The 57,671-nt window shown below is 33.3% G+C and carries 48 protein-coding genes, 2 tRNA genes and 2 pseudogenes (1 of these 52 running past the window's edge); 39 read left to right on the plus strand and 13 right to left on the minus strand.

The features are described from left to right. A partial coding sequence (locus K8V80_RS10645; protein ID WP_276777841.1) for an acetyl-CoA hydrolase occupies nt 1-1,064 on the minus strand: 1,064 nt, incomplete at its 3' end. A 23-nt stretch (nt 1,065-1,087) separates the two neighbouring features. Then, nucleotides 1,088-1,570, minus strand: coding sequence for a hypothetical protein (locus K8V80_RS10650; RefSeq protein WP_006743730.1), 483 nt, complete (start codon nt 1,568-1,570; stop codon nt 1,088-1,090). 335 nt (nt 1,571-1,905) lie between these two features. Between K8V80_RS10650 and miaB the strand changes: the two genes are divergently transcribed. The 21 genes from miaB to K8V80_RS10755 all read left to right on the plus strand — a co-directional run bounded on the left by miaB (nt 1,906) and on the right by K8V80_RS10755 (nt 20,274). Then, nucleotides 1,906-3,285: a tRNA (N6-isopentenyl adenosine(37)-C2)-methylthiotransferase MiaB gene (gene miaB / locus K8V80_RS10655; protein ID WP_006743731.1), complete on the plus strand. Its 1,380-nt coding sequence runs from the start codon at nt 1,906-1,908 to the stop codon at nt 3,283-3,285. Between the two features lie 211 nt (nt 3,286-3,496). Continuing rightward, nucleotides 3,497-4,396 (plus strand): methyltransferase domain-containing protein, encoded by a 900-nt coding sequence (locus K8V80_RS10660; RefSeq protein ID WP_276777847.1) that lies wholly within the window; start codon nt 3,497-3,499, stop codon nt 4,394-4,396. Further along, the gene (locus K8V80_RS10665; RefSeq protein WP_006743733.1) at nt 4,389-5,201 is read left to right on the plus strand and encodes a cell division protein FtsX; all 813 of its coding nucleotides are present in this window, start codon (nt 4,389-4,391) and stop codon (nt 5,199-5,201) included. The genes K8V80_RS10660 and K8V80_RS10665 overlap by 8 nt, the downstream gene beginning before the upstream one ends. A gap of 9 nt (nt 5,202-5,210) precedes the next feature. Continuing rightward, a complete protein-coding gene (locus K8V80_RS10670) occupies nt 5,211-5,450 on the plus strand; it encodes a DUF3098 domain-containing protein (RefSeq protein WP_006743734.1) in 240 nt (79 codons plus the stop codon). Nucleotides 5,451-5,453: 3 nt separating this feature from the next. Next, nucleotides 5,454-6,344, plus strand: a complete 891-nt coding sequence (locus K8V80_RS10675; RefSeq protein WP_006743735.1) for an undecaprenyl-diphosphate phosphatase — start codon at nt 5,454-5,456, stop codon at nt 6,342-6,344. Continuing rightward, the gene (gene truB / locus K8V80_RS10680) at nt 6,344-7,042 is read left to right on the plus strand and encodes a tRNA pseudouridine(55) synthase TruB (RefSeq protein ID WP_006743736.1); all 699 of its coding nucleotides are present in this window, start codon (nt 6,344-6,346) and stop codon (nt 7,040-7,042) included. The genes K8V80_RS10675 and truB overlap by 1 nt, the downstream gene beginning before the upstream one ends. A gap of 26 nt (nt 7,043-7,068) precedes the next feature. After that, nucleotides 7,069-8,151, plus strand: coding sequence for a tRNA preQ1(34) S-adenosylmethionine ribosyltransferase-isomerase QueA (queA, locus tag K8V80_RS10685; protein ID WP_006743737.1), 1,083 nt, complete (start codon nt 7,069-7,071; stop codon nt 8,149-8,151). 6 nt (nt 8,152-8,157) lie between these two features. Further along, on the plus strand, nt 8,158-8,640 hold the full coding sequence (folK, locus tag K8V80_RS10690; RefSeq protein WP_276777855.1) for a 2-amino-4-hydroxy-6-hydroxymethyldihydropteridine diphosphokinase: 483 nt from the start codon (nt 8,158-8,160) through the stop codon (nt 8,638-8,640). Between the two features lie 190 nt (nt 8,641-8,830). Continuing rightward, on the plus strand, nt 8,831-10,123 hold the full coding sequence (metK, locus tag K8V80_RS10695; protein ID WP_006743739.1) for a methionine adenosyltransferase: 1,293 nt from the start codon (nt 8,831-8,833) through the stop codon (nt 10,121-10,123). Between the two features lie 158 nt (nt 10,124-10,281). Further along, nucleotides 10,282-10,872: a TIGR00730 family Rossman fold protein gene (locus K8V80_RS10700; RefSeq protein WP_276777858.1), complete on the plus strand. Its 591-nt coding sequence runs from the start codon at nt 10,282-10,284 to the stop codon at nt 10,870-10,872. 73 nt (nt 10,873-10,945) lie between these two features. Further along, on the plus strand, nt 10,946-11,626 hold the full coding sequence (locus K8V80_RS10705) for a DUF4271 domain-containing protein (RefSeq protein WP_276777928.1): 681 nt from the start codon (nt 10,946-10,948) through the stop codon (nt 11,624-11,626). Between the two features lie 4 nt (nt 11,627-11,630). Continuing rightward, on the plus strand, nt 11,631-12,377 hold the full coding sequence (locus tag K8V80_RS10710; RefSeq protein ID WP_006743742.1) for a uroporphyrinogen-III synthase: 747 nt from the start codon (nt 11,631-11,633) through the stop codon (nt 12,375-12,377). A gap of 87 nt (nt 12,378-12,464) precedes the next feature. Continuing rightward, nucleotides 12,465-12,854, plus strand: a complete 390-nt coding sequence (gene rnpA / locus K8V80_RS10715) for a ribonuclease P protein component (RefSeq protein WP_276777861.1) — start codon at nt 12,465-12,467, stop codon at nt 12,852-12,854. Between the two features lies 1 nt (nt 12,855). Next, nucleotides 12,856-13,077 (plus strand): membrane protein insertion efficiency factor YidD, encoded by a 222-nt coding sequence (yidD, locus tag K8V80_RS10720; protein ID WP_083811843.1) that lies wholly within the window; start codon nt 12,856-12,858, stop codon nt 13,075-13,077. After that, a complete protein-coding gene (locus K8V80_RS10725; protein ID WP_276777865.1) occupies nt 13,074-13,706 on the plus strand; it encodes a TatD family hydrolase in 633 nt (210 codons plus the stop codon). The genes yidD and K8V80_RS10725 overlap by 4 nt, the downstream gene beginning before the upstream one ends. Before the next feature lie 72 nt (nt 13,707-13,778). Continuing rightward, nucleotides 13,779-15,071, plus strand: a complete 1,293-nt coding sequence (gene tyrS, locus K8V80_RS10730) for a tyrosine--tRNA ligase (RefSeq protein WP_276777867.1) — start codon at nt 13,779-13,781, stop codon at nt 15,069-15,071. A 78-nt stretch (nt 15,072-15,149) separates the two neighbouring features. Then, nucleotides 15,150-15,220: transfer RNA gene (locus tag K8V80_RS10735), tRNA-Gln, on the plus strand. A gap of 163 nt (nt 15,221-15,383) precedes the next feature. Then, complete coding sequence (locus tag K8V80_RS10740) at nt 15,384-16,466, plus strand: phosphotransferase enzyme family protein (protein ID WP_276777869.1); 1,083 nt, start codon at nt 15,384-15,386, stop codon at nt 16,464-16,466. A 46-nt stretch (nt 16,467-16,512) separates the two neighbouring features. Further along, complete coding sequence (locus K8V80_RS10745) at nt 16,513-17,163, plus strand: carbohydrate-binding family 9-like protein (protein WP_006743748.1); 651 nt, start codon at nt 16,513-16,515, stop codon at nt 17,161-17,163. Nucleotides 17,164-17,561: 398 nt separating this feature from the next. Then, on the plus strand, nt 17,562-19,463 hold the full coding sequence (locus K8V80_RS10750) for an Ig-like domain-containing domain (RefSeq protein ID WP_276777871.1): 1,902 nt from the start codon (nt 17,562-17,564) through the stop codon (nt 19,461-19,463). After that, complete coding sequence (locus tag K8V80_RS10755; RefSeq protein WP_276777874.1) at nt 19,414-20,274, plus strand: DUF3108 domain-containing protein; 861 nt, start codon at nt 19,414-19,416, stop codon at nt 20,272-20,274. The genes K8V80_RS10750 and K8V80_RS10755 overlap by 50 nt, the downstream gene beginning before the upstream one ends. Before the next feature lie 73 nt (nt 20,275-20,347). Here K8V80_RS10755 and cysS read toward each other — a convergent pair whose 3' ends face one another. Next, nucleotides 20,348-21,823, minus strand: a complete 1,476-nt coding sequence (cysS, locus tag K8V80_RS10760; RefSeq protein ID WP_276777877.1) for a cysteine--tRNA ligase — start codon at nt 21,821-21,823, stop codon at nt 20,348-20,350. A gap of 25 nt (nt 21,824-21,848) precedes the next feature. Further along, the gene (locus K8V80_RS10765; protein WP_006743752.1) at nt 21,849-23,357 is read right to left on the minus strand and encodes a GH3 auxin-responsive promoter family protein; all 1,509 of its coding nucleotides are present in this window, start codon (nt 23,355-23,357) and stop codon (nt 21,849-21,851) included. 129 nt (nt 23,358-23,486) lie between these two features. On the opposite strand from K8V80_RS10765, the gene K8V80_RS10770 reads away from it, so the two are divergent. After that, nucleotides 23,487-24,497 carry an ATP-dependent 6-phosphofructokinase gene (locus K8V80_RS10770; protein ID WP_276777879.1) on the plus strand — a complete coding sequence of 337 codons (1,011 nt, stop codon included), beginning with the start codon at nt 23,487-23,489 and terminating at the stop codon, nt 24,495-24,497. Nucleotides 24,498-24,506: 9 nt separating this feature from the next. Here the strand turns inward: K8V80_RS10770 and rnc are convergent, their stop codons facing one another. Genes rnc through K8V80_RS10785 form a run of 3 tightly spaced genes read right to left on the minus strand, consistent with a single transcriptional unit; the run spans nt 24,507 to nt 26,856 of the window. Further along, entirely contained in the window at nt 24,507-25,337 is an 831-nt protein-coding gene (gene rnc / locus K8V80_RS10775) for a ribonuclease III (protein WP_338083571.1), read from the minus strand. 3 nt (nt 25,338-25,340) lie between these two features. Further along, nucleotides 25,341-26,603 carry a beta-ketoacyl-ACP synthase II gene (gene fabF, locus K8V80_RS10780; protein ID WP_006743755.1) on the minus strand — a complete coding sequence of 421 codons (1,263 nt, stop codon included), beginning with the start codon at nt 26,601-26,603 and terminating at the stop codon, nt 25,341-25,343. 16 nt (nt 26,604-26,619) lie between these two features. Next, the gene (locus tag K8V80_RS10785; RefSeq protein ID WP_006743756.1) at nt 26,620-26,856 is read right to left on the minus strand and encodes an acyl carrier protein; all 237 of its coding nucleotides are present in this window, start codon (nt 26,854-26,856) and stop codon (nt 26,620-26,622) included. 150 nt (nt 26,857-27,006) lie between these two features. On the opposite strand from K8V80_RS10785, the gene purN reads away from it, so the two are divergent. Next, the gene (gene purN / locus K8V80_RS10790) at nt 27,007-27,591 is read left to right on the plus strand and encodes a phosphoribosylglycinamide formyltransferase (protein ID WP_276777881.1); all 585 of its coding nucleotides are present in this window, start codon (nt 27,007-27,009) and stop codon (nt 27,589-27,591) included. Here purN and K8V80_RS10795 read toward each other — a convergent pair. Next, nucleotides 27,562-28,608 carry a 4-phosphoerythronate dehydrogenase gene (locus tag K8V80_RS10795; RefSeq protein ID WP_276777883.1) on the minus strand — a complete coding sequence of 349 codons (1,047 nt, stop codon included), beginning with the start codon at nt 28,606-28,608 and terminating at the stop codon, nt 27,562-27,564. The genes purN and K8V80_RS10795 overlap by 30 nt on opposite strands. Before the next feature lie 186 nt (nt 28,609-28,794). Between K8V80_RS10795 and K8V80_RS10800 the strand changes: the two genes are divergently transcribed. Next, nucleotides 28,795-30,165 (plus strand): adenosylhomocysteinase, encoded by a 1,371-nt coding sequence (locus K8V80_RS10800; protein WP_276777886.1) that lies wholly within the window; start codon nt 28,795-28,797, stop codon nt 30,163-30,165. Further along, nucleotides 30,162-32,609: a YfhO family protein gene (locus tag K8V80_RS10805; RefSeq protein ID WP_276777889.1), complete on the plus strand. Its 2,448-nt coding sequence runs from the start codon at nt 30,162-30,164 to the stop codon at nt 32,607-32,609. The genes K8V80_RS10800 and K8V80_RS10805 overlap by 4 nt, the downstream gene beginning before the upstream one ends. 319 nt (nt 32,610-32,928) lie before the next feature. Here K8V80_RS10805 and nadA read toward each other — a convergent pair whose 3' ends face one another. Continuing rightward, nucleotides 32,929-33,867, minus strand: coding sequence for a quinolinate synthase NadA (gene nadA / locus K8V80_RS10810; protein ID WP_276777892.1), 939 nt, complete (start codon nt 33,865-33,867; stop codon nt 32,929-32,931). 468 nt (nt 33,868-34,335) lie between these two features. On the opposite strand from nadA, the gene K8V80_RS10815 reads away from it, so the two are divergent. The 3 genes from K8V80_RS10815 to K8V80_RS10825 all read left to right on the plus strand — a co-directional run bounded on the left by K8V80_RS10815 (nt 34,336) and on the right by K8V80_RS10825 (nt 37,948). Next, on the plus strand, nt 34,336-34,863 hold the full coding sequence (locus K8V80_RS10815; protein ID WP_276777934.1) for an RNA methyltransferase: 528 nt from the start codon (nt 34,336-34,338) through the stop codon (nt 34,861-34,863). A gap of 222 nt (nt 34,864-35,085) precedes the next feature. Next, the gene (locus K8V80_RS10820; RefSeq protein ID WP_276777895.1) at nt 35,086-37,095 is read left to right on the plus strand and encodes a ComEA family DNA-binding protein; all 2,010 of its coding nucleotides are present in this window, start codon (nt 35,086-35,088) and stop codon (nt 37,093-37,095) included. A 79-nt stretch (nt 37,096-37,174) separates the two neighbouring features. Then, on the plus strand, nt 37,175-37,948 hold the full coding sequence (locus tag K8V80_RS10825) for a radical SAM protein (protein WP_276777897.1): 774 nt from the start codon (nt 37,175-37,177) through the stop codon (nt 37,946-37,948). A gap of 79 nt (nt 37,949-38,027) precedes the next feature. Here the strand turns inward: K8V80_RS10825 and K8V80_RS10830 are convergent, their stop codons facing one another. Next, nucleotides 38,028-39,110 (minus strand): mannose-1-phosphate guanylyltransferase, encoded by a 1,083-nt coding sequence (locus K8V80_RS10830; RefSeq protein WP_006743765.1) that lies wholly within the window; start codon nt 39,108-39,110, stop codon nt 38,028-38,030. Nucleotides 39,111-39,245: 135 nt separating this feature from the next. Between K8V80_RS10830 and K8V80_RS10835 the strand changes: the two genes are divergently transcribed. From K8V80_RS10835 to K8V80_RS10850, 4 genes and pseudogenes are all read left to right on the plus strand, one after another. Beyond that, a tRNA-Leu gene (locus K8V80_RS10835) sits at nt 39,246-39,329 on the plus strand. A gap of 231 nt (nt 39,330-39,560) precedes the next feature. Then, nucleotides 39,561-39,827 (plus strand): annotated as a pseudogene (locus K8V80_RS10840) (tyrosine-type recombinase/integrase); the annotation flags it as partial. Beyond that, nucleotides 39,824-41,068, plus strand: a pseudogene (locus K8V80_RS10845) (tyrosine-type recombinase/integrase). The pseudogenes K8V80_RS10840 and K8V80_RS10845, both read left to right, overlap by 4 nt. Before the next feature lie 4 nt (nt 41,069-41,072). Next, nucleotides 41,073-41,438: a hypothetical protein gene (locus K8V80_RS10850; RefSeq protein ID WP_276777901.1), complete on the plus strand. Its 366-nt coding sequence runs from the start codon at nt 41,073-41,075 to the stop codon at nt 41,436-41,438. A gap of 186 nt (nt 41,439-41,624) precedes the next feature. Here K8V80_RS10850 and K8V80_RS10855 read toward each other — a convergent pair whose 3' ends face one another. From K8V80_RS10855 to K8V80_RS10865, 3 genes are all read right to left on the minus strand, one after another. Further along, on the minus strand, nt 41,625-41,924 hold the full coding sequence (locus tag K8V80_RS10855) for a helix-turn-helix domain-containing protein (RefSeq protein ID WP_276777903.1): 300 nt from the start codon (nt 41,922-41,924) through the stop codon (nt 41,625-41,627). After that, on the minus strand, nt 41,911-42,189 hold the full coding sequence (locus K8V80_RS10860; protein WP_276777905.1) for a helix-turn-helix domain-containing protein: 279 nt from the start codon (nt 42,187-42,189) through the stop codon (nt 41,911-41,913). The genes K8V80_RS10855 and K8V80_RS10860 overlap by 14 nt, the downstream gene beginning before the upstream one ends. A 660-nt stretch (nt 42,190-42,849) precedes the next feature. Next, nucleotides 42,850-45,348, minus strand: coding sequence for a Kelch repeat-containing protein (locus tag K8V80_RS10865; RefSeq protein ID WP_276777907.1), 2,499 nt, complete (start codon nt 45,346-45,348; stop codon nt 42,850-42,852). A gap of 352 nt (nt 45,349-45,700) precedes the next feature. On the opposite strand from K8V80_RS10865, the gene K8V80_RS10870 reads away from it, so the two are divergent. From K8V80_RS10870 to K8V80_RS10900, 7 genes are all read left to right on the plus strand, one after another. After that, nucleotides 45,701-47,518, plus strand: coding sequence for a carboxypeptidase-like regulatory domain-containing protein (locus K8V80_RS10870; RefSeq protein WP_276777910.1), 1,818 nt, complete (start codon nt 45,701-45,703; stop codon nt 47,516-47,518). Between the two features lie 10 nt (nt 47,519-47,528). Further along, nucleotides 47,529-49,007, plus strand: coding sequence for a glycoside hydrolase family 76 protein (locus tag K8V80_RS10875; RefSeq protein ID WP_276777913.1), 1,479 nt, complete (start codon nt 47,529-47,531; stop codon nt 49,005-49,007). A gap of 14 nt (nt 49,008-49,021) precedes the next feature. Continuing rightward, entirely contained in the window at nt 49,022-52,204 is a 3,183-nt protein-coding gene (locus K8V80_RS10880) for a SusC/RagA family TonB-linked outer membrane protein (RefSeq protein ID WP_276777915.1), read from the plus strand. Between the two features lie 31 nt (nt 52,205-52,235). After that, nucleotides 52,236-54,296, plus strand: coding sequence for a RagB/SusD family nutrient uptake outer membrane protein (locus K8V80_RS10885; protein ID WP_276777918.1), 2,061 nt, complete (start codon nt 52,236-52,238; stop codon nt 54,294-54,296). 25 nt (nt 54,297-54,321) lie between these two features. Beyond that, entirely contained in the window at nt 54,322-55,140 is an 819-nt protein-coding gene (locus tag K8V80_RS10890; RefSeq protein WP_276777920.1) for a DUF3823 domain-containing protein, read from the plus strand. A gap of 100 nt (nt 55,141-55,240) precedes the next feature. Then, nucleotides 55,241-57,538 (plus strand): GH92 family glycosyl hydrolase, encoded by a 2,298-nt coding sequence (locus tag K8V80_RS10895; protein ID WP_276777923.1) that lies wholly within the window; start codon nt 55,241-55,243, stop codon nt 57,536-57,538. A gap of 5 nt (nt 57,539-57,543) precedes the next feature. Beyond that, a protein-coding gene (locus tag K8V80_RS10900; RefSeq protein WP_276777925.1) for a glycoside hydrolase family 125 protein crosses the window boundary here: on the plus strand, nt 57,544-57,671 show its 5' portion. Its footprint extends 1,315 nt past the window's final position; the window shows 128 of its 1,443 coding nt (coding positions 1-128); its start codon is at nt 57,544-57,546; its stop codon lies beyond the right edge, outside the window.

Raw genomic sequence — 57,671 nt, forward strand, 5'->3', positions numbered from 1 at the left:
TCAATCGCTGTATTAATTGATATAACACCCAAACGACGAATAACTTCTGGGTTATTAGAAACTTCAGACTGTCTAATAATTAGTTTATCCTTAAAGAACTTCATATCATCATAAACACTGTTTAGACAATCATTAGTTACTGTTAGTGAACAGCAGCTACCAAATTTGACACGTTCCTTACGAATCAAGTCAATAACAGCATCTTGAAGAACTTCTGTATAAACATTAAATGCAGGAATATCTTGAGAACTACCCAAAGCTCCTAAAACTGCGTTAGCAATATTACCTACTCCCGACTGAACTGGCAAGAATGATTTAGGTATAATACCCTTCTTCATATCACTAACTAAGAAATTAGCAATATTTTGACCTATTTGATCAGTCACAGGATCTGGACTAGTAAATGAACGAGCCTCATCAGGCCAGTCAGTTTTAACTACACCAACAATCTTCTTAGGATCAACCTCTACATAAGGTTTACCAATACGATCATTGGGTTTAAAAATAGGAATTTCACGACGATAAGGAGGATCTAAAGGTTCATAAACGTCGTGCATACCAATAGATTCTTTGCTATGAGCACTGTTTAATTCAACTACAATTTTATCAGCTAAACGACATACTGTTGGAGAAATACCTCCAGCTGCAGTTAAATAAATTTTACCGTCTTCTGTAACTTCACATGCTTCAATTATAGCCATATTTACCTTACCCAAGAAACCATATCTAAGTTCTTGAGCCATTTGAGATAAATGGATATCATTGTAAGAAATCTCGCCATTATTAACGGCTTTTCTAAAGTCCTTATTTGTAGTATAAGGAGCGCGATAACGAATTGCTTTAGCAACGGATAAAACGCCATCACAAGAGTTACCAGTTGAAGCACCTGTAAAGATACCTACTTGAAAAGGATGTCCCTTTGCATGTTCTGCTTCAGCTCTTTTCGCTAAAGCGAATGTAACAGCCTTCGCTGTACCAGCTGGTGTAAAGCCACTTAGGCCAATATTATCACCATGGTTAATTAATTCGGCTGCTTCTTCTGCAGTCATAAAATTTAAAGCCATAATCTGTATTTTTCAAAAGTTATTTAATACTTCTTCTTAAGGATTTCAGACCAAACAATAGCTTTCCTTAATTCTTCATTTGATTTAAGGGTATAAGAAGTTTTATTGGATATATCAGTATCAGCAATAATATCTCCTATTTCAGCTTGTTGAGGTTTACGTAAATGTAAACTTTCTTTTCTTTTATCTTTCTGTTTTAATAAAGTTTTTTCCTTTATTTGTTGAGAATATTCTTGGGAAATGTCTAATTTAATGGAAGTGGCTGCATCCAATATTGGTTTGAATACAGGTTCTGAAGCATAAGGAGGGATAGAGGAATCATCCACGTCAAATTCAGTGTCATCAAACTCTTCAAAGTCGTCATTTAGGTCAACAACATCCTCGAAATTTGCTTCAACTTTTCTTTCAGCTAATTCTCTTTCAAGGGCTTGCTTCTTCTTGGCATTAATTTTGGATACAACTACTATTATTATTATCCAAAGAACAAATATACTAAATCCACTCATTACTGATTAATTATTTTTTCAGGATATTTCAAAGATAGAAAAAATACACACAATCAGCTGAATTAAATGAAAATAAAAAAGGGCAGCTTCACAGCTACCCTTATTTTTTAACCTAAACCTTAACTATGAAAAAATCTAATGTTTCTTTCACACGTGCAAATTTGCATACTAAATTCATTAGAGCCAAACATTGCTCAAATAAACATCTCTATTTTAACATTAATTAAAAACGAAACCTTTCCTATAACTTTTGTTATATAGTTCCTTAAAATAAAAAGATTTTCATGTAGGAAAGTGTATATTTGCTCTCCCATAAACATCTAAATGAATCAGAAATGAAAAATGAAGACACAGGAGCGGACTTAAAATCCGCAACTGAAATAGCTGAGAAAAAGCTATTAATCGAAACTTACGGATGCCAAATGAATGTAGCCGATAGTGAAGTCGTTGCCTCTGTAATGAAAATGGCTGGTTATGAAATAACCGAAGATTTAGAAGAAGCTGATGCAGTGTTTCTAAACACTTGTTCTATTAGAGAAAATGCAGAACTAAAAATCTATAAGAGATTAGACTATTTCTACTCTATGAAAAGGAGAAAGAAAAAAGGATTAATTATAGGTGTACTAGGGTGTATGGCTGAAAGGGTGAAGCAATCATTAATAGAGGAACACCATGCAAATCTTGTAGTTGGTCCTGATGCCTATTTAAGCTTACCCGACCTTATAGCGTCTGTAGAAGCAGGAGAAAAAGCTATAGATATAGAACTTTCAACAACAGAAACCTATAAAGATATTATACCTTCTAGATTGTGTGGTACAGCCATTTCTGGGTTTGTATCTATAATGAGAGGTTGTAATAACTTCTGTACCTATTGCATTGTGCCTTATACCCGAGGAAGAGAAAGAAGTCGCGAGGTAGAAAGTATTCTCAATGAAGTGGACGACCTAATAAAAAAAGGATATAAAGAAATCACTCTATTAGGACAAAATGTTAATTCATACCACTTTATTAACAAAGAAACAGGAGAAGATATACAATTTCATCATCTCCTAGAAATTGTTGCCACTCATGCTCCTAGTACAAGGATAAGATTTTCAACGTCCCACCCAAAAGACATGAGCGATGACACTCTTAGGGTTATTGCGAAAACACCTAATATTTGTAAGCATATACACCTACCTGTTCAAAGTGGTAGTAGCAGAATACTAAAACTAATGAATAGAAAATACACTCGTGAATGGTATTTAGACAGAATTGAAGCAATCAAAAGAATTATTCCTAATTGCGGAATTACTACTGATATTTTCTGTGGTTTCCATTCTGAAACAGAAGAAGACCATCAAATGTCACTGAGCTTAATGGAACAATGTCAATTTGACTATGCCTTTATGTTTAAATACTCAGAAAGACCGGGTACCTATGCTTCAAAAAACTTACCTGATGATGTGCCTGAAGAAATCAAGACTAGAAGATTAAACGAAATAATAGAATTACAAAGCAAGCTTTCTCTTGCTTCCAACAAGGCTGACATTGGACAAACCTATGAAGTACTAGTAGAAGGAGTATCAAAAAAATCGAAAGATCAATTGTTTGGACGATCTCAGCAAAATAAAGTAGTCATTTTTGATAGAAAAAATCACCGCATCGGAGACTACGTACAAGTCAGAATAGATGAGGTCAGTTCAGCTACACTAATAGGAACCGAAATTTTTTAAGTTTCGATCTATATCATATTTATTATAATAGAAGTCGGTTAAACACTTATTTAACCGACTTTTTTAGGAATAATACTTAAGTATATATTAAAATACATTAAATAACTCCTTTTTACTCCCGAATTATTTGTTTATTTGTATTCAATTTGGGAATAAAATAATCTGTTCTGACATAAAAAGTTACCTATCTTGGAGAAAACTGCAAGCATGTATGGAGAAAACAATAACACAAACTTGCCCTATATGTGGTGAAGCAAAACTAATATATTACACTACATGCAAAGATTCTTTTACTTCAGGGGAAGAATTTGATCTTTATCAATGCGAGAAGTGTCAGTTCCTTCAAACCACAAATATTCCGAGCAAAGATGACTTAGGTAAATACTATCAATCTGACGCATACATTTCTCACAGCAACACAAAAAAAGGACTAATCAACAAGGTATATCATACTGTTCGAGAATATATGCTAAATCGAAAAGCTAATCTTGTAGAGGAATATAGCAATATAAAGAACGGAGCATTACTAGACGTAGGCACAGGTATCGGTTTGTTTCCTAAAAAAATGATAGAGAAACAATGGGATGTCGAGGCAATTGAAACAAGCGCAGATGCTAGATCTTTTGCAAAAGACAACTTTAACATTACGTTACATGATGAAAATTATTGGAGTACGCTATTGCCAGAATCGAAAGATGTTATTACTCTTTGGCACGTATTAGAACATATTCCTGAACTTAACGCTATATGGGATAGATTTCATACTATTCTCAAACAAAAAGGTACACTTATTATTGCCGTACCCAATTGTAGCTCCTTTGATGCTCAATATTATCATAAAGATTGGGCAGCATTTGATGTGCCAAGACATTTATGGCACTTTACTCCAGAAAGTATGAAACAAATAGCCAAGAAGCATAAATTCCAAGTTGTAAAGGAATTAACAATGCCTTTTGATGGTTTTTATATTTCTATGATAAGTGAAAAAAACAGAGATAGTTCTTTCTCTTTTATAAAAGGATTTTGGATCGGATTAAAAGGTTGGATAAAATCGTGGAAAAGACAAAGTGAGAGTAGCTCAATAATCTATATTCTAAAAAAAATTGATTAGTAAAAAGCAAACATACAAGCTCAATCAGTGGAAAATTTCTTTTACCACCTTATTTGTTAGCACTACATTAGTGCTAGCCATGTTTGCTATATCACTTCTATTAAGATTCTCATTCAATAATATAAAAGATTATTTCATTAGTAACTTAGAAATAGAAGTAGAGTTAGTAAGTACACTCACTCCTATTGAATCCTTTCAAGTGAGAAATGAAATAGAAAAAGCAAAAATAATTAAATCTATAGCACTCGATAACAGTCAGAAACAAATAAAAATAGGTCTAAATAGTAGTCAATTAAAAGATCTAGAGGCTCTAGATAAGTATGTTGAACAGATAAAAGGAGTGAAAGGAGTCAATAGTGTTTTGTATCCAGAAGCTATTACTAAATATATTCTATCAGCTTCAGATTTCATAAAGAAAACATCCACTCTACTAGTTTTCATAATAGGAATAATTGGATATTTGTTCCTTTATATTATTATTCGAATTTTAATTTATAGTAAAAGATATCCCATTTATAATATGAAACTAGTTGGAGCGACTAAGAAATATATATACAATACATTTATTATTAAGAATTTATGGTGTAGTTTAGCAGCAGGATTATTTACTTCTGTTATATTATCATTAGCTGCTTTTACTTTAACATTAACACATCCAGATACACTTCTTGTAATAGATATAAAAACATTTTACTTTGTATTATTACTAACTCCTATTCTAGGTGTTATAGTAAATGTAATTAATACCCGTATCTTAGTGAATAAGACCTATAAACTTAATAGAAAACAATTAAACAGCATATAAATACCCGATATGAGTAACGAAAAAAACAAAAAAAGATTAGCCTTTACAAAGACAAATTATATACTACTAGCCATTGGTCTTGTAGCCGTATGCGTTGGCTTTATTTTGATGGGAGGGCCATCGACTACTGAAACTCATTTTGAACCAGATATATTTAGTGCTAGACGCATTAAATTGGCACCAGCAGTATCGTTCTTGGGATACATATTTATCATATTTGCAATTTTATTTAAAAAGAAACAAAAATAACACATGGACGAATTAAGCACATTACAAACTATACTTATTGCAATAGTAGAGGGACTTACAGAGTTCCTTCCTGTTTCGTCAACAGGACATATGATAATTACCCAGAGTTTACTAGGAATAGAAAGCACAGAATTTGTAAAAGCATTCACAGTTATTATCCAGTTTGGAGCAATCCTTTCTGTAGTATGCCTTTATTGGAAGAGATTTTTCCATCTTAATTCATGCAAGATTTTCGATTCAGAAGCAGTGAAAGGCTTGTCTGGTTCAAAAAAAGGGCTTACCTACCTGAAACGGTTCTTATATAAATATGATTTTTACTGGAAACTCTTAGTCGCTTTCATTCCAGCAGCATTTTTCGGGTTACTATTTAGTGACATTATTGATGATCTTCTTGAGAGTGTTACGGTAGTAGCTACTATGCTTGTATTGGGAGGTGTTTTTATGATTTTCAGTGATAAGATATTTAAAAACCAGAGCCAAAGTACTGAGATGACTGATAGAAAAGCTTTTAAAATAGGTATCTATCAATGTATAGCTATGATACCTGGTGTCTCCAGATCAATGGCAACTATAATGGGTGGTATGGCACAAAAACTATCTAGAAAGCATGCTGCTGAATTCTCCTTTTTTCTAGCAGTTCCTACCATGTTTGCAGCCACTTGTTACAAGATATTAAAACTCTATTTGAGTGGAGGAACACAAGTTTTATCAGATAACCTTTTTACTCTAATACTAGGCAATGTAGTGGCTTTTATAGTAGCACTATTAGCTATTAAGTTTTTTATCAGCTTTATTACAAAATATGGTTTTAAAGCTTTTGGTTATTATCGTATAATCGTGGGGGTTGCAATCTTAGCAATGATTCTCATGGGCCATAATTTAGAAATTGCATAATGAATTTTAAGACAGGAGAAGTTTTATACTTTAATAAGCCATTAGAGTGGACATCATTTAACTTAGTAGCAAAAGTTAGAGGTGCATTAAGAAAAAAACTGAATGTAAAAAAGATCAAAGTGGGGCACGCAGGCACATTAGATCCTTTGGCTACAGGAGTAATGATAATATGTACTGGCAAAGCAACTAAAAGAATTGAAGAGTTCCAGTACCAAACCAAAGAATATATTGCAAATATAAAACTTGGAGCAACAACTCCATCTTATGATTTGGAACACGAAATAGATGCAACATATCCAACATCTCATCTAACAAAAGAGTTAGTAGAAAAGACTCTAAAATCTTTTATTGGAGAGATACAGCAAATTCCACCCTCCTTCTCTGCTTGTAAAATAGAAGGAAAAAGAGCCTACGATTTAGCGAGAAAAGGAGAAGAGGTAAACTTAAAACCTAAATTACTCGTTATAGATGATATAGAATTACTTGATTGTAATCTACCCGATATTTCTATAAGAGTAGTATGCAGTAAGGGTACATATATTAGAGCCTTAGCTAGAGATATTGGAGAGGCACTAAATAGCGGAGCACACCTTACAGGCCTTATAAGAATAAGAGTAGGCAACATAACACTTGACGATTGCATGGACCCAGATAATTTTTACGAGTGGTTAGATAGTCAAGAAATTGAAGAAGAGTAAAAGATTTAATATAATATAAGATAGGCATGAAATTATCACAATTTAAATTCAACTTACCGAAGGAAAAAATAGCACTACATCCTACGAAGTTTAGAGATGATTCTCGGTTAATGGTTCTTCACAAGAAGACTGGTGAAATAGAACATAAAGCATTCAAAGATATCCTTGATTATTTTGACGATAAAGATGTTTTTATATTCAATAATACGAAGGTATTCCCTGCTCGCCTATATGGAAATAAAGAAAAAACAGGAGCGCGTATTGAAGTTTTCTTATTAAGAGAGCTAAATGCGGAACAACGTCTATGGGACGTGCTTGTTGACCCTGCTCGTAAAATAAGGATCGGAAACAAACTATACTTTGGAGAAGATGAATCAATGGTAGCAGAGGTTATTGACAATACTACTTCTCGAGGTAGAACATTGAGATTTTTATACGATGGCGATGAAAGCGATGATGAAGAAACTAAGCACAGAAAATTCAAAGAAGAATTATATGCATTAGGAGAAACACCGCTTCCACGTGAAATGATTGATAGAGAGGTAGAGCCAGAGGATGAAGAAAGATTTCAATCTATCTTTGCAGAAGTTGAAGGAGCTGTTACTGCCCCATCTGCTAACTTGCATTTTAGTAGAGAGCTTATGAAAAGAATGGAAATAAAGGGAATAGAAAAAGCTTTTATAACCCTCCATGCTGGATTAGGTAATTTTAGAGAAATTGATGTAGAAGACTTAACTAAACACAAAGTGGATTCTGAGCAAATCATTGTTGCTGAGCCTGCGGTAGATATTGTTAATCAAGCTAAAGAAACTAGAAACAATATTTGTGCAATCGGTACCACAGTAATGAGAGCTATAGAAACAACAGTTACTACTGATGGTTTATTAAAAGAATACGAAGGATGGACAAACAAGTTTATCTTCCCTCCTTATGAATTTCATGTAGCAAATCACCTTGTATCCAATTTCCATCTACCTTACTCTACACAACTTATGCTAGTAGCAGCATTTGGCGGTTACGACTTTGTTATGAATGCATATCAAGTAGCTATGGACGAAGGTTATAGATTTGGTACATATGGAGATGCTATGCTAATCATCGATAAATAAAGAAAAATGAAACTTGCTTATTTAGCCTTGGGAACCAACCTTGGAAATAAAAAACTCAATCTAAAAAAAGCGGTTAAAGAAATAGAAAAGCGGATAGGTCATATTAAAAAGCTATCCGCTTTTTACGCTTCTAAACCCTGGGGTTTTGAGTCAGATAATAATTTTGTAAATGCAGCATTATCTGTTGAAATAAATCTATCTCCAACAGAACTTTTAGAAGAAACTCAAAAAATAGAATTAGACTTAGGTAGAACGTCAAAGAGTACTGCTAAAGGGTATTCAGATAGGGTAATAGATATTGATATTATCTTTTATGAATCCGAGCAAATTAAAACTAAGGAATTAGAAATTCCACATCCATATATGCATGAAAGGGGCTTTGTTTATATTCCCATAGCAGAAATTGCTCCTGATTACATCCACCCTATATTAGAGGTTAAGATCAAGGAACTTATAAAAGGGAAACATTTGTTAGATAAGTTAAAATAGCTCGTTTATATTCTATTTTTAGCGAAATTAAGCTACCTTTGCAATCTAAATAAACACGTGGAGAGATTTGAGTAGCTTGCAACCACAGAAAAAAAATGCTAAAACAACATTCCTTTCTGATGATGTATAATCATGTACCTACTCTTTTCTATTCATCCACAATAATTTATAAATTTTCAAAATAAGTTATATGGGATACTTATTCACATCCGAATCGGTGTCAGAAGGACACCCCGACAAAGTAGCCGATCAAATATCGGATGCTATACTTGATGAATTATTGGCGTACGACCCAAATTCAAAAGTAGCTTGCGAAACCCTAGTTACTACAGGACAAGTAGTTCTAGCAGGAGAGGTGAAATCCAAAGCTTACGTAGATCTTCAAGAAATCACTAGAGATGTAATCAAAAAAATTGGTTATACTAAAGGTGAATACATGTTTGAGAGTAACTCTTGTGGTGTTCTTACAGCTATTCACGAACAAAGTGCAGATATCAACAGAGGTGTTGAAAGAGAAGATCCAATGGAGCAAGGTGCTGGTGACCAAGGTATGATGTTTGGTTATGCAACCAACGAAACAGAAAATTACATGCCTCTTTCACTAGATTTATCACACCGAATTTTAGTAGAACTAGCTGCTATTAGAAAAGAAGGAAAGGTTATGACTTATCTTCGTCCAGACTCAAAAAGTCAAGTTACAATTGAGTATAATGAGGAAAACAAACCTGTCCGTATTGATACAATCGTAGTATCTACCCAACACGACGACTTTATCAAACCAGATAATGATTCAGTCGAAGCACAATTAGAGGCAGATAGAAAAATGTTAGATATCATTAAGAATGATGTTATTACTATTCTTATGCCAAGAGTTATCAACTCTATCCATCATGAAGATGTATTAAAACTATTCAATGACCATATCATTTACCACGTAAACCCAACAGGGAAGTTCGTTATTGGCGGACCTCATGGAGATACAGGTCTAACAGGCCGTAAGATTATTGTAGATACTTACGGAGGTAAAGGTGCTCATGGAGGTGGTGCATTTTCGGGAAAAGATCCTAGCAAAGTAGATAGAAGTGCTGCCTATGCTGCACGTCATATTGCAAAAAACATGGTTGCTGCAGGTGTGGCTGAAGAAATGCTTGTACAGTTATCGTATGCTATTGGTATTGCAGAGCCTATCAATATTTTTGTAGATACTTATGGTCATGCCAATGTAAACATGACAGATGCAGAGATAGCAGATAAAATCAAAGTATTATTTGATCTACGTCCTAAGGCTATTGAAAACAATCTAAAATTACGCAACCCCATTTACAGTGAAACAGCTGCTTATGGACATATGGGAAGAGATTCTAAAGTCATAACTAAAGAATTCCATTCTCGTTATCAAGAAAGCAAAACTTTAGTTGTAGAACTATTTACTTGGGAAAAACTAGATTGTGTAGATAAGATTAAAGAAGCTTTTAATTTGTAATCAGCGTAGCTTTACAGCTATTTATATATTCAGAGAAGGGGTACATACCATATTTTAAGGTTTGTACCCTTTTTATTTATAGAAACAATAGAACAATAGGCAAGTATGCAACAAAGATTCTTTATTTTTGTAAAATAATGGAATAAGAAACTTTATAGATGAAAAACAACATAAAAAACATTTGTGTTTATTCAGCATCAAGTACAAAATTAGACCCAATCTACTATAATGCAGCAAATGAACTAGGTAGGTTTATGGCCCAAAGAAAAATCAACCTTGTTAATGGTGCTGGAGGAATCGGACTAATGAAAAGTATTGCTGATGCAGTTTTAGACAATGGTGGCAAAGTTATTGGAGTAATACCTCATTTTATGGTAGAACAAAATTGGCAGCATCCTGGATTGACCGAATTAATTGAAGTCAAAGACATGCATGAAAGAAAAAAGCTGATGGCTGAAAAGAGTGATGCCATTATTGCTATGCCTGGAGGATGTGGAACTCTAGAAGAACTACTCGAAATTATAACTTGGAAACAGTTAGGCCTATACCTAAATCCTATCATTATCCTCAATATAAACAGCTTCTTTGATCCACTGCTTGAAATGCTTGAAAAAGCCATTAATGAAAACTTCATGAGCCAACAACATGCAGAAATATGGAGAGTCGCTAATTCAGCAGAAGAAGCATTAGATATGATTGAGAACACCCCAAAATGGGATGCTTCAATTCGACAATTTGCAAAAATATAATAAATAAAACTCTATGATAATAAATAGTATGACTATAGAATTAACAAAGCTGGCAACCTATATAGGTAATCCTATGACATACCTACCAGCTTATGATAATACCATTACCATAATATTATTATCATGCTTTTTTATTACTTGTTTTTCTTTGGCTAAAAGTAAAAGTTTCCTTTTAGAATTGGGAAGGAATTTTGTAAATAGCAAAACACATGTCAGTGCTTTTTCAACATCAACCAATACAGAAATCAATAGTTTGATATTTCTTATACTTCAAACTTGTATAATGGTGGGAATAACACTTTATATTTTGCTATCAACCAAGTACCCTCAAACAGTAGAACATTATCAATCAGGTTCTATTATAGGACTAATTACAGGGGTTAGTTTATTCTACTTATTAATAAAGTGGATGGTATATTCATTCATTGGTTGGGTCTTTAATGACAGAGTTAGAACATCCATATGGATCGAATCTTATAGTACAATCATTTATTATTTAGGACTAATATTATACCCTATAGTGTTGTTTATAATTTATTACAACACCTCAAATTATACTATTGTTTATGTAGGAATTGGGCTGTTTGTCTTAACAAAATGCCTGATCTATTATAAATGGATTAAACTTTTTTCAAAAAAAATATATGGTCATATCCTTTTATTTTTGTACTTTTGTGCCCTTGAAATCATACCTTGTGTAATACTATACAAATGTATGCATAAATACATAGATGTTTTAACCATTAATATTTAGAACATTGAAAATCAAAAAAGTACTCGTATCGCAGCCTAAACCGGCATCAGAGAAATCACCTTATTACGACATCGCAAATAAATATGGCGTAAAAATAGATTTCCACCCATTTATTAAAGTGGTAAGTGTTCCTGTTCAAGAATTCAGACAGCAAAAGATTTCTATACTAGATCACACAGCTGTAATTTTTACCTCTCGTCACTCTATTGATCACTTCTTTACACTTTGTGAAGAACTACGTATCACAGTACCTGACACAATGAAATACTTCTGTAATTCAGAGGCAATTGCTCTCTATATTCAGAAATATGTACAGTATCGTAAAAGAAAAATATTCTTTGGTACTACTGGAAAATTTGAAGGTCTACTCCCATTTATTATTAAAAATAAAAAAGAGAAGTTCATTATACCTGTATCTGATGTACACAATAGTGAAATAAAAAATCACCTAGACAAACACAGCATTGGATTGACAGAGGCTGTCATGTATAGAACAGTAAGCAATGAATTCGACAAAGATGAAGCATTTGATTATGATATGCTAATATTCTTTAGTCCTTCAGGAGTAACTTCCTTGAAAGAGAACTTTCCTAATTTTGAACAGAAGAACGTATGTATAGGAACTTTTGGTTCAAGCACTGCACAAGCAGTTAAAGATGCTGGACTAAGACTAGACCTAGAAGCTCCTACTGTTAAAGCACCTTCTATGACGGCTGCTTTAGAGGAGTTTATAAAAGGAAATAATAAGTAATACTTATTATCAATAAACAAAACAAAAAGCGGTTAGTAGTTGTATAACTATTAACCGCTTCATGTATTATAGCAAGACGGTTTATTTATGGGTAAAAAAACATTTAAAAGACAAGAGAGAATAAAGAGTAAAAAGATAATAGACTATCTTTTTTGTGGAGGAGCTAAATCATTTTCTATATACCCCATTCGCGTAGTATATAAAGAACATCCCATGCCTGAAGCTACAAATACATCTATACTTGTGAGTGTTTCAAAGAAGAGACATAAGCATGCTGTAGATAGAAATAGAGTAAAAAGGCTATTAAGGGAAAGCTTCAGAACAAATAAAAATATAATATTAGATAAACTATCTTCGCAAAATAAACACTTAGCTATTGCGTTTATTTATTTATCAACAGACATCTACCCTTTTGACGAAATAGAGTCTAGGATGAAAAAAATCTTAATGCATATTAGTGAAGAATTTGATTCATAACATAAGTAAAGTTATTACAAGTATTTTATTGTTGCCAATATACTTTTATAGAGCAGCAATATCTCCTTTGCTAGGACCATCGTGCAGATTCACGCCTACATGTTCCCAATATGCAATTCAAGCTTTAAAAAAGCATGGTCCTATAAAAGGGCTATATCTCACTATCAAACGAATATTAAGATGTCATCCATGGGGAGGTTCTGGTTACGACCCTGTACCATGAAGAAAATACTAAATATTCACAGTCATCTCAATTTAGAGCAAAGAGATGATACAATTTACAGCACAATTTATCCTAAACTGCCTAAAGCTACGATTAAATATGGTTCAATAGGCATTCACCCTTGGTATATCCCCCCTTTGGAAGAGATTAATTGGGAAAATTTTGTAGAAGAAGCTAGCAAAAACAAAATTATAGTTATCGGAGAATGTGGATTAGATACTTTTTCAGAGATTCCACTAGACACTCAAATCAAAGTATTCCAAAAACAAATAGAGGTCTCTGAAATGCTTAAAAAGCCTCTTCTCATACATATGGTTCGTACAACAGATGAACTATTAGCGATTCGTAATCAATTAAACCCCACACAACCCTGGATTATTCACGGATTCAGAGGAAAACCTCAACTAGCACAGCAATATTATAGACATGAAATGTACCTTTCCATAGGTAGTAAATTTAATACTAAAACAGTCTTAGCAATCCCTTTAAATAAGATTCTACTTGAAACTGATGAATCCGATGAAACTATTGACTCTCTAGTAGATCGGATAGCTCAATTAAAAAAAATATCGTCTCAAACTCTTATAAAACAGATATATGAGAATACCGAAAGTATTTTTTTTAGATGATGTTGCTTGTTCTGATAAAGAGTCGTACTTTTGTAACTACTTAATACAGAAATTTAAATAATAAATTAAAATATGAATTTTGTAGACGAACTGAAATGGCGTGGAATGGTACACGATATGATGCCGGGTACCGAAGAATTATTAGCTAAAGAGCAAGTTTCAGCTTACGTAGGTATCGACCCTACAGCAGACTCATTGCATATTGGACACTTAGTAAGTGTAATGATGCTCCGCCACTTACAGCGTTGTGGTCATAAACCTTTTGCCCTAATTGGTGGAGCAACAGGTATGATTGGAGACCCTTCAGGAAAATCTTTAGAAAGAAATCTTCTTGACGATACTACTCTTCGCCACAACCAAGCGGCTATCAAAAAACAATTATCTAAGTTTTTAGATTTTGACTCTGATGCCGAAAACAAAGCTGAATTGGTGAATAACTATGATTGGATGAAGAACTTCACTTTTTTAGATTTTGTACGTGATGTAGGTAAACACATTACAGTAAACTACATGATGGCAAAAGACTCGGTTAAGAAAAGATTAACTGGTGAAGCCCGTGATGGATTGTCATTCACTGAATTTACCTATCAGTTACTACAAGCTTATGACTACTTACACTTATTAGAATCAAGAGGTGTAAAACTACAAATGGGTGGATCAGATCAATGGGGTAATATTACCACAGGTGCCGAACTCATTAGAAGAACAAATGGACAAGAGGTATTTGGATTAACATGTCCTCTTATCACCAAAGCTGATGGGGGTAAATTTGGTAAAACAGAATCTGGAAACATCTGGCTAGATCGTCGTTATACTTCTCCTTATAAGTTCTACCAATTCTGGTTAAATGTAAGCGATGAAGACGCAGCTCGTTACATCAAGATCTTTACTACACTTTCACAAGAAGTTGTAACTGAATTAACAGAAGAACATTCAAAAGCTCCTCATGAACGTATTTTACAAAAGCGTTTAGCTAAAGAAATCACTGTAATGGTACACTCTGAAGAAGATTATGAAGCAGCAGTTGAAGCTTCAGAAATCCTTTTTGGAAAATCTACATCAGAAACACTTCGTAAGATTGATGAAGATACTCTTCTTTCAGTTTTTGAAGGCGTTCCTCAATTTGAAATTGAAAAATCATTATTAAATGACGGAACAAAAGCGATTGATTTATTCGTTGATCATGCAGAAATTTTCCCATCAAAAGGAGAATTAAGAAAATTAATTAAAAATAATGGTGTTTCTTTGAATAAAGAAAAACTAGATGATCCTGAAATGTTAATTACTGAGAAAGAATTACTTAACAATAAATACCTACTTGTACAAAGAGGTAAAAAGAATTATTTCTTAGTTATTGCTAAATAAAAAGTTGTTGTAATATTTGGAGGTTAAAAATTAACCTCCTATATTTGCATCGCATTTCAAGAGAAAAGCTACAGAGTTTGTCCGATGGTGTAACGGTAGCACAACAGTTTTTGGTACTGTTTGTCGGGGTTCGAATCCCTGTCGGACAACATAGAAAAAGCAACTGAGAATATCAGTTGTTTTTTTGTTTTATACCCATAGGTGTTTTATAAAAAATTACAATAAAACCACTCAATACACTTTCTATATATCTTTGCAGAGTAAATTAAACTTCCTATTTTTGTAGTCGATTACCTATAGAGGAACTAAGATATGGAAAACTTATCAAACATAATATCTAAATTTAAAGTTGAAGCCACAGTCGATTCTGTTAAAGGTTTCGGTGGAGGACTAATTAACGACACTTATAAAATTACTACAAAAGAAGTTAACAAGCCTGATTATATTCTACAAAGAATAAATCATGATATCTTCAAAAATGTAGAGATGCTTCAAAACAACATCGTTGAAGTAACTAATCACATAAAGAATAAGCTAATCGAAAATAAAACTGAAGACATTGACAGAAAAGTGCTTCAGTTCATCCCTACCCTTGATAATAAATACTACTTTTTTGATGGTAAGAACTATTGGAGAATAATGAAATTTATTCCTAATGCAGATACCTTCGAAACAGTAAATTCTAAATATGCTAAATTTGCAGGAGAAGCCTTTGGTGAATTTCAAGCAATGCTAGCTGATATACCTGTAAAACTAGAAGAGACGATACCCAACTTCCATAATATGGAATATCGCCTAGAAGAGCTTAGAAATGCCATTAAAAACGATCCTAAAGGTAGGGTTGCAGAAGTACAACTTTATATTGACGAAATTTTAAGCCGCAAAGACGAAATGTGCAAAGGTGAAAAGCTTCATAGAGAAGGAAAATTACCTAAGCGTATATGCCATTGCGACACGAAAGTGAACAATATGATGTTTGACAAAGATGGCTCCGTTCTATGTGTTATCGATTTGGATACTGTAATGCCCAACTTTATATTCTCTGATTTTGGGGATTTTTTAAGAACAGGAGCAAATGCAGTGAAAGAAGATGATAAAAACTTCGATAAAGTTGAGTTTAGAATGGATATTTTTAAAGCATTTACAGAAGGATATCTTAGCTCTGCAAAAAGTTTTCTTACTCCAATTGAAATCGAAAACTTACCATACGCAGCAGCTTTATTCCCTTATATGCAATGTGTCCGCTTCCTGACAGACTATATCAATGGGGATATCTACTACAAAATAGAATATCCTGAACACAATTTGGTGCGTACAAAGAACCAATTTATGCTTTTAAAAAGTGTAGAAGATAATAAATCAGAAATGATAAAATTTATTGCTTCTTGCTTATAATATATACGACTTATTACTGTATATTAGATTAAAGAACAAAGATTGAATGAAACAGTTAGACGTTAAAAAAATTAGTATTGCTAACATACCTGTAGATGCTATTCCAGCTCTCTTAGATAAAGAAAAAGTAGCATTTCAAAAGTTAGATGAAGTGAATTGGGATGAATATCCTTACTGCCCAAATGTGAGATTTAGAATAGCTTATTCTAAAGATGCTTTCATACTAAATTTTAAGGTTACAGAAGAAAGTGTAAGAGCAAATAGCTCTGCTGATAATGGACCAGTCTGGACTGATTCGTGCGTTGAGTTTTTTGTTATACCCAACAATGATGGAATATATTACAACCTAGAGTGTAATTGTGCTGGAACAATATTAATTGGTGCTGGTAAAGAAAGAGAAAATAGAGAAAGAGCACCCAAAGAAGTGTTAGAACAAGTACAAAGATGGTCTAGCTTAGGAAGAGATCCTTTTGATGAACGCATAGGAGAATGCAGTTGGGAAGTAGCTCTTATTATCCCTTTTACAGCATTCTTTAAACATGAAATTAAAGATTTAAGCGAACAATCTATTAAAGCGAATTTTTATAAATGTGGAGATGAACTTCAAACACCTCATTTTATATCTTGGAACGCAATACAAGTAGAAAAACCAGACTTCCATTGCCCTAAGTTCTTTGGATCACTACATTGTTTATAACAAACATACTACACATTATATTAGCCAAAAGGAGATACATAAATATATCTCCTTTTTTTATGCCTTATTTCCAACTATAATAACACAATATATAAACGTAAGAAACAAGAAATACTCCAATAAAGCAATATTCTGACTAGGCCATAATAATACGATAACACCGACATGAAAGTGCTTTGACACCGACATGATGATTACATGTCGGTGTCAAAACAAAAAAAGAATCCATGAATAAGTAGAAATATAGGTACTTCTGACTTAGATAAAGTCATATAAATAAGTAATTTAAACTAAATATCTGATCTAAAGAATAACGTTAATTCCACATATAGCATGATTAAAGCAGAAATAATTAGAGCTTATGCATAATATTAAGAGATAAGGCTTATTTTTGTAGTATGTTAAAATGGAATATGAACAGCATCAAACAAATACTCAAAATAGCATTCAGCATAATTAGTACAATAATAGTATTGTACTCATGTGCTAGTATAGGAAGGCCCGATGGAGGTCCTTTAGATGAAACTCCTCCAAAATTTGTAGGTAGTACACCTGATATACAGGCCACAAACGTAGATAAGAAAAAAATAACGATCCTATTTGATGAATATATCAAGCTAGAAAATGCCAATGAAAAAGTAGTGGTTTCTCCTCCACAAATACAGCAACCTTTAATTAAGCCAAGTGGTAAAAAAGTAGTGGTTACTTTAGAAGATTCCTTGAAAGCAAACACAACCTATACCATCGACTTTGGCGATGCAATAGTGGATAATAATGAAGGAAATCCATTAGGAGATTTTACTTTTACATTTTCCACAGGTAATCAGATAGATACACTAGCTATTTCGGGAACTGTATTGGCTGCAAAAGATTTAGAACCCATCAAAAATATTTTGGTCGGACTACATGAAAACTTAAATGATACAGCATTTACAAAGGAACCCTTCCTGAGAGTTGCACGCACAGACTCTAAAGGAGAATTTACAATTCATGGTATAGCTCCAGGAAAATATAGAGTATATGCCTTGAAAGATATAGATCAAAACTATGTTTTTTCTCAAAAAAGTGAATGGATTGCTTATTCTGATTCTATTTATATACCTACAGTTGAAGAACGAATTAAGCAAGATACTATTTGGAAAGATAGTTTAACTGTCGACTCAATTCATACTCATAAATATACCCATCACCTACCCGATGATATTATTCTAAAAGCATTTGAAGAAGATTTCTACAATCAATATCTTATAAAACATGAAAGGAAACAAGAGAATATTCTTACTCTCTATTTTGCTGAATACCCAGATACTATTCCAACTATCAAAGGATTAGATTTTGATGAATCGGATCTAGTGGCAGACTATCGATTACCTTCTGACACAATATATAATTTCTGGGTAAAAGATTCCCTTCTTTATCAGAGAGATACTCTTACTATACAGTTAGATTATTTACATACTGACACATTAAATCAATTAGTCGCTAAAACAGATACTTTACGCTTTACATTCAAACATAAAAAGGTAGATAAAGAAAAAGAATCAAAGAAAAATAAAGACAAAAAAGAGGAGGATTTAACACCTTTTCTACAAATAAAACCAGATATCTCATCCAATTTTAATGTATATGATTATCTAAGACTCTCATTTGAAGAGCCAATAAAATATTTTGATAATAATAAGATACATATCATGCAAAAAAATGATACATTGTGGAATGAGATAAAAGATTTTACATTTGAACAGGATCAAGAATTCATTAAACAATTTAATATTTACCATGAATGGATACCAGATGAATCTTATAAAATTATTGTAGACTCACTCGCATTCCAGGGTATTTATGGATTATACACAAATACTTTTGAACAAGAATTCAAAATAAAGAAGTTAGAAGAATATGGAACTGTACAATTCAATATATCAGGAGTTGACAGTGAAGACTCTCCTATTATCGTAGAACTACTAGATTCTTCAGATAAAGTTGTGAGAACTGTAAAAGCGAACAATGGGACAGCAGACTTTTATTATCTAGATCCAGGAAAATATAGCGCAAGACTTATTATAGATAAAAATAATAATGGAAAGTGGGATACAGGCAACTTTGAGAACAATTTACAGCCTGAAGATGTATATTATTATCCACAGATGGTGGAATTTAAAGCGAATTGGAGTGCTAACCAAGATTGGAATATAAAACAAACTCCATTACCTAAACAGAAACTTAACGAACTTAAAAAACAGAAGCCTGATGATGACAAGAAGAAAAAAACAAATGAAGAACGTAGAAGGAGGAGGTAAAATTCTAACTCTTTTAGCGATTCTCTTATTGTTATGCATTAACCTAAACCCAATTAATGCACAATGTAAGATAAAAAATATAGCCATGGTAGATGGCGAAGAAATCACATATGATCTCTACTTCCATTGGTCTTTTGTTTGGAAAAAAGCTGGTGACGCTATCTTCACAACAAAGAGTACAACTTACAAGGGTACACCTTCATACAAAATGGAATTATTAGCATCGAGTAACAAAAGTGCTGATGTATTCTTTAAAATGAGAGATACTCTTACTTGCATAGTAAGCAACGACTTAGAGCCTCTTTATTTTAGAAAAGGAGCAGAAGAAGGTAAAAGATTTACAGTAGATGAAGCAAAATACAGCTACACGAACAACCAGGTGATAGTAGACCAAAGTAGAACATGGAAAGATGGACGAAGACAAGATCATCATTTCGAAAGTGATCAATGCGTTTATGATATGCTTAGTATATTAGCCAAAGCAAGATCCATTAACCCTGAAAATTATAAATCGGGAGATAGAATCAATTTTCCAATGGCTACAGGTAGAAGAATAGATGATATTATATTAGAGTTCAGAGGAACAGAAAATATTAAAACAGAAAATAGAACTACATTTAGATGTATCGTATTTGCTTTAATAGAAAAGGATAAAAAGAAAAAAGAAAAAGATTTAATCACTTTTTATATTTCAGATGATAATAATCATCTACCTATCAAGCTCAAATTTAATTTAAATTTTGGATCTGCTCAAGTAACACTAAAGACAATCAAAGGACAAAAATATCCTCTACAATCTATTGTCAAATAATAAGCAAAAATTTTACTTTACCGCATAAAAAAAGGAGTCGATCGACTCCTTTTTTGTTTATATATTCTGAATACTATTTATTCAATTTCCATTCACTACCTTCTTTAGTATCTTTTATTTCAAAACCGAGAGAAGTCAATTCATCTCTAATTTGATCTGAAGTAGCCCAATCTTTGTTTTGTTTAGCTATAAGACGTTGCTCTAGTAACATATCCACAACTTTACTATAAGCTGCTTCCCTATCGCCAGATGAAGAATTCTCGGTTTTCATTCCTAAAATATCAAATAAAAATAAATTAAATGTATCTTTTAATTCTTCCAAGTCTTCAGCAGAAATAGTATTGTTACCTGCAAATATGTTATTGATAATTTTAGCACCATCAAATAAATGAGAAATAACTATTGGAGTATTTAAATCATCATTCATAGCTTCAATACATTTAGCTTTTAAGCCTTTTACGTCAACGTCAGACGTTTTAGAAACCTTCAAGGCATCCAATCTATGTACGGCGTCAAATAATCTCTCTAAACCTTTCTCTGAAGCAATAAGGGCTTCATTACTAAAATCTACAGTACTGCGGTAATGAGCTTGCAAAATAAAGAAACGAATAGTCATTGGACTATAAGCTTGTAATAAAAGCTCGTGAGAACCATCGAAGAATTGTTCTAGAGTAATGAAATTACCTAAAGATTTACCCATCTTTGTTCCATTAACTGTAATCATATTGTTATGCATCCAATAATGCACCATATCATTACCTTGTGAAGCAACAGATTGAGCTATTTCGCATTCGTGGTGTGGGAAAATCAAGTCCATACCACCTCCATGAATATCAAAGTGATTTCCTAAATACTTACGTCCCATTGCTGTACACTCACAGTGCCATCCAGGGAAACCATCACTCCAAGGAGAAGGCCAACGCATAATATGTTCAGGCTGAGCAGCTTTCCATAAAGCGAAATCAGCAGGATTTCTCTTTTCGGATTGACCGTCAAGATCACGAGTTGTATTTAATACATCATCTAAATTTCTTCCTGACAACTTACCATAATGATATTTTTTGTCATATTTAGTAACATCAAAATAGACAGATCCTTGACTTTCATATGCATATCCATTTTTTAAAATCTCTTTCACTAATTGGATTTGCTCTATAATATGTCCAGATGCATGAGGCTCAATACTAGGAGGCAATACATTTAATTCTTCCATATCTTTATGGTAGCGATTTAAATAATATTGTACAACTTCCATAGGTTCTAGCTCCTCTAAACGTGCTTTTTTAGCTATTTTATCTTCACCTTCATCAGCATCGTGTTCCAAATGACCTACATCTGTTATATTACGCACATAACGTACTTTATATCCTAAATGAGTTAAGTAACGAAATAAAATATCAAATGTAATAGCAGGACGTGCATGTCCTAAATGGGCATCACCATAAACAGTAGGACCACAAACATATAAACCTACATGAGGAGCATGTAAGGGTACGAAAAGTTCTTTCTTTCTACTTAATGTATTGTATATCGTTAGTTGATGATCCATATTTATCTTAATTTTATATCTATTATTATTTATTCAATGCTATCATGCTTTCAATATAAGCACGGTTATTACTTAAACGGGGAACTTTATGCTGACCTCCTAATTTGCCTTTCTCGGCCATCCAATCATGGAATAAATCCTTACGAGCAACTATTATTTCAAGAGGTTGAAGTGCAATGTCTTTCCATCGTTTTGCTTCATAATCAGAATTTAAATGCTTAAGTGTACTATCTAAAATAGAAGCAAATCTTTCTACTGAATCGGGCATTTTAGCAAACTCAATGACCCATTGGTGACGACACTTAGCATTATGATCCATAAAAACTGGTGCAGCAGAATATTCAAGAACTTGAGCTCCTGTTTCAGCACAAGCTTTCGCTAATCCTTTTTCAGCATTATCTACAATAAGCTCTTCACCAAAAGCATTGATAAAATGCTTTGTTCTGCCTGTAATAACAAATTTATAAGGTCGATTGTTGGTAAATTTAATTGTGTCACCAATCATATATCTCCAAAGACCTGAAGATGTAGAGATAACCAAAGCATAATTTTTATCTAATTCAACCTCCGGCAAACAAAGAACTCTAGGATTTTCTTTTCCAACATCTTCTAAAGGAATAAATTCGTAGAATATTCCATAGTCGATCATCAATAACATTGCTGGATCAGCAAAATCATTTTGTGTTCCAAAATAACCTTCAGAAGCATTATACGTTTCCATATAATGCATTTTATCAGATTTTATGACTTGACTGTATTGTTCTCGATAAGGTGTAAAAGCTACTCCTCCATGGAAAAAAACCTCCAAATTAGGCCAAACTTCTTCAAGAGATTCTTTACCCGTCTTTTCGAGTATATGCTTTATAAGTACAAGCATCCAAGAAGGTACACCCGATAAGTTAGTTACATTCTTATTAATCGTACCATTGGCTATAGCCTCTATTTTAGCCTCCCATTCATCCATCAATGCTACCTTTTTTGTAGGTACACGAACGAGATTGACTAGAGGATTAATATTTTCAATTAAAATAGCAGATAAATCTCCCACTAAGCTCTTATTTGAGTTTAAATTAGGGCTATGACTTCCACCTAGAATAAGACCTTTTCCAGAAAAGAATTTACTACTCGGATTATTCGCTAAATACATAGTTACTACATCCTGACCACCTAAATAATGGATATCCTTTAAAGACTCTTTACTGACAGGTAAAAACTTACTCTTATCGTTTGTAGTACCAGACGACTTAGCAAACCAACGTATTTCTGATGGCCATAATAAATTTTGCTCACCTGCTCTCAAGCGACTGACATAAGGCTTAATTTCTTCGTAGGTTTGTAATGGAACCCTCGATTTAAAGTCTTCATAACTTTTAATCGATTTATAATCATACATTTTACCCCACTCGGTATTTTCAGCCTTTTTAAGAAGATGTCTAAATACTTTAAATTGTATTTCACCAGCTTGAGTAGTATATAACTCAATCTCCTTTAGCCTCGTACTAAATACTTTACTTATTATTTTAGTAATATTCATTATTATATCTGCACAACTGAATGAATAGCAAAAGTAATCTTAATTATTATTCTTTTCTAACTTTTCATCTTTTTTCTATCTTTACAGAGATAGGTATTAGGAATTTCTAACAAATTTAATAGTAACGACATGAAAATAGGCATTTTAACATCTGGAGGCGACTGCCCCGGTATTAACGCAACAATACGTGGGGTATGTAAAACAGCTATTAACAACTATGATATGGATATAATAGGAATCCATAGTGGTTTTGAGGGTTTAATAACAAAAGATGTTGAAGAACTGACAGAAAAATCAATGTCGGGTCTACTTTATTCTGGCGGAACTATACTTGGTACATCTAGAGAAAAAGCTTTTATGAGAAAAAATTTAGATATAAATCATGATAAACCTTCGATTATAAAGCAAAATATAGAAGATTTAGGAATAGAATGTCTGGTTTGTATTGGAGGAAATAGAACACAAACTTTTGCTCATCAGCTAAGTGAAATGAACATACCTATTGTTACTATTCCAAAAACAATAGATAATGATATTTTTGGTACTGATTATTGTTTTGGATTTGATTCAGCTGTAAGTATAGCTACTGATGCCATTGATCGGCTACATTCTACAGCAAGCTCTCATAAAAGAGTTATGGTCATTGAAGTTATGGGTGATAAAGCAGGATGGATAGCTTTACATGCGGGTATGGCAGGAGGTGGAGACATAATTCTTATTCCTGAAATGCAATATAATATCCATAACATAGGAGATACTATTATTCAACGTTTAAAACAAGGAAAACCCTACTCTATAATTGTAGTTGCAGAGGGTATTGAAACAAGAGGTAGAAAACGAGCAGCTAACTTTATAGCCGAAGAAATAGAGTATGAAACAGGCTTTGAGACAAGGGAAACTGTCCTAGGCTACGTTCAAAGAGGTGGTTCCCCTACTCCTTTTGATAGAAACCTCGCTACAAGAATGGGTGGATATGCCACTGAACTCATTGCTAATAAATCTTTTGGAAGAATGGTTGCTCTCAAAGGAGATAAAGTTACCTCTCTGCCACTCAATGAGGTGATAAATAAGACTAAATTTATACCCTTAGATCATGAATTAATTGTTCAAGGAAAACGTATGGGGGTATGTTTTGGATAATATAAATATTTAAGAAATAGTAGAAGCTTCTTCAGAATTATCTGATGGAGTTTCTATTTCCTTATTATCAGTTTCTTCCTTTGCCCTTAATATTAAATCCATAAAACCATCGGAAGAGTTGATTTTATCTAAAGTCTTTTCAGATGCATTTTGCTGGGATTCTTTTTTGGAGTACCCTACTCCTCTACCTCCAGATATTCCTTCAACTAACACTTCAGTTTGGAATACAGGATTAGATTGTTCATCTTGAAATTCTTCTATCAGTTCAAATGTAATTTTGTATTTATTTTTCTGTCCCCACTCAATTAGTTTAGATTTAAAATTAAGTTCTGTTTGAGCTAATCTATCTAAATCAAGGAATTGATCAATAATTCTTTGTTCGATGAATGCTTTGCATTTTATATATCCTTGATCTAGGTATATAGCACCTATTAACGCCTCAAAAGCATTACCAAACATATAATTATTATGGGAAGATGATTTTGTAGAAAAGATAATATGTTTATCTAATCCTATCTCGACAGCCAACTTATTTAAGGTCTCTCTTTGAACTATTTTAGAACGGGTATTTGTTAAGAAACCCTCCTTCTTTTCATCAAAATAATGAAATAATAAGTCTGCTACAACAGCATCCAATACAGCATCTCCTAAAAATTCTAATCGTTCGTTATTTTGGTAATAACCATCTTTAGAAACCTTCGTAGAAGATTTATGTATTAAGGCCTGTTGATAATATCTCAAATCATTGGGTACAAATCCTAACATTTGATAAAATAAAAGATAAGACTTTTTCTCTTTCGAAAATAAAAGTCTTATCTTATTTATAATTTTACGTAACACGATTTAGTCAACGTATTTCTTAAAAATCAAACATGCATTGTGACCACCAAAACCAAATGTATTGGATAAGAACACATTTACTTCACGTTTTTGAGCTTTATTGAATGTGAAATTTAATTTATAATCTATTTCACTATCTTCATCTCCTTCAGTAAAGTTAATAGTTGGAGGAACAATACCATCGCGCATAGCCAATATACCAGCAATTGATTCTATTGCACCAGCAGCACCAAGAAGGTGACCAGTCATAGATTTTGTAGAACTAATATTAAGATTGTAAGCATGCTCTCCAAAAACTTCTTGAATTGCTTTTACTTCTGAAACATCACCAACTGGTGTTGATGTCCCATGAACATTAATATAGTCTATATCCTCAGGTTTCATTTGAGCATCTTCTAATGCACTTATCATTACCAACTTAGCACCTAAACCTTCAGGATGAGATGCAGTTAAATGGTAAGCATCAGCAGATAAACCCATACCTGCAACTTCTGCGTAAATTTTAGCTCCACGAGCTTTTGCGTGCTCTAATTCCTCTAGAATTAAACATCCACCACCTTCACCCATAACGAAACCATCACGGCTTGCACTAAATGGACGTGAAGCAGTAGTAGGATCATCATTGCGAGTTGATAAAGCATTCATAGAGTTAAAACCGCCAACACCAGCGGCTGCAATAGCTGCTTCAGAACCTCCAGAAACAATAGCATTGGCTTTACCTAAGCGAATTAGATTAAATGCATCAGCAATTGCATTGGTTGAAGTAGCACATGCTGAACAGGTTGAGTAGTTTGGACCGTGAAATCCATACATTATAGATATCTGCCCTGCAGCAATATCAGATATCATTTTTGGAATAAAGAAAGGATTAAACTTAGGACCATTCTCTTTATTTTGATAATAGTAACCTACTTCTTCTTCAAAGGTATTGATACCACCAATTCCGGCACCAAATACAACTCCGATTTTATTTAAATCTTCCTTTTCCAAGTCGAAGCCTGCATCTTCTACAGCTTCTTTAGCCACAGCGACACCATACTGACAGTATAGATCCATTCGCCTAGCAACCTTTCGGTCTATATGCTTATTTACATCAAAGTCTTTTACTTCGCATGCAAATTGTGTTTTAAATAGAGACGCATCGAAATGAGTAATAGGCCCAGCTCCACTAACCCCATTGACAGCGTTTTCCCAAAATTCAGAAACCGTATTACCAATAGGAGTAATGGCACCGAGACCTGTTACTACAACTCTTTTTAATTCCATATTGATGAAAGTCTAATTACTTAGCGTTCTCTTCAATGTATGATACAGCATCACCTACAGTAGTGATCTTTTCTGCTTGGTCATCAGGAATAGAGATATTGAATTCTTTTTCAAATTCCATGATAAGTTCAACAGTGTCAAGAGAATCAGCACCTAGATCACCTGTGAAGCTTGCTTCTATAGTAACTTCTGATTCTTCTACGCCTAATTTGTCGACGATTATCGCTTTTACTCTTGATGCAATTTCAGACATAACTTTTAGTTTTAAATTAATAATATATTATATTTCTTTAAATTTGCCGTGCAAAGGAATAAATATTTATTGTTCTAAACAAACATTTGATTGATTAAATGCACTTTTTTGCACATTTTACCAACTTTTGTGCAATAAAACAAGGAAAATATGGTTAAAAATATTGCAATTTTTGCTTCTGGATCTGGAACAAATGCTGAAAATATAGCTAATTATTTTAGAAATAAGCTAGGATTTTCCATAAAATTAATTGTTACCAATAAGAGTGATGCTTTTGTTATTGAGAGAGCTAAACGTTTAAATATAGATTCGGCATACATAAGCAAACAAGACTGGAATAATCAGGAACAAGTAATTACGCTATTAGATAAGTATCAAATCGATTTTATTGTCTTAGCTGGATTCTTACTCAAGATTCCTAAACACTTATTGGATAAATATCCTGGGAGAATAATAAATATACACCCTGCTTTATTACCTAAATACGGAGGAAAAGGTATGTATGGAGACAAAGTACATCAAGCAGTAGTTGAAGCAGGAGAAGTAGAGAGTGGCATTACGATTCACTACTGTAATGAACATTATGACGAAGGGAATATAATATTTCAAGCTAAATGCCAAATACTACCTACAGACAGCTATAAGGATGTAGCAAAAAAGGTACATGAATTGGAATATATACATTTTCCCAATACAATTGAGAAATTACTTTTGGATATCAATAGTAAAAGCTGAAGGTTCTCTTCTTAACCCATAATGACTTCGCAAATATTCAAATTGAGTAATATCTGATTTTAAGTTGTGACTATCAATGCGGGGATCATAAATTTTTAATAGAGCTTCTTTTTTATCCTTAGCAATAATCTGCGTGTCTGAAGGAGTAGGGGGCTCTATTTTTATATTTACATCTAATTTATAATAATCTGAAATAGCATTTAAAGACATTTCAGTAGCCTTTGCTTTACCATCTGCTGAATATCCTGCAATATGTGGGGTACCTAAAAATACTTTTTCTAAAAGATCAAAATCGATATGTGGCTCGTTTTCCCAAACATCTATAATTGCCTGACTTACTACATGACAATCTAAATATTTTTTCAAAGAGGAGGTATCAATAACTTCACCGCGAGAACTATTTATAATAATAGGTTTTTTCTTCAATGATCTAAAAAAACAATCATTACCCAAATGATAGGTAGGATATTTTCCTTCTCTAGATAAAGGAACATGAAAAGTAATTATATCAGCCAATTCAGCTAACTCGATCAATTGATGATGATCAAAATCTTTTTCATTATCACAGCGCAAGGGGTCATTCAATAGTACATTTAATCCAAATTCTTCAGCTAGTTCAGCTATTTTACTTCCTACATGACCTACACCAACAATTCCTAAAGTTAAACCTTTAAGTGATCCAAAATATTCTTTTTCTAATAAGATAAAAGAACTCTGGATATATTGGCGAACTGAATTAGCATTGCATCCAGGAGCATTTTTCCAAACAATACCTTTTTCCTTACAATACTCAGTATCAATATGATCAAAACCTATAGTAGCCGTAGCAATAAATTTAACCTTACTTCCTTCCAATAACTCTTTATTGCATTTAATTCGTGTACGAACAATAAGTACATCAGCATCCTTTACATTACTTGATGTGAATTCAGTAGCAGGTAAGTAAACAACATCATCTGTTAATAAACAGATAGCATCATGAATATAAGGTATTTTATTATCGACTAATATTTTCATTTTCAATATGGTTTGGATATACAAACTTAGAAATAATAAAAACGATTGAATCATTATTTACCTAAAAAAGAAGTCCTAAAATCGAATAGATATCCAACAAGCTCATACAAAATGATAATATAAGGTCATTTTCTATCCTCTAAAAGATTATTCCATATCTTTGTATATACACTAATTTATAAGACTATGCCAACATCATTATTTTCAAATATACCCTATAGAGTAGCAGATATCCACTCTGCAAAAATAGGTAGAGAAGAAATAAATTGGGTAGAAAGAGAAATGCCAGGATTAATGGCTATCCGACAAAAATATGAAAATAAATATCCGCTGAAAGGAATGAGAATTAGTGGATCATCTCATATAACCACCCATACGGCTGTATTTATTGAAACATTAAAATTATTAGGAGCAGAAGTAAGATGGTCTGCCTCAAATATATATTCCACTCAAGACCAGGCAGCTGCAGCTATTGCAGCAAATAATACGCCTATATTTGCTTGGAGAGGAGAATCTTTATCTGATTATTGGTGGTCAATCTTCCAAACACTTCATTTTTCTAACCACCAAGGTCCAACTCATATTATTGATGATAAAGGTGATTTAAGTATTATGATTCATCAAGGATTAATGGGAGAGAACAATTATAAAGTACTCGACCAAGAATCAAATGTATTCAGCATTAATGAACTTAACTTATTTTTAAAAAGAGTTTTAGCTGAAGATCAAAACTGTTGGAAAAATCTAACTAAAGATTTAAAAGTTATTACAGAAGATACAAAAACTGGTATTAATAGAATGCTCCAACTCTTGAATGAAAATAGATTATTGTATCCTATCATTGATATTAATTCTTCTATAATCAAATCAAAAATAGATAATTTTTATAGTTGTAAAGGAACGATTGCTGAATCAATAAAAAAAGCAACACGTACTATGCTAATTGGTAAAGATGTAGTCATTTGTGGTTTTGGCGATATCGGCAGGGGATGTGCTGAAGCTTTGAGAAATAGTGGAGCTCGGGTTTCTATTACAGAAACAGATCCTATACGAGCAATGGGTGCAGCCATGGAAGGATATCAAGTTGTAAAACTAAATGATGTATGTGAAACAGCTGATATTTTTATTACAGCTACAGGAAGAAAACATATTCTAAAGTTTGAACATATGCAAAGAATGAAAGATCAAGCTATCATTTGTAATATGGGCCACTACGAGTTAGAAATAGAATATGATGTTCTGAATACACATCCAGAAATTAAAAAAATTCCAATCAGTCCTCAATTAAAAAGATACTTTTTCCCTGATGGCAATAGTATTTTATTAATAGCTGAAGGAAAATTAGTCAATTTAGCTTGTGATACTACTCAAATGGCCTTTTTAAAAAGCTGTTCATATTCTACACAGACATTAATACAAATAGAATTAAATAAAATTCAACCTGAAATAGGTATTCATAAAGTACCTAAAGACATTGATACAGAAGTTTCAATACTACATCTTCCTAAAATTGGAGCTAAATTGACATTTACAAATAAAAATAAATTAAACCAATGAAAAGACTTTTACCTGATGGTATAGCCATTCTTCTATTTTTAACTATATCAATACTCTATTTTTTACCTTCTATGTTAGATGGTAGAATATTATTAGATCATGATGCAGCAGCAGGTATAGGAGCAGGAGAAGAAGCAAAAGAATATTATGAGGAACACGGAGAGAGAACACGATGGACAAACTCATTATTTAGTGGAATGCCCACATATCAAATTTCTCCTTCCTATAAATCAACTGATACACTAAAAGCAGCAGAGAAAGTTTATAGCCTTTTCTTACCTCAGTATGTATGGCAAGTATTTATTATGATGCTAGGCTTTTACATATTACTTAGAGCATTTAATATTCCACCTATTATATCTACTCTTGGAGGAATAGCTTGGGCTTTTTCCTCCTATTTCTTTATATTAATAGCTGCTGGACATTTATGGAAATTCATAACCTTAGCATATATTCCACCAACTATTGCAGGTATTGTATTAATCTATAAAAAGAAGTATTGGTTAGGAGGAATTTTGACTGCATTTTTCGCTTCACTTCAGATTATCTCCAACCATATTCAAATGAGTTATTATTTCTTATTTGTTATCTTATTCTTGGTCATAGCCTTTTTTATAGATGCATATCATAGAAAAGAATTAAATCATTTTTTAAAAGCAACAGGTATCCTCTGTATATCAGGTATTCTTGCTATTACTGTAAATAGTTCAAGCTTGTATCATACCTATCAATACAGTAATGAATCTACTCGTGGAAAAACTGAATTGACACTAAATAAAAAAAACACTCATGAAGATAAAGGTGTTGATAAAGAATACATAACTCAATGGAGCTATGGAATAGATGAAACTCTCACTTTATTAATACCTAACTTTAAAGGAGGAGCTTCAAAGCCTATCATTCAAAATGAATCGGCTATGCAAGATGCAAATCCTAAATTTTATAATATATATGGTCAAATAACTCAGTATTTTGGCGACCAACCCTTTACTGCAGGGCCCGTTTATGTTGGAGCATTTATCCTTTTTCTATTTATAGTGGGCTGTATAGTTGTAAAAGGTCCTATAAAGTGGGCTTTGGTAGGTGCAACAGCATTTTCTATCATACTAGCTTGGGGTAAAAATTTTATGCCAGTTACCGACTTCTTTATTGACTATATCCCTTTATACAATAAATTCAGAGCTGTATCATCTATACTTGTTATAGCAGAATTCACAATTCCTCTTTTAGCCATATTAGGCTTAGTAAACCTATTAAAGAATAAAGAGCAACTAGTAAACAATCAAAAGCCTCTCATCATTAGCTTAGCTATAACAGGAGGGTTATCTCTTTTGACTGCCTTATTTCCAAAGTTTCTAACAGGATCTTTTATTTCAGAAAGAGAATTAATGGCATTCAGCCAAGCACCTGCAGATTTTGCTAGTCAGCTAATCATGAGCTTAGAAACTATGAGAGCAGACATTGTACAGGCCGATGCTTGGAGAAGCTTAATCATTATATTGATGGGGTGCTTTATTTTATTCTTATTTGTAAAAGATAAAACCAATAAAATATCTACAGTAGCCTTATTAATAGGCCTATCTATTTTTGACTTATGGAGCGTTAATAAAAGATATTTGAATGATGAATTATTTGTTCCAAAAACAGATATTAACAAAACGTTTACTCCTACAGAAGCAAATAAATTTATTTTAGAGGATAAAGACCCTAATTTCAGAGTATTAAATTTTACTACAAATACTTTTAATGAAAATAATACATCGTATTGGCATAAAAGTATAGGCGGGTATAATGCAGCCAAACTCCGTAGATATCAAGAGTTAATAGATTTTTATATTCAACCAGAAATGGGTAAGGTTATCCAAAAAATAACGAATCAAGAACAATTGGAATTACTTGAAGATGAAGATACACCTATACTAAATATGCTGAATACTAAATATTATATATTAGGTACACAATCGACTTCCGTATTAGAAAATAAATTCAGAAATGGAAATGCATGGTTTGTAAATAATATAAAAACCGTAAGTACAGCAGACGAAGAAATCACGAATCTTGGAAAGATTAATACGAAAGAAACAGCTATTATTAACCAAGATTTTGATCATTCCAATAGAATAGGAGAGGGCAGTATCCTTTTACAAGAGTACCAACCCAACGAAATAACCTATTTAGTAAATGTTAAAAAAGCTGGTATAGCACTATTTTCTGAGATCTATTATCCTGGTTGGAAAGCTACTATAGATAATCAAGAACTACCCTTATTTAGAGCAAACTATGTACTTAGAGGGATAGACCTTCCTGAAGGTGAATACACGCTAAAAATGAGCTTTCATCCTCATTCATTATCAGTAACAGAAACTATTGCTTATATAGGCTTAATGGTACTTATATTAAGCATTCTATTTTTAAGTTTTAAGACATACAAAAAACTGAAATAGAAGATTTAATTACAATTTAGATATTTAATAAATCCAACTTAAGCAGACTAAGCGTAGTCTGCTTTTTTTATCAATTAGCTTAAACCCCTATTAAACTTACTATGATTATGACACCGATATGAAGACGCTTTGACACCGACATGTAATCATCATGTCGGTGTCAAAGTAAAACCATGACTTATTCAAACTAAGGAATTATACCTAAATATAGACCTCTAAAGTAAATGATAATCCCATAAAAAAATAACCTATCTAGTTCTTTAGATAGGTTATTTTTATATCTATAAATAGATTTATATAAGACTTTTATAATTATTCTTTATAAACCTAATTCTTCAGAAATATCAAGCATTCTAACAATCGGTTTAACTGCTTTTACTGCTATTTTTTCATCCACTAAAACTTCTGGAGTTTCATTTTTTAAGCATAAATATAACTTTTCTAAAGTATTTAAACGCATAAAATTACACTCATTACACGCACAAATACTATCATTTGGAGGAGCAGGAATAAATGTTTTTTCTGGGCAAGCCTTTTGCATTTGATGTAAAATTCCTGATTCTGTTGCAACGATAAATTGATTGCAATCGCTTGTTTGAGCATACTTTAAAAGGGCTGAAGTAGAGCCAACAAAATCAGAAATACTAAGTAATGTATTTTTACATTCAGGATGGGCTAAAACAATGGCATTTGGATATATTTTTTTGAGAGCTAATATTTTTTCAACAGAAAATTGTTCATGCACATGACAAGCACCATTCCATAACAACATATTTCTACCCGTTATAGAATTGATATAATTTCCCAAGTTGTAATCAGGACCAAATATTATTTTTTCATCTTTGGGCAGACTATCCACAATTTGTTTTGCATTCGTGGAAGTTACAACGATGTCAGTAACAGCTTTGACTCCAGCAGAGGTGTTTACGTACGATATAACGGTATGATCGGGGTGAGCATTAACAAACTCTTCAAATTTATCAGCAGGACAGCTATCGGCCAAGGAACAGCCCGCATCCATGTCTGGTATTAAAACCGTTTTACTGGGATTAAGGATTTTTGCCGTCTCAGCCATAAAATGAACACCGCACATTACAATAACATCAGCATCCGTTTTAGAAGCCCATTGAGCCAAGGCTAAGCTATCACCAACAAAGTCTGCTATATCTTGCAATTCACTGCGCTGGTAATAGTGAGCCAGAATCAAGGCTTTCTTTTCTTTCTTCAACTCATTGATAGCAGTTATAAGCTTATTCATAATAATTAATTTATTTCTCTTTAAATTTTTAATATATATGATAGTAATAATAGGCTGTAAATAGTGTTCGTAAAAAAAAGATAAATATCTTGCTTTCTAAGTTATAAACTAAAAATATAAAGTTATCTATAGTTTTATGAACTGCTATAATAGGCTATTTTATACTGATTATTAGGTATATAAATATATTAATTAACAACCTGTTTACAATAAACAAAGTTAAAAACTTTCTTAATAAACTTTGATTATATTGGATTAAAAGTCTGTTTAATCTAGGTTCTTAAATAAGTAATAACTTTTTTGGTTATTATCTAAATCCCATTATAAGATTAGAACTTTGAATAATACAAGGACTATTTATTGATATTTATACCCATTCTTTCCCCTGCTTTTACACAGTAATTAACAAGGATGTGAACCGTTTGTTTTACCTTTGTAATATAGAAGTGAATTATTACTAAGATTATGATACGAAAACTTAAAATAACCGAACTTAATCGCTTGAGTACAAGTGAATTTAAAGAAATAGATAAAGTCCCTTTTATCGTTATTCTAGATAATATAAGGAGTATGTATAATGTAGGTTCTGTATTTAGAACAGCAGATGCTTTTCGATTAGAAAAGATATACCTCTGTGGTATAACTTCTGTTCCTCCCCATGCTGAAATACATAAAACAGCTTTAGGTGCTGAAGAATCAGTAGATTGGGAGTATATTGAAGATACAGTTCATATTGTTGATAGGTTGAAAGAAGAGGGTTACATTGTATTTTCAATTGAACAAGCAGAAGGGAGTACCATGTTGAATGAATTAGAACTTCAAAAAAATCAGAAAATAGCTATTGTAATGGGGAATGAAGTAAAAGGAGTTCAGCAAGAGGTTATTAATCATTCTAATGGGTGTATTGAGATACCTCAATACGGAACGAAGCATTCTATGAACGTATCAGTTACTACAGGAATTGTTATCTGGGATCTGTTTAATAAGATCATTTAAATCCTAATAATAAGAGGTTATCACTACTAATTGTGCAGTGTTAAAATAGAATGTTATAAGATGTTGAAACCGTTATTGACAATTGTTAATAGCGGTTTTTATTTTGATCTATAACTACTGTGAAATAATAAGAAGTATTCTGATTAATAATAAGAAAAAAGATTACATTTATAGCTTATTTATAATCTTGTTAATAATTTATCTATGCGTTTTTAATACTATATGAATATCAGCTTATTAAGATTGTTTACAGCTGTTTGTATCTTGTTTATAACTATAAATAGCGTTGGTCAAAATAACACTCAGAAAAAGAGTAATGAAGATAAGATTGAGAGAATACTTCTTAAGAGTGAAAATAGTGCAGAAGATGAGTCAATAACTGTTGATGAACTTGTAGATAACCTTAGTGTATTACTTGATATAAATAGGGTGTCACGCGAACAATTAACACAGTTGTTCATATTGTCACCTTATCAAATTGAATCATTAATAAATTATCGATTGAAAAATGGAGGATTTCATTCTATTTATGAAATTCAATTGATAAACGGATTTGATAAAAAGACAATAGATAGATTACTTCCTTATATTTCTGTTGATAACATGAAAGAGAACTTTGTTCCTATTAAAAAAAATACAAGAATAAAGAATGAATTATCTCTTCGTTACGATATTCCTTTATATAAAAGAGAGGGGGACTATAATTCTTTTATAGGTCCTTCATTTTACACAGCTCTTCGTTACAACTGTCAGTTAAAGGATAAAATAGAATTTGGTTTGGTTGCTGAAAAAGATTCTGGTGAGCCTATTTTTGGTTTGGATAATTCATGCGGATTTGATTATTATTCCTATTATTTAATAATAAAAAATATAAATAAATTTGATAAAATATTTATTGGAAAATTCAGAGTTAATTATGGATTAGGTTTAACTGTTGGTACTAGGAACTTCGGGGGAAAATGGAATGAAATTCAATCTTTCTTTAAAGATGCCAATGGAGTAAGTAAGCACTCTTCTGTAGATGAATATAATTATTTTAGAGGTATTGCATGTATATACAAAAGTGGAAATTTAGAAATAACTCCTTTTATTTCTCACAAAGAAACGGGTGGAACAATCAAAGAGAATAAAATAAATTCAATTTATACTTCTGGACTGTATCGTACTGCAAAAGAAATAGAAAAAAAGAACGCTGTAAAACAGGTTTCTATGGGTAGTAGAATAGCCTATCATTTTTCAAACTTTACGTTGGGTGTTAATGGACTCTATTACTATTTTAATTTACCTATTGGAAGGTCAACAAAGAATTATGCAAAATATGATATTGTAGGCAATAATTTTTTTAATATAGGTACAGACTATACTTGGTATTGGAATAAAGTAATCAGTAAAGGAGAATTGGCAATATCAAAAAGTGGAATAGCTGTTTTAAATAAAATATATTATGTACCAACAACCGACTGGGATTTATTATTTATTTATCGTTATTACTCTCCGCGTTATTGGGGTTTTTATTCTAATGCTTTTGGATCTCAGTCTAAAGTGAAAAATGAAAATGGGTACTATATATCTATACAAACTAAAAAATTTTACCCAGTGGAGTTCAATGCCTATATAGATTATTCTACTAATCCTTGGTGGAAATATAGATTGAGTAAGGCATCGTACGTTGTAGATATGGGGGCTGAGGTAGATATTCCTTTTTTAAATCATCATAGTTTTAATTTTCGTTTTTCTTATAAACAGTTTGAACGAGATCGGACTGGAACAAAAGGAAAGATAATAGATGGATATTATTTGTTTAAATCTCGTATTGAATACCATGTAGTCTGTAATGACTTTATTGAATTAAAATCCTTAGGAGATTGTAACTGGTTGAAGTCTCTATACAGTGATATAGGATATCATTTCACGCAAAGAGTGAGTATTAATTCGCCTTGGTTATACCTGAAAACTGATTTTCAGTATACTTACTTTAACTCTCCATCATTTGATACACGATTATATATCTATGAAAAAGGACTTTTATATAATTCTTATATTCCTTCCTTTTATGGGAGGGGTCACAGATTATCTCTCAATATAAATAATAAGCCCATTAAAAATATCACCTTAATGATAAAATATGGATTAACTTTTTATTCAGATAGGTCCGAAATAGGGAGTGGAGTTAATAAAATAAATAAAAGAAGTAAAGCTGATTTGCAATTGATGGGGAGGATAAAGTTTTAAATTTAGGACGAAATAGAAAATAAGAAGAAGGGTTTTTTATATATTTGTATTGTACATAAATAAAACACTGCTTTTAATAATGACAATAATTTTCCCTTCTCCAGTATTTGGACCAGTAAAATCTAGAAGATTAGGAATATCCCTAGGTATTAATTTATTACCTTCTGATGGAAAAGTTTGCTCTTTTGATTGCATTTACTGTGAATGCGGATTAAACGGAGAAAATAGACCTTCATCTCCTTTGCCCACTAGGCAAGAGGTAAAAGATCATCTAGAGGATAAATTGCAAGAAATGGTTGCTACTCAAGAGTTACCAGATGTTATTACTTTTGCAGGAAATGGTGAACCAACTATTCATCCCAATTTTTCGGAAATTATAGATGATACTATTAAACTTCGTGATAAATATGCTCCTCGAGCCAAAGTAAGTGTTTTAAGTAATGCTACATTTTTACATCGACCAGCTACAGTAAAGGCTTTGCATAAAGTTGATAATAATATTTTAAAATTAGATACTGTAGATATGCCTTTTATTAACTTAGTTAATCAGCCCAACTGTAATTATGATGTAGCTAAAACTATAGAACTAATGAAAATGTTGGATGGGGATTTGATTATTCAAACTATGTTCCTAAAAGGAGAGTATAAAGGAAATAGTGTTGATAATACAGGAAGTGAGTTTGTAGAGCCATGGATAGCTCAATTAAAGCAAATCAATCCTAGACAAGTAATGATTTATACTATTGATAGAGAAACTCCTGTAAAAGGTTTATTAAAGGCTTCTAAAGAAGAACTTGATGAAATAGGGGAGAGATTGAAAGAAGAAAATTTTAATGTATCTATTTCTTATTAAAATAAAACAGTAAGGGTTCCAATTGGAACCCTTACTGTTTTATAGTGTATAATAAACTATATCTAGTATAAAGTTAAAACTAGATATAGTCATCGCCTAATTTTTGCTGAGCATCACTAACATATTTTCTAATGGATTGCTCTTCATCTTTCTTACAAATTAAGATTACATTATCAGATTCAGAAATAAGATAATTTTCTAAACCATCAATAATAGCCAGCTTGCCTTTGGGAAGAGCTACAATATTATTTTTGCTATTATAAAAGATAGAATCACCTTTTAGGGTTACATTTTGATTTTCATCTTTATCTGACAAATCATATAGTGAGCCCCAAGTACCAAGGTCAGACCAACCGAAATCACCTAATGATACATATACATTTTCTGCTTTCTCCATGATACCAAAGTCGATAGATACATTTGGGCAAGCAGGAAAATTCTCTTGAATGAAATTCTTTTCTTTTGGTGTAGTATAAATCCCTTTACCAGCATCAAGCTTTGAAGCTATTTCCGGTAAAAATTGATCAATAGATTGTAAAATAGAATTTACATTCCACATAAATAATCCTGAATTCCAATAAAATTCCCCACTTTCTACAAAGACTTTAGCCAGATCTAGCTGTGGTTTTTCAGTAAAGGTTTTCACTTTATATAGAGATTCATTTATGTGATCGGCTATTTGAATATAACCATATCCTGTTTCTGGTCTATTGGGAGTGATACCTAGAGTTAAAAGATTATTATTTTCAGCAACATATTGGAGTCCGTTAGATATAGAATTTAGAAATTCATCTTCTTTAAGTATAAGATGATCAGAGGGAGCTACTACAATATTAGCATTGGGATTCAGTTCTCTTATATGATAAGATGCCCAGGCAATGCATGGGGCAGTATTCCTTCTTGTAGGCTCTAATAAAATTTGACTTTTATTAATTTCAGGAATTTGTTCTTGTACTAAATTAGAATAGTCTTCATTGGTTACAATAAAGATATTTTTAGTAGGAATAATCTTATTGAATCGATCAAAAGTTTGTTGAAGAAGAGACCTTCCTGTACCAAAAAAGTCTAGAAACTGTTTTGGATAAGTTTTACGGCTAAATGGCCAAAATCTACTTCCAACACCACCACTCATTATCACGCAGTAGTTATTTTGATTTATCATGATATCATTTTTTATATGTTTCTGCTAAAATAACCCTATTTTATCTAATCAGAAAGCAAAGTGGTAAAATGAATATCAAAAAAAAGGCAAAACTATTGTCAGAATAAAAAAAAGCGGTATATTTGCACACGCAATGCCCAGATGGCGGAATCGGTAGACGCGCTGGTCTCAAACACCAGTGGATTAACCTCCATCCCGGTTCGATCCCGGGTCTGGGCACTTTAAAACCCTTATAAGTTGTTGACTTATAGGGGTTTCTTGTTTCTTAAGGACAAAGTAGGGGCAAAGTAACAACACAAAGCTATATATTAAGCTGTGTTTGTCTTTATAAAAAGGAAGGGGCTACCTGCATACACTTACACAAATAACCCCTAAAAGGTTTATATGTATCAAATATAATCAATTATTTGACAATAGCCTTTTCTCTCTTATTTATAACCTATCACTTATATAGAATATCAAGCCTTAAAATACAAACTGTATACCATTCGAGAACTAGTAGGTATTCAAGGAAGACTAAGCTTTCATATGGGGAGACACTCGTTTTCTACACTGATGACTCTAGAGGCAGGAGTACCAATTGAAACAGTCTCTAAAATGCTTGGGCACTCTAATATCCAAACAACACAAATCTATGCCCAAGTAACTCCCAAGAAACTTTTTGAAGATATGGATAAATACATTGAACTAACTCGCGATCTAAAACTAGTATTATGAACAAACATCTTAAAAACAAACAAGCAAGGAGCACTTTTTGTATCCTTTTCTATATCAATCGTAATAAGGTCAAAACAGATGGAACAACAACCATCATGTGTCGACTCTCAATTGATGGAAAGCAAAAAACTCTAACAACAGGTATCTACTGTGAACCAGAAAATTGGGACGCAAAGAAAGGAACACTAAAAGTTGAACGAGATAATAATCGCTTACAAGATTTTAAACAGGCTATTGAAAAGAAATACAACTCCATTTTACAGGGACAAGGAGTCATTAGTGCAGAGCTACTAAAGAATGCAATTGTTGCACAAAGTCAAGCACCTCTCTTATTATTAGAAGCAGGAAAACAAGAAATAGAAAGACTAAAAGCACGTTCACTAAAAATAGAGTCGACATCGACTTATCGTCAATCACGACTCTCTTAACGAAACTTAAGAGAATTTCTTCTTTCACAGAAAATGAGAGATATTGCATTTAAAGATATCACAGAAGAATTTGGCAGAGAGTACAAGCTTTATCTAAAAGCAAGAGACTACAGATCTGGTCATATCAATCATTGTTTAACATGGCTCAATAGACTACTCTATACAGCAGTTGATAGAGAAATTATTCATTATAATCCTTTAGCTGATCTGTCTTATGAAAAGAAGGAGCCACCTAAGCTTAGACATATCACACGAAATCAACTTCAAGCAATTATGGCTAGACCAATGCCTGATAAGTTACAAGAACTAACACGTAGAGCTTTTATATTTTCAGCATTCACAGCACTAGCCTATGTTGATATCAAAAGGTTTTATCCTCATCATCTAGGGAAAACAGCAGAAGGAAGACAATATATACGAATCAGACGAAAAAAGACTGATGTTGAAACATTTATTCCTCTGCATCCTGTTGCAGAAGAGATTCTATCACTTTATAATCTGACAGATGAAACTAAGCCAATTTTTCCACTCCCGAATAGAGATCAGATTTGGCATTGTATTAATGAGATAGGCTTTTTAGCAGGAGTCAAAGGCAATCTAAGCTATCACCAAAGCCGTCATACCTTTGGTACGTTGTTGCTTTTGGCAAGTATTCCAATAGAAAGTATTAGTAAGATGATGGGACATTCTAATATATCTAGTACCCAGACATATGCTAAAGTAACTGATGATAAGATATCTGAAGATATGGACAAACTCATTAAGCGAAGAGCAGACCAAGATGAAAAAGAAAACAATCAATTAAAAAACTAAAACCATGAAAAGAAGAATAATTACAATAACAGAAGATGGAGCTATCTATCTACCTAAGGACACACAAATGACCATTACAGAAATTGTTGACTTATTTGAAGTTGATTATCCAAGTGTTAAAAAAGTAATCCGAAAGATTGAAAAACAAGGACTTGTCAAAACAGATCATTTAAAGTCTAACTCTTATGTCGTTGAAAATAATTCAATATATCCTGACTATTATGGATTAGAGATGACTATAGCACTATCTTTTCAAATCCAATCTATGAAAACTAAATTATTTAGAGAATGGATATTACAAAAGCTATCAACCCCATCTTATTCTCAAGGTTTCGAGCTTAAAGATTTGAATAGAATTTCTCTTAATTGATTGTTAAGGCTCTTTATTTATCTTTTCACAAATAAACAGGAAGAGAATAAAACGCCAAACTCAAGCCCTGCCGTGTTTTGTCAAAAGTTTGTCTAATTTATTCTTCTTCCTGTAGAGTACAAGTTATCAGATAAAAAAGGAAAATAATGTTAGAGGTAAGGGAGTGATGTAGCTAAAAATATTGCGTCATTCCCATGTCTTGTAATAGTTTGCCTCTAGCATCTGTTCGATATCCGATAGCTTGTATAGGATTTTGCCTTCTAGCTTGTAGAAAGACACTCGCTTCTTATCACGATAATCTTGTAGGGTTCGTTGGCTTATGTGGAGCATATCACAAACTTGATGATTATCCAAATATCTTTCATCCCCTTGTGAGGAAGAATGAGTATTGAGTTCGAGTTTTATGTTTGCTGTAACCTCGTCAAGTGCTACCAGCAATTCTTGTATCTCATCTGATTGATTAGTTAGGATATCATTTGTCTGCATTTTTTCTATATTTTTCTATGAATACATGAATTTCAGTTGCTTTGTAAAAACACTTGTGTCCAACCATTGAGTATGGAATTAAACCCTTATTTCGATAGCTTTGTAGCGTTTGAAGAGATATATTAAGCAATAAGCATACATCTTGATTATCTAGCCACTCAGAATGCTTTTGATGAGAGCCAAGTTGTTTGCTTTTCTCTAATAATAAGATCAATCTAGCTTTTACTAGCTCCAATGTTCTGTTTTCTATAATTCTTAATTGCATATTTTCTTGTTTTTATGTTTCTGTCAAACAAATAAACATAGAAATATTCAGCTTTATACCTCCTTTGATATAACTGACCTTCATTGGCTTTTAATGACATCATAAGGTTAAGATTCATCATGCTAAAGTCCATTTAGGACAATTAATAAATCTGTATTTTTTAGGATAAGTCACTCACTTGATAGTGAACTCGTGATTGCATGATGTCATGAGTTCATGCAATCATGAATGTATGAATGCATTCAAGCATTAACCCAGTATTGTACGAATAAGATAATTCATGCATGAAGACTTTCAATCTCTCACGAACTAATGTAAGAATGTGGTAGTGGGTTAATTAGTTAACTCAATAATCAACTAAAGCAACAAGATGAGTTTTTAAATCAGATTTGTAGTCTGAATTTTATCCTATATTTCAAGATCGAAAAGCAATCCATCAGAGGATGGATTTTGATGCTCGTCAGAGCATAGCAAGGTATGTTTTGAGCTGCTCGAAATATTTCTTAGCAGCTCAAAACCCTTGCCCCTTAACAGGGGAAAAACATTAACTCCGAAGTCGTAATGTTTGTTTTTAAATCTATAAAATATGACTGATAGAATAAATAAAGAATACTAACTCAAAAATTTGAGCAAAAGTATAGTCATCTTCTATGATGGGGATTATATTTTAAGTATTTCCTGATAACTTATAGTATAGCTACTGCCCATCAGCCTCTGATATTCTTGAACAAATTTTTGGTAGATAACCATTGCTTCTGCATCTCTTTTTAAGTGAACTAGTGACTTTACCTCCATCTGTAATGCCTTATCGCTCAAAGGATCGATGTTTAATATAGATGTGCATATGTCTATACATATTTGATATTCATTGGCAATATATTGTTTATCCAACTCTTTAAATAAAATAGGTTCTAAGCTATTCTCTAGGTTCATTTTGAAATTGTCAAATATTGGATCATCCAATAATAATAGAAACTTTCCTCTATTTGTAATTTCTATGAGTTTAGCCATAGCCTCATTTTTTACTGGGCTATCCATAATGCTTTTACACTTGATATAGTCGCAATAAAAATCATCAGTATAATTAAATTTAAAAAGCCCTTTGTCATATACTAGCTCTATTCCTTCAATGTCTCTTAATGCTTTTCTTAGATGATTTAATGTAACCCCTCTCACATTTTTCGTTTTATGTTCGCTACTGTCAGGCCATATTAAATTGCTCAATCGTTGAGATGTTATACCTCCTTCATTAGTTGTATAGTCTAATATTAAGCAAAGCATTTGTTTTAGCCTAGTACTAAATAGGTATGTTATGTTTTTATCATTATTGTCTATAGCAGTAAATTCTCCAAATAGATAGATCGAATTTTTTCTGAAGCTTACTTTCTCTTTTTTTATGCTTTGGGTGTATTTTAGCTTCTCAGAATTTTGTTTCATTTTTTTTAGTCGAAAATAAATAACAAAAATTATCATGAAGACTATAGATATTATGATAGCTATAATTATCCAAATATTTGTTTTAGCAATAGGATAATATTCTAGTTGGCTATATGATATTGGAGCAAAGTCTAACGAATACACACTCATGCTAGAACCAATATCGTCTTTTGATTCTTGCACTATAGTAAATAGCTTATTTAAGTCTTCGTCGTAATATAATTTTGCTCTAGTAGTAATTCTATCTGAATATATCGGGATCGAATCACCTAGTACGACGTAATTGCCATCGTGGATGGCAAATTTGTACAATTGGAGGAACGAATTACTCTGGTGTTCTGGATAGCATAAAGCATAGAAACTAGAGTCATTAGATAGTACCAGTTGTCTCGCCGGAACAACATTTTCAAGCTCCCAGGCTATGTCCCAAAGCTTTTTTATTTCTTTAGTTTTAAAGTCTATCTGATGTAAGTCATAAAAATATTTACGTCCAACAATATGTTCTCCAGACTCATTTCCCATTCCTCCAAATATATACGCCACATCGTTTTGGTTATTATAGGTCATTGATGAAAAGTAGCGAGGGAATAGTGGGTCTCCATTGAACTCCAGAATTTCCTTCCATCTCTTTTTTTCTAAACTATATGAGTACATCTTATTACTATAAGTCATTTCTCCATAACCACCCATTATGACATATTCCTTGATATTGGAATTAAAAAAATAGGCATGATGGTGTAACTCGCTTGAGAATTCACCTTCATGTGTTTCTATATCCCATTTGTATGTATCCAGATCTAGTCTGGCCATTGTAGGCCTCTTACCTAAGGATTTGTCAAAGAGTTCATATACATATAGCTGGTTGTTTTCAGCATCAACAAAGCTATTGGCTGTTATTAGATTAATTGGAGCTTTTAGCTCAAATGCTATTTTTTGCTCTGTATGAGTTCTTATGTTGTAGATGTAGATAGAATCCTTATTGAAGTAATAGAACTCTTTTTTCAGTTTATTATAATCTGATCCAGACTGAGTTGTAGAACTTAAATTTAGTTGTTTTTGCCAATTATACACATCATTAATCAGCCAGTATGGATTTTTAACTTCGCCAATAGCTTCGCCAGCTGTACTATGAACCTTCTCTCCTGTATTTTCTCTCAGTGGAAATGTATAGCAGGTTTTACTATTCCCAATGGTTAAATTTTTAATAGAGAATGTAGAAATGTCAATTATATAATCACTTTTCCCAAAAAAAATCTTTGGCTGATATTTATCAGCAAATGCTATATTATTGATCTCTTTGCAATCGTCATTTAAATATAATTTTATTAATTTTTCTTTTAGGTTAAAATGAATTTTTACTTGTACCCAATTATGTCCTGTTAATATTGATTTGCTAAGTTTGGTTGTAATTATACTACTCTTACCTTCTTCATTGAGTTTAAAAATCCAATGGTCACGTTTCTCTTCATAAAATAGATTGTATATCGGGTTATTTTCTTCATTCTTGATTCTCACTATATATCCCATCCGCCTATTTAGAGTGAGAGCTAGGTCGAATTTCATTTCAAATTCGTCTACAAATGATACATTTTTTTCTTTAAATACGTTATAAGATGTTCTTTCATCTATAGGATGTTCATCTCCATAAAATCTAAGACCCTGAGCAAGGGAAGATTGTATAAATAGTAGTGAAATTATGATAAAGGTTAAAATTGGTTTCATATAGATTTTTGTTAGAGATAAAATATTCACTCCTTCATATTCTTGGTTGTTCGATTTACAAAGTATAAATATTTAGTTGATTTCCAAAATACTCCTAAGCCTATACTTTTCATTCTAAAAGGTTTAATAATTAAATGCGAGGCTATTAGAATGCACCCTTTTCAGGTTAAAATTGACTGGGTTAATGAATTAGTCTATTTTTTAACCCTATTTTAACCGCAAAGTTAATCTTTTAGTTCTTCTTTTACGATAAATAATATCAAAACCAGTCAGAGCTTTATTAATCTTACATTTTAAGTTTGTGTGAAATTAATTCTCTCTGTCTTTTTATTAATCTTTAATTCAATAATACGTGAAAATTAAAAAGAATGTGTACACCTTCCTGTTCACAGTCCTTATCGGTTTTGTCATGTCTTTTTTTGTTACTTCTTGTAGTGACGATGATGACTCCAAAAGTCTTAATTACGGAACTATTTCGGGAATTGTAACAGACGAAGTCGGTAATCCTATAGAGGGGGTGTTGGTAAGTGTCTCTGGAATAGAGCAAACAGTAACTACAGCAAATGATGGTAGTTTTGTTATTGATAATGTGAGTATAGAAAGTCACAGTATCAAATTTTCTAAAAAAAGCTGGGAGTCTGTAAGTGTAACAGTTACTGCTAAGCACTTTGATAAAGATAGGCAGGCTATCATAGCAAATACCTTTATGCGGGCAGCAGCGTCTAAAATAACAGGAGTAGTTTATGATGCCAAAAATGGGAATGTCCCTTTTGCTGATGTAACTGTGAGCATTAGTCCTTCTATTAGTGTTAAGACGGCCAGTGATGGTACCTTTTTAATTGAAGATGTTCGTACAGCAGATTATTCTGTCACATTCTCTAAAGAAGGTTATAGTCCTATTGTCAGAAAAGTTACCGAAAGCAATTTCAATAATGGAATAGCAACAATAGCAGATGTGCTTATGGGGCGGGTTGAGCTTCTTCGAGGTTTAACAGCCGATGATTTGGCAGATGCTGACAAATGGTACTATAATGAATATAGAGGAGGACGTAATGGAGATGCATACCCTCACTGGGATTGGTCTACAGACTATATGAGTACTCTAAGCTTTATGGGACAATGGGAAGAACAAAATGAAGGTACAACACTGCAAATAAGAAATAGTGAAAGTCAACGAAATAATCCTGCTGATCTTGAGATATTTGATTCATACACTTATGGAAGCAAATCGATAACTGCTGATAATAAAATTTTATCGCTACGTGTACGTACTCATAGTACGAGTGATGATGCTCCTGCATATTTTGGAGTTCAGGTTGTAGATTTATCTATGGAAGAGCCATACGCTGTGAAGATTGGACAGGTAAATACTTTAAATTCTGGAGACTATAAAGACTTCCACTATGACCTTAGTGCATATGTAGGTAAAGAAGTTGTAATAGCAGTTGGTATTTATCGTCAAGAAACAGGAAACTACTATAAACAATTAGTTTTACGTGCAATCAGATTTGCAGATAGAAATGTTGTTGATTGGAACTGGCTGCCAGGTACTGAGATAATTCCAGAATGGAAACTCACACAAGAAACTGTACGTTCTACAATGGTCAATCCGAAGAAAACATTTACAGGAATCAGTCCTATAAGTGGTAATAGAGACAACTATGTAGATGCATATCGATCATGGAGAGATGTTTCGCATATTGCATCAGAATGGACTCTAGTTCCTTTAAAGAAAGACCCTGAGGTTTTCCCTTCAGAAGGTTACATCATAAAAACTCGCGATGACTCTGAAGTCAGTTCTGTCAGACCAGAGGCTTATCTATATTCTAAACTTGCTATCGCTGCAGGCAATAATAAGATGACTCTAAAGGCTAGAAACTTTAGTTCTAATTATACCTACTTCAAGCTAACAGCTATAAAAGAAGATGGAACATTCTATCACATAGCACCATCGTCAAATACGGCAAATGATGCACAAGCAGCAAATGATGGCTGTTGGAAATTTAGACACGAAGATGGAGGTGCGGGCAACCCTAATGCATACGCATCTTTTGTCTACGATTTATCTCAGTTTAATGGAGAGAATGTGGTGATAGCACTAGGAGTATATAACTGTGAACCTCATTCAGGAGAAAATAAACTAGCCATCTATAATGTTAACCTACAATAAAAAAAGGAATATGATAAAAAGAATTTTAAAAACAAGTTTATTATTCTATCTACTTCTGCTCCCTTCTATGATGGTGGCATGCAGTGATAGTTCAGATAACAATACTGGGGGAGAAATCCCCAGTATTGTAGATCCTGTAAATGTTGCCAATCAAAATATTGAACGTGCAATGCACTTGACTGACAATACACTCTCTCTATACTTTGATGAAGATGGTATGGCTATGTCAAGATTTTACAACCCATATAAAGAAACCAAGTCTAACGAAAAGGGAAGTGTATGGATGTATACATCTTCGATAGAAGCAGTAAATGCAATATTAAGTGCACTAACAGCACACAAGGAATTAGGGGATGCGGCCTATTATGACAAAAATTATGCACGTTATACCTCTACTCTAGACAAACTATATGGTGGCTTGGAGTATTACATGGGAACTTATAGCTTGACTTCTTATACGCAAACAAAAAGCTGGTCTGTGTATGGAGTTCATAGAGCAAATAGCATTGGAAATGCAAACGTAAGCGGCATCGAAAATGTGTATGATGACCAAATGTGGCTTATTCGTGAGCTGTTACATTCTTATAAACTGACTAACAAGCAAGAATACTTGACCAAAGCAGAGTATCTAACTGAATATGTTCTTGATGGCTGGGACACTACTATTGATGAAAATGGGAATGAGAATGGAGGTATTACATGGGGGCCTGGCTATGTTACAAAACATGCATGTAGCAATGGACCTTTAGTAAGCTCATTGGTATGGCTACATGATCTGTATAAAGGGAAAAATGTTGACATCGAATACAGATATATAGACAGCTCAGACAAACAGACAAGAAAATCGGAAACAAGAAAAAAAGATCAGTATTATCTAGATTACGCAAAAAAAGTATACAACTGGCAGAAGAATCTTTTAATGATGTCAGAAGGTGTGTATTATGATATGCGTGGAGGTTGTGATCCTAACTGTGATATTGTTTATGAAACAGTAGGTGGTGTAAAATATCGCAAAAATACTGCTCTCACACGAAGCGAAGGACAGGCATATTCTTATAATAGTGGAACAATGCTTTCAGGATCAGCTGATTTATATAGAGCTACCAACGAAAATGTTTTTCTAGAAGATGGTAAAAAACTATCTGACGATGCATTTAATTATTTTGCTAAAAAAGGAATAGATGTTATTGGCTACTACAGTTACGATACTGCTGGATTCAACAATTGGTTCAATGGTATACTTATGCGTGGGTTTGTTGATATGCATAGCAACTATGGAAAAACGAAAGAATATATAAATACTTTCCAACAAAACTTAGACTATGCATATACCAACTACTTATACAAAGGACTATTACCTACCGATCTGCTGAAAGGTTGGCAAGCGTCAGAAAAAGACAATGATGGTGTAGAAGGTATGTTCAACTTTTCATATGCAGCTGAATATGCTGTTTTATCAGAATTTCAATTAGTGAATAAACCTAAATAAATTATATAACTATTATGATAAAAACACAATTTACGAAAAGTTTGCGAGTAGCAGCTTTATTGATGTTTTTGTTCATTTGGATGCCAATCTCTGTTTGGGCACAAAAGAACACAATATCAGGTGTTGTAGTAGATAGCAATAACGAGCCTCTTATAGGTGTAGCTGTTGTTATCAAAGATGCAGCTGTTACCACTGGTAGTATCACTGGTCTTGATGGTGATTTCACCATAGACGCAGACGCTAATGCTACATTAGTATTCAGTTATGTAGGTTACAGTCCTATTGAAGAACCTATCAAAGGGCGTACAAACATAAAAGTGACAATGAGGACTAGTGTTATCATGTTAGATGACCTAGTAATAATAGGATATGGTACTCAAAAGAAAGTAACACTCTCTGGTGCAGTTTCTGGAGTGAAAGGTACCGAAATGTTGCAAACCAAAAATGAGAATCCACAAAATATGCTCACCGGTAGAATAGCAGGGGTGCGTGTCTGGCAAAAAAGTGCAGAGCCTGGTTCATATAGTGCCGATCTAGATATTCGTGGGCTAGGAGCTCCATTGGTTATTATTGACGGAATTCCACGTAAGGTAGAAGATTTTCAACGTTTAAATCCTATAGATATCGAAGATATTTCGGTATTGAAAGATGCATCAGCAGCTATCTATGGAGTACGTTCGGCAAATGGAGTTATTTTAGTAACCACTAAAAAAGGAGTAGAAGGAAAAACTAAGATAAACTATAGTGGTTCATTTACTTTCCAAACTCCATCTGGACTTCCTAAACTAGCAAGTGCCTATGATGCAATGACATTGTATAACGAAAAGTCGATGAACAATGTAAATGGAGGAAGTATTGTTTTTGGACAAGATATGTTTGATGCTTTTGCCAATGGAACTCGTCGCACAACCGATTGGAACTCATTGATAATAGCAGACTATGCTCCACAAACTCAGCACGACCTTAGTATATCTGGAGGAAGTGACAAAGTTCAATACTATGTAGGAATGGGATATTTGTATCAAGAAGGGTTCTTCAAATCTGGAGATCTGAATTATAACAAATTCAATGTACGCTCTAATGTTTCAACTAAAATAATGAATGGTTTAACGTTCGATATCAATCTGAGTGGTATGGTTGATGATCAAAACAACCCATATACAAGCTCTGTAGATATTATCAGAAATTATTGGAAACAAGGAGTACTATTTCCTGCATATGCAGATCCTGAAAATACGATGTTGAATTATGAAGGATTAGACCTAGAGCAAAATACTGTAGCTATGATGACATCAGATATTTCAGGTTATCGTAAATACAAGAAAAAAAGTTTCCAATCTTCTGCTTCGTTAAACTATGATTTAGGAACGCTAGTTGACGAACTAAAAGGATTGTCTGTAAAGGCTTTGGTAGGATATGACTATCATGTCAATAACAACAAAATCTTCCAAAAGGAATATTATCAGTATGCATACAATCAGTCGTCAAGTACTTACGAACCAAAATTATATGATCCAAGTTCGCCTAATAAACTTAGACGCGAATTCTATGATAAGCAACAAATTTTGAGTCAATTAATCTTAAACTACGATCGCACATTTAGTGAAGTGCACAAAGTAGGTGCAATGATTGGTTGGGAAACTCAAAAGAATGACGGAGATAATTTTTATGGACTCAAAAATCTAGCTTTCGGATCAGACCATTTCTTAGCAGGAGTAGAAGATGGTCAAATGACAGGAATGTCTAGTGGTTTAGGTGACTACTATGACGAGGCTAAGGCTGCTCTTATAGGTAGATTGGGTTATGATTATGCAAGCAGATACATTGTAGAGTTCCAGTTCAGAAATGATGGTTCATCAAGATTTGCCGATGGTCATAAGTGGGGATTCTTCCCTTCAGCTTCAGCAGCTTGGCGTATATCTGAAGAACCATTCTTCAAATCAGTAGATGCACTATCATTTGTTGAGCAATTGAAAGTCAGAACGAGTTATGGTGTCTTAGGAGACGACCTTGCCGATCGTTGGGACTATGAGTGGCTTCCTGGTTATATATATCCAGCAACCAGTTCAAACTCTGAAAATGGTTATAACAATAGTTATGCTCCGGGTTATATATTTGATGGTAAATTCGTAACAGGTATGACACCCAAACCAATGGCTAATGCTTTGATTACTTGGTACGAGGCTAAAACATTCAACTTAGGAGTTGATTTTGATGGTTGGAATGGCTTATTTGGATTCACCTTAGATTATTTCGATAGAAAACGAACAGGATTATTTGCTCGTAACACATCAGAATTTCCTACTGTGATAGGTGCTACAGCACCCAATGAAAATCTAAATAGTGATCGTAACTTTGGTTTAGAGTTAGAGTTAAGACACAGAAACAAGATCGGTCGTGACTTTTCATACAACCTACGAGGTATAGCAACAATAACTCGTACCGAATATGATGTAGCAGTACAAAATGGACCCTACAAGAATTCATACGATAAATGGCGCCATGACAATCTGAATGGTCGTTATCAAGGAATGCAGTTTGGTTATGAGTCAGCAGGTAGATATCAAAACTGGAATGACATCTGGTACTATAATACATATAAAGAGCGTGACGTTTTACCAGGAGATTATAAATATGTAGACTGGAATGGTGATGGAGAAATCAATCACTTAGATGAACACCCTTTTGCATTTGATGGTACTCCAAAATTAAACTATAGTTTAAACTTAGAAGCTCAGTACAAGAATTTTGATTTAGCACTACTTCTTCAAGGCTCGGCATTAGGATCTATGCAATATCAAGAGCCTCTCTATGCTATATGGGGGACGAATGGAGGGGGTACACTAGAGCAATTTGTTGATAGATGGCATCCTGTAGATCCTTTGGCAGATCCTTACGATCCTGCAACTCAGTGGATAAGTGGCAACTATGCTTATACAGGTCATTCTCCTAAAAGCAATTCTGAATTTAATCGTGTGAGCACGGCTTACCTCCGTCTCAAAAGTATCGAATTTGGTTATACCTTGCCTAAGGTAAAAGCACTAGCAGCTATGGATCTTCGTGTATTTTTCAGTGCTTACAATGTGTTCACTATCACAGATGTGAAATATGTAGACCCAGAACATCCTGATAGCGACCATGGTAGAATGTATCCATTGAATAAGACTTATACATTAGGATTATCATTAGGATTTTAACTATTACGTATCAACAAACAAGTAGATTTTTATGAAAAAAATATTTATTATACTATCCTTATTTGGTCTTTTAAGTCTTCCATCATGTGTTGACTTAGATATTCCACCAAAAAATGTTGTAAATGATAATGACCTACTCACCAATGACTCTGGTATGGATATCTATATGGCTCGTATGTATAGCTATATGCCATTCGAAGATTTCAAATATATGGGTGAATGGGGATTTCGATATACAGGCTGGCTTGGTGCTACAGGGATTGATGGAACAGGAGAAGCTGTAAACCGTGATGGTATTACAAGAGCCTTCACTAGCGAAGCCGATCCTTATTGGGAGCAAGCTTTCAGAACGCTGAGAGATGCGAACCATCTAATTGAGACACTACCTGAGTTCAAAGAAAACTTTACAGAAACCACCTACAATCATTATTTAGGAGAAGCCTATTATATACGTGCAACTGTATTCAATGCTATGGCTCGTCGTTTTGGAGGTATTCCGTTAGTTACAAGAGAAATTGATTATCCAGCAGAAGCTTCAACACTCGAAGAGCCTCGAGCTAGTGAAGAAGAAACCTGGGATCAAATTTTAGCAGACTTTGACAAGGCTATTGAGTTGATGCAACCTAAGAGCCTTAGATCAGGTTATTCTAACAAATATGTAGCTCTTTCGTTTAAGGCTGAAGCCATGCTCTATGCTGGTAGTGTAGCTAAGTATAACGAAACTGTGCCAGGACGCTTAACAGGACTTGGAGACAAAACAAGAGTTCGTGTTATTGGGTTTGCTAGTGATAGATGGCAAGAGGCTTCAAAAAAATATTTTACTGAGGCATATAAGGCTGCTCGCGAAGTGATGTTAAATGGAGGCTATTCTCTATACAAGAAAAAATGGGCAGCAGGAGACAAGGAAGCACAATATCAAAACATGGTAGACATGTTTAGTGATATGACAAGCCCTGAAAACATTTATGTGAAAGAATATTTATTCCCTACATCAACACACTCTTACGATGCTTTTAGTTCTCCTTTTACATTAAGATCTCCGCTATCGGCTGGAACTTGCCCTACATTAGATTTTGTAGAATTATTCGAAGGCTTTGATCGTTATGCAGATGGAACACTGAAAGTAACTACTGGAGCTACTAATAAAGATGGAAATTATATTTTATATGACAAACCAATGGATCTTTTCAAAAATGTAGAACCTCGTCTTCGTGCATATGTAATTTTTCCAGGTGATGTCTTTAAAGGAAAAGAAATAGAAATACGTGGAGGAATATATACAGGCCCTACGCCTATTCGTCCGTTGTTCAATGATTATTCGTATGCAACAGCAGATGCTCGTTATCAAGGATTAGCAGCATATACACAACAGCCAAAAACTTTATATCTTAGCCCTCGTGAGGGCAATAGTCAAGAAGTTGTTGAATTTGGGGGAAAACAAATGTTAGCAGCTGGAACTGATGGCCCATTTTATGACAATGGAGAAGCTACAGTTACAGGTTTTTATGGTCGTAAATGGTTGAACCCAGAACCATCAGCAGTTATAGGAGAGGGCAAATCTGCACAACCTTTCATTTTGATGCGTTATGCAGATATATTATTAATAGCTGCCGAGGCAGGAATAGAATTGCAATTAGCTGGGGTATCATCTCCTGATGGCTCTAATCTATTGCAAGTTGCTACAGATGCTATCAACGAAATTCGTGAACGTGCAGGAGCTACGCTATTAGCAGGTACTCTTTCAGGTACAAATGCAGGTCGTGATATCGTTCGTAAAGAGCGCCGTAAAGAGCTAGCCTTTGAACATAAAACGAAGTGGGATTTGCGTCGTTGGAGAGTGTGGCACTATGATGGTCGTGATGGTTTCTGGGGAGAGCAAAAAGATAAAAACTCTTTCAGTAATGATAACAACTATCGTTTTAGAGGTCTATATCCTTTTTACTCAACCGAAGCTAACAAATACTTTTTTGATGCTAGATATCAGTGGGTTAATCTCAAAACTATGTCGTATAGTCCAATCGACTATTACTTTGAGATACCTAGTGGAGAGGTTGCAAAAAGTCCTCAAATAGACCAACAACCTAATCGCTAACATAGAAATAAAAATATTATAGAATATGAAAAAAATAATTTTATATACACTATTCTCTACATTATTAAGCTTACATTCTTGTGCTTTCTTTGATCTTGACAACTATGACGAGCCACAAGAAACTCTAGTAGGTGAGGTTGTAGATGTGGCAACAGGAAAGAGAATATTAACAGACCAAGGTAGTGAGGGGATACGTGTACGTCTAACAGAACTTAGTTGGGGCGAAAATGTAGATCACAATCCAGATTTTTATTGCATGCCTGATGGTTCTTTTCAGAATACCAAGCTATTTGCAGGTAACTATCATATCGACTTGGCAGGACCTTTTATTCCATTGATTCGCGAAGATGAAAATGGCAATGTACTAGCTGATGAGAGTAAGACGATGGATATCAAAGGAACCACAAATGTGAAGTTTGAGGTACAACCTTTCCTAAATATTGAGTGGGTAGATGAACCTACAGTAGTAGATGGAAAAGTAAAAGCTCGTATACGTGTAAAGCGTGGTGTAGATGAAGCGACCTTCCGTTCTAAGATAGAACCAATGGGTGGATATAGTCCTAGTTTTTTATATCTAACAGATATTCAGTTTTTTGTGAGCTATTCTTCTTCAGTTGGATACCGTGCTCGCGACGAACGTTGGTCTAGTAAAATAGAATATACAGGCGATGAATTTGAAACAGAATTTGGAAAAGTTATAACACTTGAATCAAATGATATTATTCCAGCTGGAAGAACTGTTTTTGTACGTGCAGCAGCACGCATAAACTATGCAACACCTGTAGGAAGTGGAACTAGACGATGGAACTATAACGAGGCCAAAGAAGTTTTGATCCCTAGATAAAATTAATTAGACAATAAGCATTCACTCTATTTCTAGTGCCTATCTAAGATTGGAGTGAATGCTTATTACATATAAAATGTAAATCATCAAATATAAAAAGATGAAGAAACTTTTTTTATTTCTTTTTTTAGTTAGTCTTTTTGCATGCAATAGTGTGCAAAATACTACAGCAAAGAAAGTAGATCCTGTCGATTATGTAAGTATTCTAGTTGGTACACAGAGTAAACACAGTTTATCCACTGGGAATACATATCCTGCGATTGCTCTTCCTTGGGGTATGAATTTTTGGACTCCACAAACTGGTCCAATGGGGGATGGTTGGACATATGACTATACCGCAGATAAGATCCGTGGATTTAAACAAACACATCAACCAAGTCCTTGGATGAACGACTATGGTCAGTTTGCTATCATGCCCGTAACAGGTAAAGCTGTTTTCAATCAAGACGAGCGTGCAAGCTGGTTTTCACACAAAGCTGAGATTGCAAAACCATACTATTATCAAGTATATCTAGCAGATCACGATGTGGTAACGGAAATTACTCCAACAGAGCGTGCTGCAATGTTTCGTTTCAAATTTCCTGAAAATGAAAATTCATACATAGTTGTAGATGCTTTAGACAATGGGTCGTATGTTAAAATCATTCCAGAAGAGAATAAAATCATTGGTTACACAACCCAAAATAGTGGTGGAGTACCTGCAAACTTCAAAAACTATTTCGTTATAGAATTTGACAAACCATTCACTTATAAATCGGTAGTTGCAAGCAACCAAATCAAAGAAGACCAATTAGATTCTACTGATAATCATGCAGGAGCTATTATTGGTTTCAAAACTAAAAAAGGAGAGATTGTTCAGGCTCGTGTAGCATCATCTTTCATCAGTCATGAGCAAGCAGCCTTGAACTTGAAAAGAGAACTTAGTGATAAAACATTTGATCAAATAACAGAAGAAGGACGAAACACTTGGAATGAGGTTTTAGGTAAGATTGAAGTAGAAGATACAGATGTTGATAAACTTCGTACATTCTATTCAAGCCTTTATCGTTCAGTTCTTTTCCCTCGTAGTTTTTATGAATATAATGAGGCTAACGAAGTGGTACACTATAGCCCATACAATGGTGAAGTATTGCCAGGATATATGTTCACTGATACTGGATTTTGGGATACTTTTCGTTCGCTTTTCCCATTCTTGAATGTGATGTATCCATCTATGAATGAAAAAATGCAAGAAGGACTGGCAAATGCTTATAAAGAAAGTGGGTTTTTGCCAGAGTGGGCTAGCCCAGGACATAGAGATGTAATGATTGGAAATAATTCAGCTTCTGTTGTAGCAGATGGTATCCTTAAAGGTATTGGAACAAAAGATGCTGAAACTCTTTGGCAAGCAGTTGTTCATGGAGCAAATGCTCATTTAACAAATACAGCTTCAGGTCGTAAAGGTTGGGAACACTACAATAAATTGGGTTATGTTCCATATAATGTTGGTGTCAACGAAAATGCAGCTCGTACCTTAGAATATGCTTACAATGATTGGTGTATTTACCAAATGGGTAAAAAACTAGGAAAACCAGAAAGCGAGATTGAAGTTTATAAGCAACGTGCTATGAACTACAGAAATCTATTTGACCCAGAGCATAAACTAATGCGAGGTAAAAACGAAGATGGTTCATTCCAATCACCATTCAATCCTCTGAAATGGGGTGATGCCTTTACTGAAGGAAATAGCTGGCATTATAGCTGGTCTGTTTTCCACGATCCTCAAGGATTGATAGACTTGATGGGTGGAGAAAAAGACTTCAATATGATGATGGATTCAGTATTTACTATTCCACCATTGTTTGACGATAGCTACTATGGCTTTGTGATTCACGAAATTCGTGAAATGCAAATCATGAACATGGGTAACTATGCTCATGGTAATCAGCCAATCCAACACATGATCTACATGTATAATTATGCTGGCGAACCTTGGAAAGCTCAATATTGGACTCGTGAAGTTATGGACAAACTTTACACAGCTGCTCCTGATGGATATTGTGGTGATGAGGATAATGGACAAACATCGGCTTGGTATGTTTTCTCCTCTATGGGATTCTATCCAGTATGTCCAGGAACGGATGAGTATGTGATTGGGTCGCCACAATTCAATAAAATGAAACTTCATTTAGAAAATGGTAAAACAGTAACTATCACTACCAAAAACAATGATAAAGCGAATCGCTATATTGATGAAATGACAGTTAATGGTAAAACATATAGCAAAAACTATGTTACTTACGAGCAACTGATGAATGGTGCAGACATTACTTACACCATGTCGAAAGAACCAAACAAATCGAGAGGAGTAAACAAAGAAGAATATCCGTATTCGTTTTCTAATGAATTGAAAAAATAAAAAAAATGAATAAAAGAAGTATTATTACAAGTCTATTTTTAGGATGCATTATTTCAATGAATGCATCAATAAAATTACCTCAAGACAATACAGATTTAAGCAAGAAATATGAATCGCAAAGACCTCCAGTAAA

It is taken from the genome of Bacteroides coprosuis (genome assembly GCF_020741705.1).
Taxonomy (GTDB): Bacteria; Bacteroidota; Bacteroidia; order Bacteroidales; family Bacteroidaceae; genus Bacteroides_E; species Bacteroides_E coprosuis.

Excerpts from the sequence above, each read along its gene's own strand:
- K8V80_RS10740 (WP_276777869.1), top strand. The coding sequence starts at position 15,384 with ATGGAAAACTTATCAAACATAATATCTAAATTTAAAGTTGAAGCCACA.
- fabF (WP_006743755.1), bottom strand. The coding sequence starts at position 26,603 with ATGGAATTAAAAAGAGTTGTAGTAACAGGTCTCGGTGCCATTACTCCT.
- K8V80_RS10705 (WP_276777928.1), top strand. The coding sequence starts at position 10,946 with ATGACATACCTACCAGCTTATGATAATACCATTACCATAATATTATTA.
- K8V80_RS10865 (WP_276777907.1), bottom strand. The coding sequence starts at position 45,348 with ATGAAACCAATTTTAACCTTTATCATAATTTCACTACTATTTATACAA.
- miaB (WP_006743731.1), top strand. The coding sequence starts at position 1,906 with ATGAAAAATGAAGACACAGGAGCGGACTTAAAATCCGCAACTGAAATA.
- K8V80_RS10725 (WP_276777865.1), top strand. The coding sequence starts at position 13,074 with ATGAAGAAAATACTAAATATTCACAGTCATCTCAATTTAGAGCAAAGA.
- K8V80_RS10675 (WP_006743735.1), top strand. The coding sequence starts at position 5,454 with ATGGACGAATTAAGCACATTACAAACTATACTTATTGCAATAGTAGAG.
- K8V80_RS10785 (WP_006743756.1), bottom strand. The coding sequence starts at position 26,856 with ATGTCTGAAATTGCATCAAGAGTAAAAGCGATAATCGTCGACAAATTA.
- K8V80_RS10820 (WP_276777895.1), top strand. The coding sequence starts at position 35,086 with ATGAATATCAGCTTATTAAGATTGTTTACAGCTGTTTGTATCTTGTTT.
- K8V80_RS10860 (WP_276777905.1), bottom strand. The coding sequence starts at position 42,189 with ATGCAATTAAGAATTATAGAAAACAGAACATTGGAGCTAGTAAAAGCT.
- K8V80_RS10895 (WP_276777923.1), top strand. The coding sequence starts at position 55,241 with ATGAAGAAACTTTTTTTATTTCTTTTTTTAGTTAGTCTTTTTGCATGC.
- K8V80_RS10800 (WP_276777886.1), top strand. The coding sequence starts at position 28,795 with ATGCCAACATCATTATTTTCAAATATACCCTATAGAGTAGCAGATATC.
- K8V80_RS10850 (WP_276777901.1), top strand. The coding sequence starts at position 41,073 with ATGAAAAGAAGAATAATTACAATAACAGAAGATGGAGCTATCTATCTA.
- folK (WP_276777855.1), top strand. The coding sequence starts at position 8,158 with ATGAAACTTGCTTATTTAGCCTTGGGAACCAACCTTGGAAATAAAAAA.
- K8V80_RS10700 (WP_276777858.1), top strand. The coding sequence starts at position 10,282 with ATGAAAAACAACATAAAAAACATTTGTGTTTATTCAGCATCAAGTACA.
- K8V80_RS10825 (WP_276777897.1), top strand. The coding sequence starts at position 37,175 with ATGACAATAATTTTCCCTTCTCCAGTATTTGGACCAGTAAAATCTAGA.
- K8V80_RS10795 (WP_276777883.1), bottom strand. The coding sequence starts at position 28,608 with ATGAAAATATTAGTCGATAATAAAATACCTTATATTCATGATGCTATC.
- purN (WP_276777881.1), top strand. The coding sequence starts at position 27,007 with ATGGTTAAAAATATTGCAATTTTTGCTTCTGGATCTGGAACAAATGCT.
- K8V80_RS10830 (WP_006743765.1), bottom strand. The coding sequence starts at position 39,110 with ATGATAAATCAAAATAACTACTGCGTGATAATGAGTGGTGGTGTTGGA.
- K8V80_RS10770 (WP_276777879.1), top strand. The coding sequence starts at position 23,487 with ATGAAAATAGGCATTTTAACATCTGGAGGCGACTGCCCCGGTATTAAC.
- K8V80_RS10765 (WP_006743752.1), bottom strand. The coding sequence starts at position 23,357 with ATGAATATTACTAAAATAATAAGTAAAGTATTTAGTACGAGGCTAAAG.
- K8V80_RS10660 (WP_276777847.1), top strand. The coding sequence starts at position 3,497 with ATGGAGAAAACAATAACACAAACTTGCCCTATATGTGGTGAAGCAAAA.
- truB (WP_006743736.1), top strand. The coding sequence starts at position 6,344 with ATGAATTTTAAGACAGGAGAAGTTTTATACTTTAATAAGCCATTAGAG.
- rnpA (WP_276777861.1), top strand. The coding sequence starts at position 12,465 with ATGGGTAAAAAAACATTTAAAAGACAAGAGAGAATAAAGAGTAAAAAG.
- cysS (WP_276777877.1), bottom strand. The coding sequence starts at position 21,823 with ATGGATCATCAACTAACGATATACAATACATTAAGTAGAAAGAAAGAA.
- K8V80_RS10745 (WP_006743748.1), top strand. The coding sequence starts at position 16,513 with ATGAAACAGTTAGACGTTAAAAAAATTAGTATTGCTAACATACCTGTA.
- K8V80_RS10670 (WP_006743734.1), top strand. The coding sequence starts at position 5,211 with ATGAGTAACGAAAAAAACAAAAAAAGATTAGCCTTTACAAAGACAAAT.
- K8V80_RS10750 (WP_276777871.1), top strand. The coding sequence starts at position 17,562 with ATGTTAAAATGGAATATGAACAGCATCAAACAAATACTCAAAATAGCA.
- metK (WP_006743739.1), top strand. The coding sequence starts at position 8,831 with ATGGGATACTTATTCACATCCGAATCGGTGTCAGAAGGACACCCCGAC.
- K8V80_RS10650 (WP_006743730.1), bottom strand. The coding sequence starts at position 1,570 with ATGAGTGGATTTAGTATATTTGTTCTTTGGATAATAATAATAGTAGTT.
- queA (WP_006743737.1), top strand. The coding sequence starts at position 7,069 with ATGAAATTATCACAATTTAAATTCAACTTACCGAAGGAAAAAATAGCA.
- K8V80_RS10875 (WP_276777913.1), top strand. The coding sequence starts at position 47,529 with ATGATAAAAAGAATTTTAAAAACAAGTTTATTATTCTATCTACTTCTG.
- nadA (WP_276777892.1), bottom strand. The coding sequence starts at position 33,867 with ATGAATAAGCTTATAACTGCTATCAATGAGTTGAAGAAAGAAAAGAAA.
- K8V80_RS10880 (WP_276777915.1), top strand. The coding sequence starts at position 49,022 with ATGATAAAAACACAATTTACGAAAAGTTTGCGAGTAGCAGCTTTATTG.
- K8V80_RS10890 (WP_276777920.1), top strand. The coding sequence starts at position 54,322 with ATGAAAAAAATAATTTTATATACACTATTCTCTACATTATTAAGCTTA.
- K8V80_RS10855 (WP_276777903.1), bottom strand. The coding sequence starts at position 41,924 with ATGCAGACAAATGATATCCTAACTAATCAATCAGATGAGATACAAGAA.
- K8V80_RS10885 (WP_276777918.1), top strand. The coding sequence starts at position 52,236 with ATGAAAAAAATATTTATTATACTATCCTTATTTGGTCTTTTAAGTCTT.
- K8V80_RS10755 (WP_276777874.1), top strand. The coding sequence starts at position 19,414 with ATGATGACAAGAAGAAAAAAACAAATGAAGAACGTAGAAGGAGGAGGT.
- K8V80_RS10805 (WP_276777889.1), top strand. The coding sequence starts at position 30,162 with ATGAAAAGACTTTTACCTGATGGTATAGCCATTCTTCTATTTTTAACT.
- tyrS (WP_276777867.1), top strand. The coding sequence starts at position 13,779 with ATGAATTTTGTAGACGAACTGAAATGGCGTGGAATGGTACACGATATG.